Consider the following 56,122-nt stretch of genomic DNA (forward strand, 5'->3'; position numbering starts at 1 on the left):
TCAAGCCGCGGACAGCACGATCTCTTCGGCGGTCGCGTGAATCGAGATCGTCATGTTGGCCTCACGCGCCAGCAGCAGCGTGTAGTAGGGCTGGACGGTATGGGCGTCGATAGGCTCCTCGGGCTTGTTGCCGGAATGGAGCTCGAGGAATTTCGGCGGTACGCGCAGCATCGGGCCGCTTGCGGCAAGCGCAAAGCGCGGCTCGGTGTCGAGGTTTTCCAGCGTGACCACCAATCTGCCACCGCGCGGGATGGCGGCATTGGCGACGAGCAGCAAATTGAGCAGCAGCTTGACCTTGTTCTTGGGCAGCAGGGCGCGAACCCCGTTCCAGATCAATTCCGGCTTCTCGTTCTTCAGGAAGGCGATGGCGACGGACTCGGCATCGCCGGTGTCGATCATCATGCCCGCCGAACCGGCGGCGCCGAAGGCGATGCGGGCGAATTGCAGGCGGGCCGAAGCGTTTCTGGCGCTCTGCCGGATCAGTTTCATGGCGTCTTCGTCGGCGCCGCCCTCGTCCAGGAGTTCAAGGCCGTTGTTGATGGCGCCGACCGGCGAAATGATGTCGTGGCAGACTCGGCTGCACAACAAGGCTGCGAGATCGGGTGCGGAGAGAGAGAAAAGCTCAGCCATCGGCGAAAAATCCCTGCTAAAATTCACATCCTGGTGGCCGCGCGGCCGACAGCCACGCTCACCACCCGAATCACGCTCTCTCCCCAGGCATTCTGAATACACAGCGCCCGAGCGTGCAGCAACAATCCACAATTCTTGTGAGAAAAACGGCATCTTTGCACAGGATGGGAGCCAGCGCAGACAGTCAGAAACAGCCTTCGAACCGCCATGTTCATGTGGGAGGTTAATGGTTGAAAAAGGATTACGGCATAGTTTGCCCGTAACAGTCATCCTTAACGGCCGCCTAAAGAGCCGGACGGGGTGCGAGGCGTCGGCGAAAGTGCTCCCTGACGGAGATTGGAAGCATGGTTTCCCGATTCTACGACCGGACGTTTGTCCGCGTCTTCTTCATGGCGATTGCCCTCATGGGCGCTCTCGCTTTCTCAACCTCTGCGTCGCGGGCACAGGAATACACCGCTCAGGAGATCGTCGATTCCGGTCACAAGTTCTTCGGCGCGACGTCGGGCGGTCTCGCAACCGTGGTCGAGAAGATTTTTGCCTCCTACGGCCTGCCCAATGGCTATCTGCTCGGCGAAGAGGGATCCGGCGCGCTGATCGGGGGCCTGACCTATGGCGAAGGTACGCTCTACACCAAGAATGCCGGCGACCATAAGGTGTTCTGGCAAGGGCCTTCGCTCGGTTGGGATTTCGGCGGCGAGGGATCGCGGGTGATGATGCTCGTCTATAACCTCGACGACGTCAGCAATCTCTACAATCGGTTCGGCGGCGTTGCCGGTTCGGCCTATGTCGTGGCCGGCGTCGGCTTCAACGTGCTGCAGAACAACAGGGTGCTGCTGGTGCCGATCCGCACCGGCGTCGGCGCGCGACTTGGCGTCAATCTCGGCTATCTGAAGCTGACGCAGAGGCCGACCTGGAATCCTTTCTGAGCGATTCCGACCACACTTCGACCCGATCAACAGATTCTGACCCGGTGCAGCTGCGGCAAACCCTTGCCGCAGCGCTGGATTTGCGTCATGCGAACATGGCAAAGTCCAGACTTGGCGGTTGCCGGATAGCGGCCCGCCCGTAACGGGTAGTCACCTTGGTTCAGTCGATCCTGTTCTTCGCCCTCGGCTTTCTGTGCGCAGGCTTTCTGGCGCTGCTGGTCGCGCCGGCCATCTGGCGGCGGGCGGTCGCGCTGACACGCAAGCGTGTCGAGGCGTCGGTGCCGCGAACGCTGGCCGAGATCCAGGCCGACAAGGACAGCTTGCGGGCCGAGTTCGCCATGACGACGCGCCGGCTCGAAATCAGCATCAAGACGCTGCGTGAGCAGGCGAATGAGCAACTCGTCGAAATCAATCGCGGCCGCGAGGCGCTGAAGGGCCTGGCGGTCGAGCGCAAGGACAAGAAGCAGGCGCTTTCGGAGCTCGGGGAAAAAAACGAATTGCTGCTGCATCGCGAGCAGCAGATACAACAGCTGTCGGACAGGCTTGCACAAACAGAGCGCATGATGGAAAAGCGCGCGCTCGAGCTGGAAAAGCTCGAGCATATGTACGACGACGCGTCCTTCTCCTCCAGCAATCGTCAGATCGAACTGGTGGCTCGCGAATCCGAGCTGGAAAAACTTGCCAACGACATTTCAGTGCTGCGCGGCCAGCGCAAGGAGGCCGACAGGCGCCATCAGGAAGTCGTCGCCGAGGCCAAGGCCACGCGCGATGCCTTGAAGGCCGAAAAGAAAAGAACCGCTGATCTCGACAGAAAGCTCGAGCGTCTGCTCGCCACGCTTGCCGATCGCGAGGACAAGCTCGATCGCCGCGAAAAGGAACTGGCCCGGCTTCGCGAACGGGTGAAGGGCGAGGCTGCGGGAGGCGCCGCGGCTGCTGGCCTAGTTGGTGCGCAAGACAGCGCCCGCGCCAGGAACGAGGACATCGACAAGACGCTCGCCAAGCTCGAAGGCGACCGAGAGCGGCTCGAAGCCAGGCTGACGACGCTGGCCCGCGAAAACAAGCGGATGAAGGCGGAGCTTGGCGGTTCTGGATCCGCGAAGCCCGGGAATGGCCCCGGCAATGGCAATGATGCCGGTTCTGCCTTGCGCGAACAGATGAACAATCTGGCGGCTGAGGTCGTCCATTTGACGGCCAAGCTCGAAGGACCTGATTCACCGATCGCCAAGGCGCTGGCGGCGCCGCAGGAAACGCGGTCGGGAACCACCAGCCTCGCCGATCGCGTGCGGGCGTTGCAGAAGGCAGATTTGCCGAGCTGAGTTTCAAGCCCCGGCTTGGAATTGCCTGACTACGCCTATCAGGGCGAAAAATGGTGCAGCGCAATGGCTGACGCGGCAGCAACATTCAGGCTGTCGAACCCTTCCGACATCGCGATCCGCACCGTCCGCAGGCGGGCAAGCAGGCTCTCCGGGAGGCCCTCGCCTTCGGTGCCGAGATAGAGCGCCTGTCGTTTCGGTCGCGCGGCATCGCGAATGTCAGCCTCACCACGCGGCGACAAAGCGACCTGGCCGAAGCCCAACTCGCCGAGCTTCGCGATGAAAGCTTCAGTGTCGCCGAAGGACGCAAAGGGCACCTTCAACGTGGCGCCGACGGAGACGCGGATCGCCTTGCGATACAGTGGGTCGCAACAGGTGGCGTCGACGAAGACGGCATCGGCGCCGAAGGCGGCGGCATTGCGGAAGATCGATCCGATATTGTCATGGTTGGCGATGCCGATGAGAACGACGATCAACGCTTCGGCAGGCAAGGTGTCGAGCAAGGCCTCGGCAGGCTGTGGCGTGCCCTTGCTGCCGATCGCCAATATACCGCGATGCATGTGGAAGCCGGCGATCCTGTCCATGACGGCGCTTGCCGCAACGTAGACCGGCAGGTCGGCAGGGGCCTTGCGCAGGATGTCGTCGAGCCCGGCCAGCCGGTTTTCGAGGACCAGGACCGACTCCGCAGCAAAGCGTCCGGCTGACAGCAGGACGTCCAGCACCACCTTGCCTTCGGCAACGAACCGGCCATGGCGGCCGGTGAGATCGCGCTCGCGGATGTCGAGATAGGCGGCGACCCGTGGATCGCGCGCGTCGTCGATCTGGATCGGATCCATCAATACCTCGGCCGGCGAAAAATCGTCAGCGAGGTAAGGAGCGATCGGAGCCGCCAGTCAAGCCCTGCAGGTCAAGTCCCGGCGCGGCGCAGACGCGTTGCCATCTGGGACAAGTCGCCTATCCCGAAAATGCCGTCCAGCATGCGCAACAGTTCGCGCACCGCTTCGGACTTGCAGGAATAGTAGATCATCTGCCGGTCGCGGCGGGTCTCGACAAGATCGAGCGCCCTGAGCTTGGCCAGATGTTGCGACAAAGCGGACTGGCTGAGCATCACCTTTTCGGCGATGGCGCCGACCGACATTTCACCGTCGGCCAGATAGCTCATGATCAAGAGCCGCTTTTCGTTGCCCATAAGGGTCAGAAATGTCGCCGCCGATTCGGCATTGGCGATTAGTTTGGTCGAGACCATCGATGCCCCATGTTTTCCTGCTCATCCAAACGCTATGGGGGCAAATAGCGTTGGCTGCTATAATTCAGCTATGGATCACGCTGCTGATTCAGCGTCGCCTGAATCGTAGATCATTTCGCCCAAATCTCAAGACGTGCTTTTGATTCATGACGATTATCCTTGCGTAGCTGGCGCACGACCGGCTTTGGCCATGTCGACCAGAACCGGCCGCAGGTCGCGCGCGGTCTTCAATGGCTGCGGAAAATAGACCCTGCAAACGGTGTCGCCCGATGCCAGGTCGATGCCATCGGCATCGAAGCCGGTCATGGTCCAACCATCACCTTCAACCCTGGCGAAATGATGGGCATAGACGGCGATGGCGTCGAGATGGTCGGCATTCATGTGGTCGAGAGCGGATTGTTCGCTGGCGGCCAGCTCGTCAACGATCAACCCCTCGGTGATGAGATCGGCACGGTCGAGCAGGTAGGCCTTACCGAAGCCGCCATTCAGGCTGGCGCGCTCCGGCTCGAGGCGAAAGATCGAGAAATCGCCGAGCCCGGCATAGAGCTTTGCCTTGGGATTGCGGTTGAGATAGCGCCGCTCGGCGCGGGCATGCGCGCTCGACCCGCGTTCCAGCGGCTGCGCCCGGCAGACCAGCGTTATCCTGGGATGCGCCAGCGGATCGCCCTTGCCGGGTTCGCCGACAAGCAGCGAGCAGCGCGGCTCGGCAAGGATGGCGCCGGTATGGGCTGACAGCGCCGAGACAAGGATCAGAGGCGTGCCATCGATGTCGGTGGCGACTCCGACCCTGGAGGCCAGCGGTGCGCCGGTCGAAGGCTCGATCACCGCGAGGGCGCCGAAACGGGCGCTGCGGATCAGCGTTGCGGCCAGCCTGATCGCCTCGGCGTCCGTCGCGCGAATGACGTCCTTCTTCGGCTGGTCCAAAATGCCCACCAGGTAAGTTGATTTTCTAAATCCAGTTATTGGCCAATCATGCCGGCTTTGACAAGCGCTTTGATCTCGGCTGTCGAAAAGCCGAAGCGCGCCAGCACGGTCTGATGTCGCTGATCGTCATCTTCAGGCATGCCGGCAAGCGCCGGCTGCGAGGTCGAGAAGCGTGGCGCGGGTGCGGGCCGCTCGAGCGCACGGGCTTTCACAAATGCGTGACGCGCCCGGTTGTGCGGATGATCCCTGGCTTCGGCCAGCGACAGAACCGGCGCCACGCAGGGATCGCTTGCGGCAAACAGCGCGTCCCAGCCGTCGCGTGTCTTCTGCCGGAACCGGTCGGCAATGGCCGCGCGCATGTCCGGCCACAACGCCTTGTCGTATTGGCCGCGGACAAAATCCTCGCCGAGCGGCAGCAGCCTTGCGAATGCGGCGAAGAAGCGCGGCTCAAGGCAGCCGACCGCAACGTGGCGTGCGTCCGCCGTCTCATAGGTGTCGTAGAAGGGCGCACCGGAATCGAGCAGGTTGGCGCCGCGCCGGTCGTTCCACAGACCTGCCGACATGAAGGCGTGTATGGGGGCCGCCAGCATCGAAGCGCCCTCGACCATCGCCGCGTCGATCACCTGGCCTTTGCCGGAGCGCGAGCGCTCGAACAGCGCTGCAAGCACCCCGGCGATCAGCATCATGGCGCCGCCGCCATTGTCGGCGATCAGATTCAGCGGCGGCACCGGCCGGCCTTCCTCCCGGCCGATGGCGTGCAACACACCGGAATAGGCGAGGTAGGTGATGTCGTGGCCGGCGCGACCTGCGAGCGGCCCGTCCTGGCCGAAGCCGGTCATGCGGCCGTAAATCAGCGCCGGATTGCGCGCCAATGCAGCATCCGGGCCGAGACCGAGCCGCTCCATCACACCGGGGCGAAAGCCTTCGACAAACAGATCGGCCTTTTCGGCAAGGCGCAGCAGCAGTCCGTTCCTTTGGCCTGCTTGAGGTCGACGCGCAGGATGGAGCGGCCGTGACGGTCGAGATTGTACGCATCGGAGAGCGGCAGCAGGGGTTGGTCCGAACCGGTGCGCTCGATGCGCAGCACCTCGGCGCCCATGTCCGACAGCATCAGCCCGGCCAGCGGCACCGGGCCGAGCCCGGCCATCTCGATGACTTTCAGGTCGGCCAGCGGACCGGTCTTCACTGCGCCGGCCGCCATGGCCGTCTATTTCGGCGCCATGCGGATTGCCCCATCGAGGCGGATGGTTTCGCCGTTCAGCATCTGGTTTTCGACGATATGCAGGGCGAGCGCGGCATATTCGGACGGCTCGCCGAGGCGGGACGGGAAGGGCACGGCCGCGCCGAGCGAATCCTGCACCTCCTGCGGCATGCCGGCCATCATTGGCGTCTTGAAGATGCCGGGCGCGATGGTGCAGACGCGAATGCCGGAGCGCGCCAGGTCGCGGGCAACCGGCAGCGTCATGCCGACGACGCCGCCCTTGGATGCGGCATAGGCGGCCTGGCCGATCTGGCCATCATAAGCGGCCACCGACGCGGTGTTGACGATGACGCCGCGCTCGCCGCCCTGCAGCGGTTCGAGTTTGGCGGCACGGTCGGCGACGAGGCGGATCATGTTGAAGGTGCCGATCAAATTGATCTCGATCACCTTGCGGTACTGGTCGAGCGGATGTGGACCATCCTTGCCGATCGTCTTCACGCCGATGGCAATGCCCGCGCAATTGACCAGGATGCGCGCTGGCCCAAGTCTCTTTTCCACCTCGGCGACCGCGGCCGCACCGCTGTCGGCGCTGCTCACATCGCACTGGATAGCGGCGCCGCCAATGTCGCCCGCCACCTTCGATGCCCGGTCGATGCCGATATCGAAAATGGCGACGCGCGCGCCCTTGTCGGCCAGCGCGCGGGCGGTTGCCTCGCCGAGGCCGGAGCCGCCGCCGGTTACGATCGCAATCTGGCCGTTCGGGTTCATGCTGCATGCTCCGTGCTGTTCCGGGTCATGCTACGGAGGTCGCCGCCATGGTGCAACCTGACCAATGGGGATCCATCGCGACCGGTGCCGCGACCGATCCTGGAGCTCAGGCCATCACTGGTGCCTGCTCCGCGATCCTGGCAAGGCTGGCATGGCCGACCTCGCCGGAGAGCCGCGCCACGGCACCGGGCACGATCTCGTGCGACAGCAGCCGGTCGAGGTCGACTGGGCGCGGCATGGAGATCTGGCCGCGGGGGATCTTTCTGAAGCCGAGCGGGCCGTAATAAGGCTCGTCGCCGACAAGGATCACCGCCGGCGCGCCGGCCTTGGCGGCCGCCTCCAGCGCGATCGCCACGAGCCGGCGGCCGATACCGAGATTCTTGAAGGCGGGCCGCACGGCGAGCGGCCCGAGCATCAGCGCGCGTCCGGCGCCGGCGGCGATGCGGGTCATGCGCACCGAAGCAACGACGATGTCGCCATTCATGGCGACAAAGGATAGCGAGCGCTCGTGGCCGCCGGTCTCGCGAATCTTGTAGGCGGCCAGCACGAAACGGCCGGGGCCAAAGGCTTCGTCGTTGATGGCTTCGATTTCGGGATCATGCGCCGGAGTTTCCGGCAGGTATTTCACGTCGGCAAGGCTCATGGTCTTCGCGGTCCGATAAAGAGGAAAGGTTGCTGCAAGCGGCAGCGTTCGCCAGTCAGCGCTTTCTAAGCGCGGGCGCCCTTTCGTCGTCGGTCAAACCGGATCAAGCCAAGATCGAACATGCGGAGTGTCCGCTAGCATCAATTTCCGGCGGCTGCAATCGGCTGTTTTCATCCGGCGTTTCATACGAGTGACGCTCTGTTCAGCAGATGACGGCTTCGACATTGCCGCCTTGCGACTACATTGGCCAAGGCACGCAAGGAGATTTCGTATGGGATTGCTGGTCGAAGGCAAATGGCAGGACCGTCCGGCCAATGTCGATAGCAGCGGCAGGTTCATCCGCGCCGAGACGCAGTGGCGTGACTGGATCACGCGCGACGGCGCGCCGGCGCAAGGTCGTACGCGCGGCTTCAAGGCCGAGCCCGGACGCTACCATCTTTATGTCTCGCTCGCCTGTCCGTGGGCGCACCGCACGCTGATCTTTCGCGCGCTGAAGAAGCTAGAAGACATCATCCCGGTTTCAGTCGTGCATCATTTCCTCGGTGCTGAGGGCTGGACGTTTTTGGCCGAGGATGGCGCCACCGGCGACACGCTCTACGGCCTCGACTTCCTGCATCAGATCTACACCAAGGCCGATCCAGCCTATTCGGGCCGGGTTTCGGTGCCGGTGCTGTGGGACAAGAAGGAAGAGACCATCGTCTCCAACGAATCCGCCGAAATCATCCGCATGCTCAATTCGGCCTTCGACGAGTGGGGCGATGCCGCTCTCGATTTCTATCCGCCAGGCCTGCGCGGCGAGATCGACAAGGTCAATGCGCTGGTCTTTCCAGCCGTCAACAACGGCGTCTACCGCGCCGGCTTTGCCACCACGCAAGCGGCCTATGAAGAGGCGTTCGGCGAGCTGTTCGCGGCGCTCGACACGCTGGAGGGCCGACTGTCAAAACAGCGCTATCTCACTGGCGAGCGTATGACCGAGGCCGACTGGCGGCTGTTCACCACGCTGGTGCGTTTCGACCCGGTCTATGTCGGCCATTTCAAATGCAATCTGCGCCGCATCGCCGACTATCCGAACCTTTCGAACTATCTGCGCGACCTCTACCAGGTGCCCGGTATCGCCGGCACGGTGAACCTGCACCACATCAAAATGCACTATTATGGCAGCCACGAGAGCATCAACCCGACGCGCATCGTGCCGGTCGGGCCTGGGCTCGACTATGGCGCGCCGCACGATCGGGCGCGGTTCAGGCAGGCGGCGTGAGCATCGGATTGACAGCCTACCAGTACGGCGATACCGGCTCGCCTTCAAAAACCTCGGCAAGCCGCCGCAGCGTCGCCGGCGTCGTGCCATGCGGCAAGCGGTCGAGCGGAAAGAAGCCTGCTTCGGCGATCTCGTGGTCCGGCAGTTTCGGCGCGGTCTGGTTGAAGGTTTCGATGAGATAGAGGCCGACATGGTCGCGGCGGCTGGAGCGGCGGTTGAAATGCATCGATTTCAGCACCGGCTGGGCTGTCAGCGCGATGTTGCCTTCCTCGGCCAGTTCGCGCACCAGCGCCTCACCGAGCGTCTCGCCGACTTCGACGCCCCCGCCCGGCAATTGCCAGCCGGGAACGTAGGTGTGGCGGATGAGGAAGACAGTGTTCGAGGCGCGATCGTGGATCAGGCCGCGCACGCCCAGCGTCATCGGCCGCCGCAGCAGGAAATAGAGATGGAACAGCCTTGCCCTGAGGCCTGCCCAGCCGGTCTGGCGAAACGCCTGCTCCGGGTCCGATATAGCCATGACTAGCGAAACCGTGGATGGGCAGGAAACAGTGAGTGGAAAGCGGGGAGCGCGTCGCCTATGAAGGAAGGATGTTCAGGCTCGCGCATATTTCCGATGTCCATCTGGGGCCGCTTCCCGGTCTAACCTATCGCGAACTCGCGTCCAAGCGCGTCGTCGGCTACGTCAACTGGCAGCGCAACCGCCGCCGCCATATGCACGATGCCGTCATCGACACCATCGTCGCCGACATGAAGGCGAGCACACCCGACCACCTCACCGTTACCGGCGATCTGGTCAATCTGGCGCTCGACGGCGAGATCGAGATGGCCAAGCACTGGCTTGAGACGCTGGGTTCGCCGGAGGATGTCTCGGTGGTGCCGGGCAACCACGACGCCTATGTGCCGGGCGCCTTCGACAAGGTCTGCCGCTCCTGGGCGGCGTGGATGAGCGGCGACGGCGTGACTGCGCCGATCGACCGCAACGCTTTTCCCTATCTGCGCGTACGCGGCAATGTCGCGCTGATCGGCGTTTCGACGGCGCGCGCCACGGCGCCGTTCATGGCCAACGGCTTCTTCCTCGAAGGTCAGGCGCAAAGGCTGGCGACAGTGCTCGACGCAACGAACAAACGCGGCCTGTTGCGGGTGATCATGATCCATCATCCGCCGGTGCGCGGCGCCGTCGCCCAGCAAAAGCGCCTGTTCGGCATCTCCCGCTTCCACAAGACCGTTCATAGGCATGGCGCCGAACTCGTGCTGCACGGCCATTCGCATCTGCCGTCGCTGTTCTTCATCGGCGGGCGCGGCGCCAGGATTCCGGTCGTCGGCGTCGCCGCCGCCGGGCAGTCGCCAGGCAGCAAGAACCCGGCGGCACAGTACAATCTGCTCGATATTGACGGGGAGAAGGGCAATTGGCTGATTCGCCTGACGCGGCGCGGCCTGACCGGGCCGGCCTTGCCGCCATCGGACCTGCAGGTCATTGAACTCGGCGCGCAGACACCGAGGCCTCCAGATCGTTGATCAGAAGCTGATCTTCATCGCCATCAGGCGATCCCAAAACAGGGCGGCCGCCACCGCCAGGCCAACAAGCGCGCCGGCGGCGACCAAGCCGAGACCGGAAAGGAACGTCGACCAGCCCTTGCGGGGCACGGCTGCTTGCAAGGGCGGCTCAGCTTCCGGCACGGCGGCGCGTTTCAGGTCGGCGACGGCCGGCTCGACACCGCCCTCCATCATGCGCTGGCGCTCGACGATGCGCTCCGCCACATAGCGCGTGACCTGATCGGCGACCGGTTTCATATCGGTCGATTCGGCGAGCACGACGCGGCCGATGCGGGTATCCCTGAGAAAGCGGTAGGTGCGGCGGTCGCGCCCCATGGCGACATGGCTGACGGCGTCGATCCACAGGCGGGGCTGCAGGCCGGAGGAGATGACGAAGTCGAAATTGTCCATGTCGGCGGGCACGTCGGCAAAGACCGGGGCGAGCTCGGCGGCGAGCAGATCAAGCCGCATCCGGTGCGCCTCGCGCATGTCGACCACGACATCGTCGCGATCGGCGAAGGCATTTTTCACATCGCGAACGGCGTCGGACAGTTTGCGGGAGGTGTCGATGGGGGTGATGTTTTCGCCAGTGTCCTTCATCGGCGTCGCCTCGCTGATATGGTTAATTGCGAGTTAACACAGGCGGCGGCAAAATGCACTGGCGAGGTGCGGGGCGCAAGGCTCGCCGCGGCCTCGAATGTCGGACGCAGGCGCCTGCCGCGGCGTGCCATGTTTCGGCGCACGGCCTGGGCGACCACATCAGGCACTTCCTCGACCAGCATATGGCCGGCATCGAGCACGTGATGAATATGAAAATGCGCCGGCAGACAATCAGCCTGGGTAAAGGGCAGCACCGGATCGTCCGTTCCCCAAACCACCATCACCGGCATGTCGAGCGTGTCCAGCTGTTCGCGGGGTATGACCCCCTGCCGCTCGTTCCTGGTCATGACGGCCGATATCTCAATCAGCTTGCGCAACTGGCCGGGGCGACGGCGTACGTCCGCCAGGACGCCAACGATGCGTTCGGGCGGCGGGCTTCGCGGTCCCGACATGGCGGCAAGGCAGGCGCGGATTTCCCGTCTGTCGGCGGCCGCGGCGTAGCGGCGCAACAGCGGTCCGTTGATCTCGGGGCCAACACCGCCCGGCGCCAGAAGCGTCAGCGAGCCTATCCTTTCAGGCTCGGCAAGCGCCATCAGGGAGGCGACCGCGCCGCCCATCGAATGACCGGCGACATGCACCCTTGCTATCCCGCGTGCGGCGATATCGGCGAGAACCGCTCGCGCCGCTGTTCTGGCCGGGCCGCTGCCAGGAAATACGAGAGACAGTCCGTGTCCCGGAAGATCGTAGGCCAAGGTCCTGACATCGGGCCCTAGCGACGCGGTCACCTCGCGCCAGATATCATGGCAACCACCGAAGCCATGCAGCAGGACGACCGTCTTCGGCCCGGCGCCCCGCTCGGCAACATAGAGGGATGAGACCATGAAAATGTGCGATTATTGCAAGACTGGAGAGGAAATTCGAATCGAGGCTGGATTGCTCCCAGTCCAGACCGATGGCCAGTAAAGTTTTCGCGATCCGGAAAGACTAGCTGGCGTTGCCGAGGCCCGCGGCGCGCAGCGCCTCAACCAGCCGGTCGGTCAGATCGGCGGGATATTTGCGCTCGGCGAAGGCCGCGCGCGGATCGGCGGCGAATTTCGGGAATTTGGTGGTCAGCTCATCCAGAAGCTTGGCTGCCAGCTGTTCGCGGCCGGCAGCCTTGGCGCCGATCAGCCGCGCCGCCAGATAATGCGATTTCATCGCCGTCGTGCGCAGCGACTCGCTGGCTATCGCGGCCTTGTTCATGTCGCCCAGCATGAACTGTCCGGCGAAAAGCCCAAAATCCCACCATGTCGGATGCCCGCTGAACGTCTCGACGGCATGGGTCAGGATCGGTGTTCCCTCGGCATATTTGCCGGCAAAGATCAGGCCATAGCCGTAAGCGGCAGCCATGCCGAGGTCGTAGGGGTTGAGCTCATAGGCCTTGCGCATCCAGCGGATCGATTCCTCGGTGTTGCCGAGGCGCGAGTTGAGGTAGCCATAGGCGCGGTGCGCATAAGGGCTGGTCGGTCCCATCTGGATGGCGCGATGGGCGAAAGACATTGCCTGATCGACCGTCGCGCCAGGCGGATAGGCGTAATGATCGGTGGCGGCCTCAAGGGTCAGGGAGGCCAGTTCCGAATAGACCAAGGACGATTTCGCACCCTGGCCGGCGAGCTTGTCCAGGCAGCGATAGGCAGCCTCGTGCGTCCTGGTGCTCTGGTCGAGATAGTATCTGTCGTTGAGGATCAGGCAGCTCGTCAGCCCGGTCTGAATGCCGTTCTGTTCGATGTAGCTGTAGAGCGGGCCGGAGGCGGGAATGGTCGAGCTGAGGATGGCGGCGATACGATCCTCGACGGTGCCAGGTGCGCTGTCGGCGACCGTCAGACTGCGGGACAAAAGCACGCGGCCGGTCGCCACGCTCTGCAGTTCGAGCGTCACGTCACCTGCCATTGGTCCCGGCAGGACATCGAAAACGAAGCTGGTCGGGTCGGTGCTCGGATCGCGCTTGCTGTCGGCGTCGCGGCCGATGAAGTCGATCGTGTCGAAACCGGCAAGGCCGGCGCGCAGCGAAGCGGCGACGCGGCCGGCCTCGGGTCCGGTGGCCTTCACCGCGATGAAGACGAGGGGCAGGGCCTCCATCGACGGCGATGCGATGCTGCTCGTTACGCCCGCGGTCTCGACCACCGCGGTAGGATCGCTGCTGGCAAGCAATGCGCCGCTGCCCTGGCGCAGGATGAGCACGCCCAGCATGAGAATGACCAGCGTCATGGCGACCCAGAAGAACTGGAGATGGCGCGCCAGCGAAGGCCCAGGTTCTGTAACCCCCGAAGCTGTCGCGGCAGCGGGAACGGCGTCAAGAGCCGCCTGGTCGGGCGATCCGGGCAAGGCGGCTACCGCCGCCGCAAGCGGCTCCTGCCCAACCGGCAGGCGTATGGCGTTGAGCTCATAGGACGGCACGTAGCCGCCGCGCGGAATGGCAATGCGAACCGGTTCGGCTATGCCTTCATTGGCGAAATAATGCTGGAGAAGTTCGCGCAGCCGGCCTGCCTGCACCCGGACAACGGCGTCGGTCGACGAATCGAAATCGCCGTCCTTGCCGAAGACGTCCATGGCGATGGAGAAACCCTTGAGCCTGTCGGCTTCGCCGGCCTGCTCGCGCTCAACAAGATAACGCAGCAACTTGCGCGCGCGCTCGGAACGGCCGAACGTTTCGCTGGCGAGCAGTCGCTCCAGTGTCTCGCGCACTGCGGGGGCGGCAGGCGTGGCATGCTGCAAGTGTCGATCCTCTCGAACTCGGCACAGGTTGAGGCGCAATCATATAGAGCCTGCACTTCCATACAAGCATGCTTATGTTATGCGATCGCGTAACACACCGGATAGTTACTGGTGGAGACACGAAAAAACCGGAATTTCTCCCGGCAAATGAGGGATTTCCGGGCGCCGCGGACATTCGGCGCCCAGGAAAATATCAGCCGGCCTTGCGGCCGATTATTCGGTTGGCGGCCGAAACAACGGCTTCCAGCGAGGCGGCAACGATGTTGGTGTTGATGCCGGCGCCGAACAGCTTGCCGCCGGGATATTCCATCTCGACATAGGAAATCGCCGAGGCGTTCGAGCCGCGCTGGAGCGAATGTTCGGAATAATCCAGGACCGACATGTCGACGCCAACATGACGCGACAGCGCATCGACGAAGCCGTCGATCGGGCCGGTGCCGGAGCCGGCGATTGTCGTCTCCTTGCCGTTGTCGAGGATCACCGCCTCGACCACGCGCCGGCCCTTTTTCTCGGTATCGGGATAGGTGTGATGGTCGAGGAACTTCAGTCGTGCGCCGGGCTGGTCGACATAGGTTTCGATAAAGCGGTCATGGATGCGTTTTGCCGGCACTTCCTTGCCTTCGGCGTCGGTGATCGCCTGGATCTCCTGGCTGAACTCGATCTGCAGGTTGCGCGGCAGATTGAGGCCGTAATCGGCCTGCAGTACATAGGCGATGCCGCCTTTGCCCGACTGCGAGTTGATGCGGATGATCGCCTCGTAGCTGCGTCCGACATCGGCCGGATCGATCGGCAGATAGGGCACTTCCCAGACCGGCGTGTTGGCCTTCTTCAAGGCCTTCATGCCCTTGTTGATGGCGTCCTGGTGCGAGCCGGAAAAGGCGGTGTAGACGAGTTCGCCGACATAGGGATGGCGCTCGGAGATCTTCAGCTGGTTGGAATATTCGTAGACGTCCTTCATCCGGTTGATGTCGGAGCAATCCAGATGGGGATCGACGCCTTGCGTGTACATGTTGAGCGCCAGCGTCACGATGTCGACATTTCCGGTGCGCTCGCCATTGCCGAACAGCGTGCCTTCGACGCGGTCCGCACCCGCCATCAGGCCGAGCTCGGTGGTGGCGATGCCGGTGCCGCGATCGTTGTGGGGGTGCAGCGAGATCAGCAGGTTCTCGCGGTCGTCCAGGTTGCGGCACATCCATTCGATCCGGTCGGCATAGATGTTGGGCGTCGACATCTCGACCGTCGACGGCAGGTTGATGATCAGTCTGTTGTCGGCTGTCGGCTTCACGATCTCGGTGACGGCGTTGCATATCTCCAGCGCGACTTCGAGCTCGGTGCCGGTAAAGCTTTCGGGCGAATATTCGAAGCGATAACCGCCGCCGGCCTTGGCCGCCATGTCGGTGATCATCTTGGCCGCGTCGGTGGCGATGCGCTTGATACCGCCGACATCCTTCTCGAAGACGACGCGACGCTGCAACTCGCTGGTCGAATTGTAGAAATGCACGATCGGGTTGGTGGCGCCCTTCAGAGATTCGAAGGTGCGGGTGATGAGTTCGGGACGGCACTGCACCAGCACCTGTAGCGAAACATCAGCCGGCACATTGCCTTCCTCGATGCACCAGCGGGCGAAATCGAAATCGGTCTGCGAGGCCGAGGGGAAACCTATCTCAATCTCCTTGAAACCCATGTCGAGCAGCAGGGCGAACATGCGCGCCTTGCGCTCATGACCCATCGGATCGATCAGCGCCTGGTTGCCGTCGCGCAAATCGACCGAGCACCAGACCGGTGCCTTGTCGATGACCTTGTTGGGCCAGGTGCGGTCGGTGAGACCGACCGTCGGGTAGGGCTGGTATTTTCGGGCCGCGCCCGGCATGTGGCCGGCCGCGCGTTTTACGCTTTCGGCTTCGCCGGCGCGGATGTCTTCTCGTGCGTTCATCGTCTTGTTCTCCCGGCGGCTCGCGGATCGGTCTTCGGACGGATTCCAGGGCGAGCAGCGCCTTATCAGATTTTCGTTCGCTTGATGTGAATTGCCAATTTCTGAACTGGCCAAGGAGCGTGCGCTAAGCGGCGGTTCGACCGCCGGGCGCTCCTTCAGCGAACCCGGCGATCGCCGATAAGGCCGAGAAGAAGCAGGGTCGATGCCAGCGCGCGCACGGTCTCGCCGGCAAAGCCGGTCGGACGGGAAGCGACGGAGGAGACGCGCGTGTTCATGGCGGGTTTCATACAGGAGCCGCCATGGACAGGCAAGTGGGCTGCCATTCCACCACTCGCGAGCACTCTTCCCCATGCGCGGCAAATGCGCCAGACTTGCGTGTAGCCGGGGCCGCAATGCTTCGCCGTCTGAGGGGTCATCCGTGAATTTCGTTTTCTTCTCGCCGCATTTTCCCGCCAACGGCGCCGATTTCTGCGACCGGCTGAAAAAGGCCGGCGCCACGGTGCTGGGCATTGGCGATGCGCCTTATGAGGCGCTGGACGGGAAGCTGAAGGTGGCCCTGTCGGAATATTACCGCATCGCCGACATGGAGGACTACGATCCGGTGTTCCGGGCCATGGGTCATTTCATCCACAAATGGGGCCGGATCGAGCGCTTCGAGTCCCTCAACGAGCATTGGCTGGAGCTGGAAGCCAACATCCGCACCGACTTCAACATCTACGGCACCAAGCTCGATTTCGTGAAGAATTTGAAGCGCAAGAGCCGCATGCGTGCATTCTTCCGCAAGAGCGGCGTCGACACCATCGCCCAGCGCAAATGCTCCGACCGGGCCGGCGCCATGACCTTCATCCGCCGCGTCGGCTATCCCGTGGTGGTGAAGCCCGATTCCGGGTCCGGCGCCTCGAACACTTTCAAGATTTCCAACGCCAGGGAGCTTGACCAGTTCTTCAGAGACAAGCCCGAGGACGTGACCTTCGTCATGGAGCAATTCATCGAGGGGCTGGTGGTGACCTTCGATGGGCTGGTCAACCGTGACGGCGAGGTGGTGCTGGCGGCCAGCCACCGCTACGACCAGAGCATCATGGAAGTGGTCAACAAGGATCGCCACATGAGCTACACCTGCTTTCCCAAGGTCCGACCGGCGATCGAAGAGGCCGGCCGCAAAATCCTCAAGGCGTTCGACGTGCGCGAGCGCTTCTTCCACATCGAGCTGTTCGAAACCAAGGACGACCGCGTCATCGCGCTTGAGGTCAACATGCGGCCGCCCGGCGCCTGGATGACCGATGCGATCAACTACACGTTCGACATCGACGTCTACGCGGCCTGGGCGGACATGGTGGTGAAGGATGCCGCCGGCGGGCCTTACGAGGGCAAATATTTCACCGCCTATGCCAGCCGCAAGCGGCGCCTCGACTATTTGCACAGCCATGAGGACGTGATAGCCGCGCATCGCGACAAGATCGTCCATCATCAGCCAATTGAAGAGGTTTTCAGCCGCGCCATGGGAAATTACGCCTACCAGATGCGCTCGAAAGACGAAGCAGCACTGCGCGCGGCCGTCGCCTACATCCACGCGGAAAAGGCTTGAACGCGATGGACATCTCCTATCACAAGCATTTCTCCGGCAACCTCGGCCGCGACATGGAATACAAGCGCTACGGCCATGCCGGCCGGCCGGTGGTGGTGTTCCCGACGTCGCAGGGGCGGTTCTACCAGTTCGAGGATTCCGGCGGGGTTGGAGCGCTGGCCGAATTCATCAATACCGGCCGCATCCAGCTGTTTGCGGTCGACGGCGTCGATTCGGAATCGTTCTTCAACAAGCATGCCGGCGCCGCCCACCGTATCGGTCGCCACGAGGCTTATTTCCGATATGTGCGCGAGGAGGCGCTGCCGGAGTTTCTGGCGACCGCTGAGCAAGCCAATGGCGGGCGCAAATTAAAGCCGCTGTTCACCGGCTGTTCGATGGGCGGTTATCATTCCTCGAACTTCGTCTTTCGCTTTCCCGAACTCGCCAGCGGCGTCATCGCGCTGTCGGGCGTCTATTCGGCGGGCGACTTCTTCGGCAAGGTGCTGGAAGGCGACATTTTCTACAATTCGCCGCTCGACTATCTGCCCGGCATCGTAGACCCAAAACTGCTTGCCCGGCTGAAGTCGCTGAGGATGATCTTCTGCTGCGGGCAGGGCGCCTGGGAAGAGCGGATGCTGGTCGAGACGCGCAGGCTGGAACAGATCCTGCGCGACAAATCCATTCCCGCCTGGGTCGACTATTGGGGCGGCGATGTCAGTCATGACTGGCCATGGTGGCACAAGCAGCTGGTCTATTTCTTCGGCCGCTGGCTGGATGACGATCTGATGCACCGGCTCGATTGATGGCCACACCCGAACCTATCCGCCGCTTTATCGAGGCCACCAATGCGGGTGATAGCGAAGCCGTTCTCGACACGTTCACAGCCGACGCGTCCCTGACCGACTGGGGGCGGTCCTTCCAAGGCCGCCAGCAGATCGCGCGCTGGAACCAGTCGGACAATATCGGCGTGAAGTCCAATCTTAGCATTGTCCGCATCGCCGAGGTCGAGGGCAGCTATCGCGTCCGCATCGCCGTGAAAGGCAATGGCTTCAACGGCGAGGGTGACATGACCTTCGTGCTGGACGGCCACCGCATAGCGAGCCTCGCCATCTCCTGACACGGCTCAGCTACCCTTCCTGGCAAACCGGCAGAGCAATGGTCTCGTGTTCCACCGCCGATCCACGGCGCAAGCCGAGAAAGACGACAAGAGCGGTGACGATGGTGATTGCCGCCAGCACGATCAGCAGCCTGTCGAACGCGGTCTCATAGGCCTGGACCAGGACCGTGGCTCCGGCACCCGGCAAGTGGGCTGCCGCTTCGCCGATGTTGCCGGTCACCAGCAGCTGCGCGGCGGCGGTTGCATCCAGGGAAGATGCCGTTCCCTGAGCCGCCAGTTGGGCTGCCGTGAAACCCGACAGGACTGCCATGACGATCGCCAGCGCCACGCCTTCGCAAGCGACGCGGGTGGTGTTGAAGATGCCGACCGCCATGCCGGCACGCTCTTTCGGCACGACGCCGACGGCAAGTCCGTCCATCAGCCCCCAGGGCAGGGCGATGCCGACGCCGATGAGGATCAGCGGCGCCACCAGCGCTGCGACGACAGGCGGTGTCAGGCTCAGCCAGACAAGGCCGCCGGCGGCCACAAGCAGGCCGACACCGCAGATCGTTGCCGGAGCGATCCAGCGCGCTACCTGGCCGGCGAGCAGTGGCAGGATCAACAGCGGTCCCGACAGGCAGATCATCAACTGCCCCGCCTTGATCTCGCTCATCCCCTCGATGCCGATGAAGCGGATCGGCAGCAGCACCAGCAGGACGACGAAGCCATAGGCGGGAGCGGCCGCCAGGAACTGGACGCCGACGAAGCGGGGAAAGCGGAACAGCGAGAGATCGAGCATCGGCCGGCGCACGCGCCGCTCGACGACGACGAAAGCGGCAAAGCAAAGGGCGGCCGCCACGAGAAGCCCGATCGCCAGGGGATCGGTCCAGCCGCTCTGCGGCGCTTGCAGCACGCCGTAGGTCAGCGATGCCAGCGCGATCGTAAAGGTGCCGGCTCCCGCCCAGTCGAGGCCGGTCGCATCCGGATCGCGCGATTCCCTGATGGTGCGCAGGCCGAGCAAAGCGGCTGCAATCGCGAGCACTGCCACCAAGACGAAGATCGATCGCCAGCCGAAAGCATCTATGAGCAGGCCCGACGCGATCGGCCCAAAAGCGAGGCCGATGCCGAAACTGGTGCCGAGGAAGGAGAAGGCGCGTAGCCGCAATGACCCATCGAATTCCTGGGCAAGAGCGGAGGCGCCGCCGGCAAAGGCGGCGGCACTGCCGAGCCCTTGCGCAGCCCTGAGCACATCGAACCAGACGATATCAAGGGCAAACATCGATCCCAGCGATGCCAGCACATAGGTGGCGAGGCCAACAAGGAAGAGCCGCTTGCGGCCATGATTGTCGGCCAGCGCGCCTGATGCCATCAAGGTGGCGGCGAAGGTCAGCATGAAGGCGTTGGTCACCCAGTTGAGCGCGATCGGGCTGCCGCCGAGGTCGGCCGCAATGCGGGAAAGCGCGACGGCCGGGCCGGTGAAGGTCAAGGGCATTGTCATGGCGGCAAGGCATACCGACAACAGGACAAGCCATGGCGCGACCGCGCCGTTTGTGGTCTTCGAGGTCATGGATTTCCTATCTGAACCAGGATCCGCCGGCCTGCCGCAAGCTTGCTGCGCCGGTCGTAACGGGAAGATAGGCTCGCGACACTTCGAGAAAAATAGTGTTAAATCTCCAGATATACCGGACTGAAACGCTCGAATGGAGAGATGCGATGGAACGCCTCAATGGGCTCCTGGCCTTTGCCCGCACGGCTGAGTTCGGCAGCTTCATCGCTGCGGGCCGCACGCTCGGCATCTCGGCATCGGCCGTCGGCAAGAGCGTCGCCAGGCTGGAGCAGGATCTCGGCGTAAGGTTGCTTCAGCGCAGCACGCGCCGCATCGGCCTGACCGAAGAGGGCAAGCTGTTCAACGAGCGGGTGCGGCGCATCCTCGACGACATCGACGATGCCGAGGCGATGCTGTCGCGGAGCCGCGAAACACCGCATGGGCGGCTGCGCGTTTCGACGCCGATCGTGACCTATCATTTGCTGTTCCCGGTGCTGTCCGAGTTCATGGCGCGCTATCCCGAAATCGAACTCGACATCGACTTTAACGACCGCATCGTCGACCTCATCGACGAAGGCGTCGACATCGCGATCCGCAGCGGCGACCTGCCGGATTCGCGCCTGGTGGCGCGGCCGCTTGCACCCTTCCGGCTGCTGTTGTGTGCGGCACCCTCCTATATCGAGCAGCACGGCAACCCGAGCCGCCCGGACGATCTCGTGAACCATTACGGCATCCGCTTCCGCTTTCCCAACAGCGGCAAGCTGCAAGGCTGGCCGTTCATCGGCGGCAGCGCCGAGCCGCAGGTCCGCTCGATGCTGACCTGCAACAACACGGAGGCGCTGAAGGGCGCCACGATGGCCGGGCTCGGCATCAGCTCGATGCCCGATTTCCTGGTCCGCGAGGCGCTGCGTGACGGCCTGCTGCGCACGGTGCTGGACGACCATGTCGACGGCCGCGGCCAGTTCCGGTTGTTGTGGCCGTCCAATCGTCATTTGTCGCCGAAGGTTCGCGCCTTCGTCGATTTCCTTCCCGACCGGCTTGCCGCGACGCTGAGCGGCTCTTGAATTAGTCCTTCGCGGCCGACGGCGATAACGAAGACAGCGAGGAATAGCTCTGCTTCTCAGTAGGTGGCGCGGCCGCCGGACAGGTCGAAGGTCGCGCCGGTGGTGAAGGAATTTTCGTCCGATAGCATGAAGGCGATCATCGCAGCCGCCTCTTCGACTTCGACGAACCGGCCTCGCGGCACCTTGCCCAGCATGTAGGCGACCTGGGCCTCAGTGAGCTGTTCGAGGATGCGGGTGCGGGCGGGCGATGGGGTCAGCGCGTTGACGGCGATGTCGTGGCCGGCCAGTTCCTTACCGAGCGATTTTGTCAGCGCGAGCACGCCGGCCTTGGCGGCGGAATAGGCGGCGGCATTCGGATTGCCTTCCTTGCCTGCGACCGAGGCGATGTTGACGATGCGGCCGTAGCTGCGCGCGATCATGCCGGGCACCAGGCGCTTGCAGCAGTAGAAGACGCCGTTGAGGTCGATGTCGATTATCTGACGCCAGGCGGCAGGATCATAATCCGCCACCGTCGCTGCCGGTCCGGCGATGCCGGCATTGTTTACCAGCAGATCGACCGGACCAAGCGAGCGCTCGGTTTCGGTCGCGGCGCTGTCGACGGCCTCCATCAGCGATTGATCGCACAGCAAACCCTCGACCCGGCCGAGCGGGGCGAGTTCGGAAACGGCCTTCGCCATGGCGGTCTCGTCCACATCCCAGATGGCGACGCTGGCGCCCGATGACAGCAGTCGCCGGGCGACAGCAAGGCCGATGCCTTGCGCGCCGCCGGTCACCACGGCGACCCGGCCTGAGAGATCGACGGCATTCACACGACGTTTCATGGGCACTTTTCCTCTTCCCTGGATATTTGAATCTCAGTCCCTGACGGCTCTCGCCACCAGCCGCGCTATGCTCGGCCCGGCGATGAGCACGACCAGGAAGCGGGTCGACTGCAAGGCCATGACGAAGGATATGTCGACGTTCTGCGCGGCGGCGGCAATGATGGCGACGCTGTCCATGCCGCCGGGGCTGGTCGCGAGGTAGGCGGTCAGCGGATCGATGCCGAGGACGTGGCTGATCAGCCAGGCAAGCCCGCCGCAAAAGGCGATCAGCACGACGATAGAGCCGACGATCTGCGGCAGCGCCCGTGTCGCATGGCGCAGGATCGCCCGGGTAAAGTTCAGCCCTATCGACCAGCCGACCATCGCATAGGAGAGCGCCAGCAGCCATGGCGGCAATTGCATCGCCGCGCCGAAGCCGAGATGGACTATGGTGCCAAAGATGAAAGTGCCGAGGAAGAAGGGTGACGGCAGCCGGCACAACCGGCCAAGCAGGCCGCCGACCAGCGCCACGCCGAGCGTGGCGGCAAAGGCTGCCGGTTCGATCAGCGGGAACCAGACGATGGCTGGTACCTCGATGCCCGACGTGTCGACCCACATCTTGGCGACGAGCGCCGCCGTCATCGAGACGAAGATGACGCGCAGATACTGCATGAAGGCGACGAGGCGCTGATCGGCGCCGAAGGCACCGGCCATCAGCACCATGGCAGTGGCAGCACCCGGCGACGAGCCCCAGACCGCGGTGGTGCCGGGCAGGATGCGCCAGCGGCTGATCAACCAGCCAAGCAGGCTGGACGCCGCAAGGGTCGCCAGCACCACGACAAGGACCAGCGGCCATTCCTTGTAGAACACCGAAAAAATGTCGGTGGAGATCGACGCCGCGACCAGACAGCCGACCAAGGCCTGGGCGGCGGCGGACAGCGGCCGCGGCACGCGCACCGTGGCGCCATTGGTGCCGGCAAGGATCGCCGCCAGCATCGGGCCGATCAGCAGCGCCGCCGGCAGTGCGGCGTATTCCAGCGCGCCGGCGAACAGCAGCGAGACGATCAGCAGCACCACCCACTGCCGAACCGGACGCATGCGCGCCATGCGTTCGACGGCCGGTTGGTCTGGCGAAGAGTCCATGTTTGGGTCTTAGACCTGGAAGAGAAAAATGCGAACGCTGTCTCGGACGAAATTCACGACCCCGACCCCGCGTTGGGATGTCACTCGTTCTTGATGGCGGGCAGGCCGAAACCGCCGGCCGGATGGGTCTCGACCTGGAATTCGAAGCCGGCGATGATCGGCCGGGCCTTGGCGATCGCTGCCTGGACCTCCGGCAGCTGCAGCGAAGCCTTGTGGCTTGCGGCGTCGGTCCACACTTCGGTCACCCAGATCGCGTCGGCATCGGCCGGGTCGCGGGCGATGACATAACTCAGGCAACCCGGCATGGCGCCGGTCGAGGCGAGCAGCACATCCATGATCGCGTCGCGCTGGCCGCGCGCCGCCCGCATCTTTCCGATCAATCCGTACATTGCCTCTCCCCTTTCTTCCAACCTCAGCAAACGTGCGCACGACATGCATGGTTGCGAGACGCAGTATGCAATTGCCGGCTCACGGCATCAACTGGCCACCGTTGACCTCGATCACCTGGCCGGTGATGTAACCACTCAGGAGATCGGAGGACAGGAAGAGATAGGCGCCGACGCAGTCTTCGGCCGTGCCGGCACGCCCTTGAGGAATGGTGGCGACCATGCCCTTCATCTGCTCGTCGGTGGAATAGCGCTCATGGAAGGGTGTCGCGATGGTGCCCGGCGCCACCGCGTTGACGCGGATGCCGAAGCCGATCAGTTCCTTGGCCATGCCGCGCGTCACATTGGAGACAAAGGCCTTGGCCGAACCGTACAGCCCGGCGCCGCCGCCAGCGCCGTTGCGCGCCGCGATCGACGAGGTGTTGACGATGAAGCCGCCCTGCTTCTTCAGCCATGGCATCGCCTTGCGCGAGGCCGTCAGCACCGAGCGGGCGTTGAGGTCCATCACCGCGTCGTAGTGCGCCTCGGTCTGCTCCGCATAGGGCACGCGGCCGAGCATGCCGCCGGCATTGTTGATCAGCCCGTCGAGCCGCCCGAATGTTTCGGCGCTCTCCTCGACTACCCGCTCGACATCGGCTGCCTGTGAGAAGTCGCCCTGTGTCAGGAACACCTCACCGCCGCTGTCGCGGATGTTTTTGGCCAGCGTTTCTGCGGCCTCCCGGCTCGAATTGTAGTGCAGGGCGACCCGGCATTTCTGGGCGGCGTAGGCCAGTGCAAGGGCGGCACCGATGCCGGTCGAAGCGCCGGTGACCAGCACCGCTTTGCCGGCAAGATCGGGGATGACGAGGGTGGTCGCGGTCATGAGCACTTTCCTTCGGGCTGTTTGGCCACCCTTCGTAGGCTCTCATGGCCTTCACGTTCAAGCCCGTGGCGGCTCAGGGCCGGAGATAGGCGTAGCCCTGGCGCTGCAGTTCGGCGAGCTTGACGACGCCGCCCTTGTCGGCGGCGTGGAAGCCCTCGAGCAGGTCGGCAAGCGTGATCTCCATGCCTTGCATGGTGTTGCCGCAGGCATGCGGCTCAAGGCCCTGCTGGACGAGGCCGGCAAAGCGTCCCGAGATCGCCGCCGATATGCCTTTCGAGTTGAAGCCGGCGAGGGCCGGACCATGCACGACCAACACGATGTCGACATTGCCGCCGGTGCCTTCATAGTGGTTCTTGATGTTGCCGAGCACGAAGTTGACCTTATCGAGGTCGCTGAGGTGATAGGCGACCTTCGGTCTGTCTTCAGCGGCGGCGGCCCGGCTCAGCCCGAACAGGCCGGCGGCACCGGCAAGGCTGGCCCGGAACATGTCGCGTCGACGCATGGCATCCTCTCGGCTTGGCGCTCCCCGCAAATTGCGTGGCTGCGGCCATGATACTAGCATAAATTCACGTTACGTCCTGTCGATGCGAGGAGGGGGTCACATGGCGTTCAGGAAGTGGAAGGTTGTTGCCAGCGCTGGATTTGGCGCCGTGCTGCTCGGCGCGCTTGCGGGTTCGGCCGCGGCCGACGATGTGCTTAAATTACCCGAACTCAGCCCGAATGGCGCCGATGCCTGTTTCGGCCGCGTCTATGATGCGGCGCACCTCAAGGCGCATCCAAAGCAGAAGGTGGCGCGGATCTTCTTCCTCTATGGCCATGATCCGGTGAGCCATCCGAACGAGGAGCCGATGGCAAACGCCGACACCTCCTACAACGGTTTTCTCACCACCATGGTGCGCGGCGCCAAGGCGCCGCAATGGGCCGGCGGCTGGTGCAATCACGAGTCCGAGGACGGCAAGTCAGGTCCGATCCGCTGCGGCATGGACTGCGACCGCACCATGGCGTCGCTGAAGCTCGATGACAAAGGCCGCCTGATCCTCACCGACGTCTCGTCCGATCTCTATCTCGACGCCGGATCGGAAGACGAACTGGGCGAAGCCGAATATGACCGGCAGGCTCTGGGCTCGGAGGACAACAATTTCCGCCTCGACCCGATGCCGGCCGCAACCTGCCAGGCTGAATTCGCCAAGATCGACCCGATCGATCCGGCGCTTGGGGCTCCCTTGCGCGAGCGACTGAAGCCGGACCAGCCTTTCTGTTTCGGGCGAGACTACGATGCCGCGCATCTCTCCTCGCATCCCGACCAGGTGACGCAGTCGATCCGGGTCTTCCGCGGGCCGGTCGAACTCGCCTCCTTTGCCTCAGGCGATGTCGCCAACTGGCCCGACGGCTCCGATGTCGCCGTTTCGGTGACCACCAGGAAGAACGGGGCGAAGGTCACGCAGACCTATTCCTGCCAGGGTGAAGCGGATCAATGGCGCTGCGCGGCCAGTTCGAAGATGAGCAACTTTTCCTGCGATATCGCGCAAAAGGAAATCTTCCTCAAGCGCGGCGCCAACGGCACCCTGATGCTGGCCAACCCCAATAGCAGCCTGGCGATTGTCGATCTGTGCTCGGCGGATGGCAAGACCAAGTCCGATGACAAGGTCTACCGTTTGGAGGCTATGCCGCAGACGGCCTGCACTCGTTGAGTTCGATCTTGTCTATGACGCTACCATGGTATATATCTTTGCTATATCTCATTTGAGGATAGCACATGGACAAGGCAAAGGTGTTCTGGTCAGGCCGGTCACAAGCTGTGCGCTTGCCTAAGGAGTTTCGGTTCGAGGCAGATGAGGTTTCGATCCGTCGTCATGGGCAAACTGTCATCTTGGAGCCGCTTGCGCAGGATTGGGCATGGCTCGACCAGGTCATCGGACCGGTTGACGACGATTTCGTCCAGGGAGCGCTGGAGCGTCAGGATGGTCAGGATCGACCTGCTTTGGATGACCTCTTTAAGTGACCTACCTGCTCGACACCAATGCCGTCATAGCGATCATCGCGGGCGACGAGGGTCTGCTGGCATTGCTCAAACGGCATGCACCACAAGACTTTGCTCTCTCGGCGGTCGTTTTGCATGAGCTGTACTACGGCGCTGAAAAGAGCCAGCGAAAGGTCCAAAATCTGGCGCGCATCGAAGCTTTGCAGTTCCCGGTACTTGAATTCGACCGAGACGACGCGAGACATGCCGGCGAGATTCGTGCTGGGCTTGCGGCACTGGGAACCCCGATTGGTCCCTACGATGCGCTGATTGGCGGGCAGGCACGTGCTCGGGACCTCACGCTGATAACCCGCAATATCCGGGAATTCGAGCGGATCAAAGATCTCACTATCGAAACGTGGTAACTCGCCTCACGCGAACGGCACCGCCGTCGTGCCTTTCGGCAGCTTCGCCTCGTCGTCCGGCTCGACATGGATGGTGACGCGCACCGAGGGGATTTCGGCCTTCAGCGCGTCCTCGATGCGGTCGCAAATGACGTGGCTGGCGCCGACCGTCATGTCGGCGTCGACGACCAGGTGGAACTCGATGAAGGTGGCGCGGCCGGCGATGCGGGTCTTGAGGTCATGAACCTCCAGCGCGCCCTTGCAATTGGCCGAGATGATGTCGCGAATGTGGATGTGTTCGGTCGTGTCCACTGCGCGGTCCATCAGCCCGTTCATCGACGAGCCGATGACGTGCCAGCCCTGCCACAGGATGTTGAGCGCGACGATGACGGCAAGCGCCGGATCAAGGATCTGCCAACCGGTCAGGATAGCGCCGACGAGGCCGCCGAAGACGCCGACCGAGGTCACGACGTCGGTCATGATGTGCCGGCCGTCGGCGACCAGCGCCGGTGATTTTGCGCTGCGCCCGGCGCGGATCAGCGTCCAGGCCCAGAAGGCGTTGATGACGGTGGCGACGCCGTTGATCGCCAAGCCCTCCCAGGGTTGTTCGAGCGGGGTCGGCGTCTGCCAGGAGCGCCAGACCTCGTTGAGGATCAAAAGCGCGGCGAGCACGATCAGCACGCCTTCCAGCACCGCCGAAAAATACTCGGCCTTGTGGTGGCCGAACGGATGGTCCTGGTCGGCCGGCTTGTAGCTGACCAGGACCGCCCAATAGGCGGCGGCCGAGGCTATGACGTTGACGATCGATTCCAATGCGTCCGAATAGAGCGCAACGGAGCCGGTGACGTACCAGGCGGCAAGCTTGAGCGCGAGCACCACGCAGGCGATGACAATCGACCAGAAGGCAAGGCTGGCGATCCTTTGCCTGGCCGCTGCCTTCGCTGCGATCGCCGCCATGTTGTCCGTTGCCGCCATCTTTTCTAAGCGGCCTTTTCCTTGGCCTTGCGCGGCAGATGCGCAACGATGTTTTCGATGATGCGCATGCCGGCATTGTGGCCGAGCGTCATGATCGATTCCGGATGGAACTGGACGGCGGCGATCGGCTCCTTGCGGTGTTCGAAGGCCATGATGATGCCATCCTCGGTCTCGGCGGTGACGATGAAATCGTCGGGCAGCCGCACCGGATCGGCAAAGATCGAGTGGTAGCGGCCGACGGTCACTTCCTTGGGCAGGCCGGAGAAGATGATTCCGGGCTTGGAGACGCGGATGCGCGACGGCTTGCCGTGCATCGGCACGTGCAACTGCCTGAGTTCGCCGCCATAGGCCTCGGCCAGCGCCTGCAGGCCAAGGCAGACGCCGAAGATCGGCAGGTCGCGGGCGCGGGCGTTCTTGATGGTCGCGGCGCAGTCGAAATCCTTCGGCGTGCCCGGTCCGGGCGACAGCACGACGAGATCGGGCTTCAGCCGTTCGAAGACTTCTTCCGGCACCGGCGAACGCACGGTCGAGACATTGGCACCGGTCTGGCGGAAATAGTTGGCCAGTGTGTGGACAAAGGAGTCTTCGTGGTCGACGAGCAGGATGTTGACGCCGTCGCCGACGCGCGCGGTGGTGCGTTCGGCGCCTGCGGCATTGCCCAATTTGGCGTCGCGAATGGCGGAGAGCATGGCGGATGCCTTCAGTTCGGTTTCGGCTTCTTCTTCCTCGGGGATGCTGTCGAAGAGCAACGTGGCGCCGGCTCGCACCTCGGCAATGCCGTCCTTGATGCGGATGGTGCGGAGCGTCAGGCCGGTGTTCATGTCGCCGTTGAAATTGACCATGCCGATGGCGCCGCCATACCAGGCACGCGGGCTCTTTTCGTTCTGCTCGATGAAGCGCATCGCCCACAGTTTCGGCGCACCGGTGACGGTGACCGCCCAGGCATGCGACAGGAAGGCGTCGAAGGCATCCATGCCTTCGCGCAGGCGCCCTTCGATGTGATCGACGGTGTGGATCAGGCGCGAATACATTTCGATCTGGCGGCGGCCGATGACGCGCACCGAGCCCGGATCGCAGACCCTGGACTTGTCGTTGCGGTCGACGTCCGAGCACATTGTCAGCTCGGATTCATCCTTCTTGGAGTTGAGCAGCTTCAGGATCTGCTCGCTGTCGGAAATGGCGTCGTCGCCGCGCTTGATGGTGCCGGATATCGGGCAGGTCTCGACGCGGCGGCCGTTGACGCGCACGAACATTTCGGGCGAGGCGCCGATCAGATACTCGTTTTCGCCGAGATTGATGAAGAAGGAATAGGGCGACGGGTTGATCGACTTCAGCTTGCGCGAGATTTCGGAAGGCTGCGTCTCGCAGCGTTCGTAGAACATCTGCCCGGGCACGACCTCGAACAGGTCGCCGCGCTTGAAACTATCCATCGCCTTGCGCACCAGATTGGCGTATTCGCCAGGCTCATGGTCGCCGCGCGGCGGGATGCGGTCGGCGGTCTTGAACGGTTCGGTAATTTCGTCCCGCGGCAGCCCCTCGGTTGAAAAACCGTCGCCGGAATAGTCGTAGCGGTCGGTCCAGGCCTTGGTCGAATAATGGTCGACGACCAGGATCTCGTCAGGCAGGAGCAGCACGAGATCGCGCTGGCTCTGTTTGCGCTCGAGCTTGTAGTCGACTGGATCGAACTGGAAGGCGAGGTCGTAACCGAAGGCGCCGTAAAGGCCGAGATTGGCGTCTTCATCGGTCTTGAACAAAGCGGTGATGGCGCGCAGCACAGTAAACACAGAGGGGACGCGGCTGCGCTCTTCCTCGGTGAAGACGCGGCCGGGCTTGGCGACATCGAGGCGGATCAGCTTTTTCGAGGTTTCAGCAATCGTCACCTCGGTAATGCCGGCCAGCGTCTTGCCGATCACCGGCAGCAGCACTTCGCCACGGCCGTTCAGCGCCTCGATGCGCATGGCGCGGCCACGCGCGGAAATCACCAGCGGCGGATCGATGATGGCCGTATCCCAGCGTGTGTAGCGGCCCGGATATTCGTAATTCGAGGAAAACACCGCACCCCGGCGCGAGTTCAAGCCGTCGACATAAGCGTCGATGGCACCGGCGTAAGGCTTGTCGTGGCGTTCGCGGGTGATGGTGACACCACCTGCGGTCACGAAGCTTTCCGCGCCGTTTTCCAGAGCCTTGATCGTCATTGCCGTCTCCATATGGCTTGTTGGGCAACGGACCCGGGACTGGCTTTGAAAAAACAAATGGCCGCCCGGACATTCCGTTGCGGCCACCCTCTATTTTCACGCGCACGCGTTCGAACAGGCCGCTGTCAGCGAGCCCACCACCAAATGGTCTTGATCGAGCGCATGTTCATGGGCGAAATCCATAGCGGCGAAAAGCCGGATGCGCAACAGGTTTGAAAGGCCTGTTTGTGGCCGCCGCTTCCGCAGCCCATGGCACATCGCCAAGGCTTGGGGTCCTGCCTAGACTGTTCGTCCAACATCGGAAAGACGGGAAGACAGCAATGACCGAGCAGATCGAGCGCGCACGCAGGTTCCATGCGCTCCACGTCAGGGGCAACCCGATCGTTCTCTACAATGCCTGGGATCCGGGCTCGGCCAAGATCGTCGAGAAGGCGGGCGCCAAGGCGATCGCCACCGGAAGCTGGCCGGTCGCGGCTGCTTTTGGTTATGCCGATGGCGAGAAAATTCCGCTGGAGCTGGCACTGGACAACATCAAGCGCATCGTGGCGGCAGTCGACCTGCCGGTGACCATGGACCTCGAAGGCGGCTACGGCGTCGAGCCGGTGACTGTCGCCCAGACGGTGACACGTGCCCTGCAGGCCGGCGCCATCGGTTTCAATTTCGAGGACCAGATCGTCGGCGGCGCCGGTCTGCACGACATCGCCATACAGGTGAAGCGCATCGAGGCGGCAGCGGCGGCGGTGAAGGCTTCCGGCATTCCCGCCTTTATCAACGCCCGTACCGACATTTTCCTCAAGGCCAAGCCGGATGTGCATGACAGCGTGCTGCTCGACCAGGCCATCGAGCGGGCGCACGCTTATGAAAAGGCAGGAGCGAGCGGCTTCTTTGCGCCGGGGCTCGGCGACGAGGGTCTGATCGAGGCGCTGTGCAAGGCCACCGTGCTGCCGGTCAACATCATCGCGCTGGCGCATGTGCCGCCGCGCCAGCGCCTGGCCGAGCTTGGTGTCGCCCGTGTCAGCCACGGCCCGGTGCCGTACCGGCAGATGGCCGAATGGCTCGAGGCCAAGGCGCGGCTGGCGATTTCGGGTTAGCTCAGTCCTCCAGCGTGCCTGACCTCGCGTCGGCGCTCTTCTTGTCGCCGACCAGCTTCAAGAGATCCTCGCCGGCGCGGATGATGCGGCGCGAGCGGCGGGTCAGGATGACGCCGTCCTGCGGTGCCAGCACCTCGGTGCGGCCGCCGGCCTCGCCCGGTGTGTGGACGATGGTGGCGAGGCGCGCGCCCTTCGCGACGCGGTCACCGGGCTTGACGTCGTAGAGGATGGCGCCGGCCCGGGGCGCCGGCATCATGTCGATGTTTTCGAGCGGCGCGACGAGGCCCTTGAACGGGCTGGGCGGGGGAAGGGCGGTGTCGGCGATGACGCCGCGCGCCACCAGCAGCCGGTAGAGGCCTGCGGCATCGGAATTTGCCAGCGTGCCGTCGACATCCAGCATGCCACGGTATTCTACCGTGGTGGCAACGCGGCGGTCGAGCTTCGCCACGTTGGCGGGGACGTTCTGGTAGGGCATGATCGTGGCGCCCTCGAAGGTGCCGTCCGTGTCCTCGCTCCACAACACCACGGCGTCGATACCCATGGCGGCGGCGCAATCGGCCATTGCCGGCCACAGGCTGGCGTGGACGTAGAGATAGGCAAGGCCCTCGTCGTCGCAATGCAGGTCGAGCACGATGTCGTGGCCGAGCGACAGCTGCACCAGACGGGTCTTCAATCGCTGGTCGGGGGTGCCAAGCGTGGTGTCGGGCAATAGCTTGGCGTCGGGCGCGGCGAGCAGTGGAAAGCCGCGGTTGAAATTGTTGCGGGTGCCGAGATGGAAGCGGCCCTGGTGCTCGCCGAAATGATATTGCGCGCGGCCGATCGGATTGGCCCAGGGCACGACCGTGATGTTGCCCTTGATGCGGCCTTCGGCTTCGGCCTTGTTCAGCGCCGGTATCAAGGCGTCGATGGCGACGACACCAGGCAATTCACCGGCGTGGAGTGCTGCCTGCAGATAGGCCGAAGGTGCTGCCGCGTCGGCGCCGGCGAAGCGGAACACCGGGAATTCGTAGGAAACGCCTTCGGTATCGCCGGCGATGCGTTCGATCGATTTCTGCATGGGATGCCTCCAGGATAAGAGGCAGAACACATGCACGTTTGCCGAAGGGCTGTCGATTGGTCCAGTTCGAGCCGCCATGGGCGCAATGGAATTATTCGGCGGCGGCCGGAACCGTCGCTATCGGCGCCGATTCTTCGAGCGCCTGCGAGACGACGGCGACGCTGACCGCCAGCAGGGCCAGCGCCGCGCCGACCAGCGGCAAATGAGCATAGGAAACGCCGGCCGACAGAGCCACGCCGCCGATCCAGGCGCCGCTGGCATTGCCGACATTGAATGCGCCCTGGTTGAGCGTGGCGGCGAGGTTCGGCCCTTCCGAAGCCGCTTCGACGACGCGGATCTGCAGCGGCGGCACGACGACGAAGATCAGCAGTCCCCACAAGAAGACGACGCCGATGGCGACGCTGGCGATAGCGCCGAACTGCATGAAGCCGACAAACAGAACTGCCATCAAAAGCAGCGTGCCGATGACCGTCGGCATCAATTTCCAGTCGGCCAGCCGGCCGCCGATGATGTTGCCTATGGTCATGCCGGCGCCGAACAGCAGCAGGACCCAGGTGACCGCGGAGGTCGACAGGCCGGAGACATCGGTAAGGTAGGGCTTGATGTAGGTGAAGACGGCAAACAGGCTGGCCGAGGCCAGCGAGGCGATCAGCATGGCGAGCCAGACCTGCAGCTTGCCCAGCACGCGCAGTTCGCTGCGCAGGCCGCCGCCGCTCGGTTCGACGACATTGGATGGCACCAGCCAGGCGATGGCGGCAACAGAGATCAGGCCGATGCCGACGACGGCAAAGAAGGTGGAGCGCCAGCCGAAGGCTTCGCCAAGCGCGGTGCCGGCAGGAACGCCGAGAATGTTGGAGAGCGTCAATCCCGCGAACATCATCGCCATGGCGCTGGCGCGCTTGTTGCGCGGCACCAGGCTGGCGGCAACGACGGAACCGATGCCGAAAAAGGCGCCATGACCGAACGCGGTGAAGACGCGCGCGGCCATCAGGAGCCAGTAATTGGGCGCAATGGCGCAGAGCAGATTGCCGACGACGAACATCGCCGTCAGCGCGACCAGCACTGGCTTGCGCGGCAGATGCGCGGTGGCCATGGCGACGATGGGTGCGCCGAAGACGACGCCCAGCGCATAGCCGGTAACCAGCAGGCCGGCCGAGGGGATCGACACGCCGAGATCGGCCGCAACCTCCGGCAACAGGCCCATGATGACGAATTCGGTGGTGCCGATGCAAAAGGACGCAATGGCAAGCGCAAGGATCGGCAAAGGCATGGAAAATCCAGACTGAATCGGTTCAATTCAGACTGAACGAGAAGCCTTGCCGCGCGCAATGCACATTGCTGCAACGCACCAATGCAGAAAGCGCCGAGCTTGACGCGGGGCTATGTCAGGCGAGCGGCTTCAGCTCCTGGGCGATGGTTGGCAACAGCTCCGAGACGTTGGGGTGGATATGCACGGCGCGCGCCAGCGTATCGACCGGCGCCTTGGCGTACATCAGGTCGAGCACGCAGTGCACTGCCTCGTCGCCGCCGGGGCCGAGCACGGAGCAGCCGAGGATTTCCCTGGTGTCGGCATCGACCAGGATCTTCATGAAACCTTGCGTCTGGCCCTTTTCGATGGCGCGGCCGACGCGGGTCATTGGTCGCTGGCCGACCAGCGCCTTGCGCCCGGATTTCTTCACCGCCGCCTCGGTCATGCCGCAGCGGCCGAGCGGCGGATCGATGTAGAGCGCATAGGCCTCGATGCGGTCGCTGACCTTGCGCGGATCGTCGTCGAGCAGATTGGCGGCGACGATCTCATAATCGTTGTAGGAGGTGTGGGTGAAGGCGCCCTTGCCGTTGCAGTCGCCCATCGCCCAGATGCCGGGCACGCTGGTGCGCAACTGGTCGTCGACGGTGACGAAGCCGCGCAGATCGACCGTGATGCCGGCCTTGTCGAGGCCGAGGTCGTCGGTGTTGGGGGTGCGGCCGAGTGCCAGAAGCACATGCGAGCCGACCGCCGGCGGCTTGCCGGATGAGAAGGTCACGGCGATGTCCTTGCCCTGTCTGGCAAAGCGGATGTCGTCGGCGCCGACATGGACTTCTATGGCTTCGTTTTCGAGGATCGACAGGATGGCCGCCGACACGTCCTCGTCCTCGCGGCCGGTCAGGCGCGAACTCTTCTCGATGACGGTGACTTCAGAGCCGAAGCGGCGAAACATCTGCGCGAATTCAAGAGAGATGTAGCTGCCGCCGACGACGATGAGATGGCGCGGCAAAACGTCGAGGTCCATCATCGAGGAGTTGGTGAGGTAGTCGACGTCGTTGACGCCGGGCAGGTCGGGCACCGAGGCGCGGCCGCCGGTGTTGAGGAAGATCTTTTCGGCGGTCAGAAGGTCGTCGCCGACACGCACCGTGTTGGCGGATTCGAAGCGGGCATGGCCGCGATAAAGCGTGCAGCCCTTCATGCCGGCGATCCACGTCTCCAGATTGCTGCGGGAGTCGTTGGTGACCTTGTCCTTGCGCGCCTTGATCCTCTTGTAGTCCACGCCGACAGGGCCTGAGAACGTCACGCCGTAGTCCGCGGCACGCCGCGCCAGATGCGCGGCATAGGCGCTGGCGACCATGGTCTTGGTCGGCATGCAGCCGGTGTTGACGCAGGTGCCGCCGACCAGCTTGCGCTCGATCAGCGCCACGCTCATGCCGGCTGACGTCAGCCGGCCGGCGAGAGGAGGGCCGGCCTGTCCGGCGCCGATGATGATGGCGTCGTATGTCTTGGCGTCTGAGGCTTGGGCAGTCATACCACCGCCGCCACGATCAGCAGGCCGCCGATGATCGCCACCGCGTCCTCGAGGAGGGCGGCAGGCAAATCCTTGCCGAAGGCGGCGGCCAACCGGCCGCGCGCTTCGGCGCCGCCATAGGTGCCGATGACAGCACCGATGGCGCCGGCAATCAGGCCGCCAATGGTGGAACCGGCAGTGGCGCCGATCACCGCGCCGCTGAAGGCGCCAAGCAGGATGCGGGCGCCGAATTGCTGCGGCACCTTGCGGCTCGGCGTCGAGGGCAGCTGGTCGGTGACCAGTTCGACGATGGCGAGGATGGTGAAGATACCGACGGCGGCCCAATGGCCCATGAAACTTGCCCAGGTGCCGGCCACCGGCAGCCAGCCGAGATAGGCGCCCCAGGCGATCGCGCCCGGCGCGGTCATGGCGCGAAGACCGGCAATCACGCCGATCAGAAGTGCAAGCAAATAGAGCATGTCGATCCCCTCGAAAGCAGGCCCGGGACTGGCCTACGAGGGCAAGCTAGCATAGGTCCTGCGTTTGACGAGAGTAGGCGATGGTGCTTCTTCCATCAGTGAGCATTGTACTTTGGTAACCAGTCGAACATGACGAACGGACGGAGTCGCTGTGATGGCCGGAAGCGAACGCACAAGGATGATTGCAGGCGAATGGTACATCTGCATCGACGACGAACTGGAGGCGCTGCGGGAGATCGCGCGCGATGCGGTGTTCGAGCATAATACGCTACGGCCCCAGCAACGCGGCAATATCGGCCCGGCGCTATTGGCGCTGCTCGGCAGCGCGGGCGCAGGCTCCCGGATCGAGGCGCCTTTCCACTGCGCCTACGGTTTCAACATCCATCTCGGCGACGGCGCCTTCCTCAATGCCGGCTGCACCATCCTCGACCCCGCGCCGGTGCGTATCGGCAGGCGGACGCTTCTCGGCCCCAATGTGCAGATCTACTGCGCCGAGCACCACAAGGAGGCCGCGGGCCGTCAGTCGGGACTGGAGATTGCCCGGCCGGTCACCATCGGCGATGACGCCTGGATCGGCGGCAGCGCCATCATCCTCGGCGGCATCAGCATCGGCGATGGCGCCATAGTCGGCGCCGGCGCGGTGGTGACGCGCGACGTCCCTGACAACACCACGGTGGTCGGCAATCCGGCGCGGGCGGTCAAGCGGGGCTGAACTCGTCGTGGGCGGTCAGTATGAAGCCGTGCGTGCCATGCGCTCGTCCGGACCGGCTCGCCGCGAGAATTCACGCCGGTATTGGGCCGGTGACGTCTTGAGCCGTGCGGCGAAATGCTGGCGCAGCGAGGTGGCGCTGCCGAAGCCGGCTTCGAAGGCCACCATGTCCATCGATTTTTCCGTCGCCTCCAGCAGCCGTTGCGCCAGTTCGATGCGTTGGCCGGCCAACCATTCGCCAAAGCTGGTGCCGATCGATTTCTGGAAACGGCGGGTGAAAGTGCGCCGGGTCAGGCCCGCGGCCTCCGCGACGCGGTCGAGGTTGTGCGTTTGTCCGAGCGTTGCCCGCACCGTGTCGAGCGCCAGGGTGAAGCGGTCGGTGGCCGGGGTTTTCGCCAGCGGGCGCTCGATGAACTGCGCTTGCCCACCCTGCCGGTGCGGCGACAGCACGATGTGCCTGGCCAGCCGCAGCGCTACCTCTGCGCCATAGCGGGCGCGCACAATGTGCAGGCAGCAATCGAGCCCGGCGGCGACGCCGGCCGAGGTGACGATGTCGCCGTCGTCGACATAGAGCACGTCGGCGTCGACTTCGATGTCCGGGTATAATGTTTGCAGCCGGTCGGTGGAGGCCCAATGTGTCGTCGCACGCCGGCCCGCAAGCAGCCCGGCGGCGGCAATGGCGAAGGTGCCGAGACAGAGGCCGACGATCAGCGCACCGCGCCGGTGCGCGTGGGTGAGCGCTGCCAGGAGCGGCGGCGGAAGTGGGGCCTCGAGATCCTTCCAGCTCGGAACGATGACGATGTCGGCATCGTCGAATGCGGAAAGGCTATACGGCACCGCGATGGTCAGCCCGGCATGGGTGTGGATCGCTCCATCGTCGAGCGCGCAGACGCGAAAGTCGAAACGCGGCAAGCCAAGCTTGGTGCGGTCGGTGCCGAACACCACGCACGGCACGGAGAGGTGGAACGGGCTGATGCCGTCAAAGGCGAGAACGGCAATGATCGGGTCGGCCATGCGTGTTTCCAGCAAGCGAAAAGCAAATTGTCCCAATTCTTTCGAATGATGTCAATCGGGCCACTTTTGGCAGTCGGGCGATCCGCCTATTTTCGACCTGTCCCATTCAAGCCCGAAGGAGAACACCATGTCCGCCAATATCACGCCGCGCCGCGCACTCATCGTTATCGATGTCCAGAATGATTATGATGGCGGCAACCTCGCCATCCAGTATCCGCCGTTCCGCGACAGCGTCGTCAATGTCGCGCGCGCTATGGATGCCGCCGCTGCGGCCGGCGTGAAGGTGGTGGTCGTCAAGCAGATGGCGCCCGAGACCTCGCCAGTCTTCGCCAAGGGCAGCCATGGCGGCGAACTGCATCCCGAGATCGCCCGGCGAAGCCGCGACCACTATGTCGAGAAGTCACTGCCTAGCGCCTTTGCCGGCACCGACCTCGAGGCGTGGCTGCGCGCCAATACCATCGATACGATAACGGTGATCGGCTACATGACGCACAATTGCGACCTGTCGACCATCATCCACGCCGCGCATGTCGGCTTTGCGGTCGAGTTCCTGTCCGACGCCACCGGTTCGCTGCCTTACGCCAACAGCGCCGGCTACGCCTCGCCTGAGGAGATCCACCGCGTGGTGTCCATCATCCTGCAGTCGCGCTTTGCGGCCGTGCTCAAGACCGCCGAATGGATCGATTGCCTGAAGACCGGTGCTTTGCCCGAACGCGACACGCCCTATGCGTCCAACCAGCGCGCGCTGGCGCGCTACGCTGCATAGGCAAATTGCCGCGAAGGAACAGGGGCGCCGCAGTCTGCGGCGCCCCTTGGCGTTCCTGATCACGAACACCGGGGCGTGGCCTCGTTTGGAAGTCTTTTCGGCTGGGCCCGGATGATGAGCCGGCTAAACGCAAGAAACTCAGATCGGGCTCTATCTCAGGATGGGGAACTGGAGAACAGAGTGAAGTCTTTCACAGACGAAGGCCTCTCTCCGAGGAACGGTATATCTGGATTAAGGGGTGGGACGGGGTAGACTTCCCCGGGAGAAACAAGTGAAAGCGCGAATTGCACGAACTACAGTCGTTCTCGCCTTGGCTGGTGCCGCGGCACTCTTGCCATGGCCCGCTTTCGCCCAGGTCCCTTCGCACGCGCCGGGGACGATCTGCTTCACTCAATCCTTCTGGTGCTGGGCGCAGCCGCCCGGCCCGCCCGGATATCCGTGCGGGTGCCCGTCGCAATACGGCTATGTGCCGGGGTATCTAGGGTAGTCGTCAGGCGGGGGGATTTCACGATGACGACGACACCGGCCGACCCTCTCGTTTCTGGACTCATCGCGGACGCCAAGCTGGTCGCCAACTACGGCCGCTACGGTGTGTTCAAGGACAGTTCCCTGTTTGCGGCCATCGGCAATGCCGAAAAGCTCGACGATGCGACGGCCAGCCAGCCTGAGGTCGTCAATCTTCAGACGGTTTTCAACGATTGTTCCGGCACCGTGCCATTTGCCACCCTGGCGGCACTGCGATCGGGCTGGTCGCCCGGTGACATGTCGCGCAAGACCGCGCTGGCGACGTACTTTCTCGTGGCTCTTTCCGTGCTTTTCATGGTTGTAACCGGAAGATTGACGTACATTTACAACAAGGGAGTCGCGATAAACTCCGAACTCATAGAAATCGACAACAATGATTTCAGCGCACGGTTCGGACAGGCGATACGCCAGGTTTGGGCGACGAAGAAACAACTGAGCTCGGCATCGTCCGAGCAGGCTTCGACCACGGATCTGACGCTTCTGAAGGACGCCTATTACAATTCGGAAGATAGCCTTCACGCTCTCGACCAGCGCTTTTCCTCCCTGGTGAGAAGAGCGCAAGGGTTCATGACTGAGGACGCGCAATTCCCGATCTGGGGAATGCAATGGATGTACTGCAAATTTTATTCAACCTCCACGGCAGATGGCGTAGCGGCGGGCCAGGCTCAGTATTCCCAGCAAGGTGCCATAGACCAGTTCTGTGACCAGCCGCTGGGGGTGAGTAAATCCACGCCTCCAGACAAGCTCAAGGAGCTCCCCAATCAGCCGGATGCCTATTGCGCGCAGATAAACACCGAAAAGAAAAACCCGAACAATCTTGAAGGTACGTCTTCGGAAAAAGTGACGGACGTGAATGCCGATTTCGACGAGGCAACGCGCAGCCTGCAGTGCGACGGAGTGATCACGATCGCGCCGAACTCGATCTACACGCTGACCGCGCAGATAAAGACGCTGGACGAGGTTCTCAGCCCATATGCCTTGTGGATACTCCCGGCCTTCTACGGCGCGCTCGGAGCCATCATGTTTCACATGCGGATGATCCTCAATCCGCTGCTGCCCAATCCACCGCTGTCGCGGCTGATCCACAGGATCGCACTGGGGGCGCTGGCCGGCATGGTGCTTGCCTGGTTTGTAGCACCGGGCACCAAGCTTGGAGAGGAGGCTTCGGGAATAGGCTTCAGCCTCTTCACCTTCTCCTTCCTGTTTGGGTTCAGTCTGGATATCTTCTTCACCATTCTCGACCAGTTCGTCAGCATGTCGGTCGCCGGGATCAAGAAGTTCGGGTCCTCGACAGTGGCGTGAGAAGCCCGGCAAGCAAAAGGGCGCCGCATGGCTGCGGCGCCCTTGGTTGTCGAGACAAATCTCAGAACAGGCCTTCGATCTGGCCGGCCTCGTTGAGGAAGATTTTTTCCGAGGACGGCGCCTTGGGCAGGCCGGGCATGGTCATGACCTCGCCGCAGATGACGACGACGAAGCCGGCGCCGGCCGAAAGCCTGACCTCGCGCACCGGCACGGTGTGCCCGGTCGGCGCGCCGCGCAGGTTCGGGTCGGTCGAGAAGGAATATTGGGTCTTGGCCATGCAGACCGGCAGGTGCCCGTAGCCGGCCTGCTCCCAGGCATGCAGCTGGTCGCGCACCGACTTGTCGGCGATCGCCTCGTCGCCGCGATAGATGCGCTGGACGATGGTGTTGATCTTCTCGAACAGCGGCATTGCGTCGGGATAGAGCGGCGCGAACTGCGAGGCGCCGGATTCGGCGATCTCGACGACCTTGCGCGCCAACTCCTCAATGCCGGCAGAGCCATTGGCCCAATGCTTGCACAGGATCGCCTCGGCGCCGAGCGAGGCGACGAAATCCTTCATCGCCTGGATTTCCACCTCGGTATCGGTGGTGAAATGATTGATCGCCACGATCGCAGGCACGCCGAACTGTTTCACATTCTCGATGTGGCGGCCCAGATTGAGGCAGCCCTTCTTGACTGCCTCGATGTTTTCCTTGCCGAGATCTTCCTTCTTGACGCCGCCATTCATCTTCATGGCGCGCACGGTGGCGACGATGACGGCAGCCGCCGGCTTCAAACCCGCCTTGCGGCACTTGATGTCGAAGAATTTTTCGGCTCCGAGGTCGGCGCCGAAGCCGGCTTCGGTGACGACGTAGTCGGCGAGCTTCAGCGCCGTGGTGGTGGCGACCACCGAGTTGCAGCCATGCGCGATGTTGGCGAACGGGCCGCCATGCACGAAGGCAGGGTTGTTCTCCAGCGTCTGCACCAGGTTTGGCTGCATGGCGTCCTTCAGCAGCACCGCCATGGCGCCGTCGGCCTTGAGGTCGCGGGCATAGACCGGCGTCTTGTCGCGGCGGTAGGCGACGATGATGTCGCCGAGGCGCTTTTCCAGATCCTTGAGGTCGGTGGACAGGCACAGGATAGCCATCACTTCAGAGGCGACGGTGATGTCGAAGCCGGCCTCGCGCGGATAACCGTTGGCGACGCCGCCGAGCGAGCAGATGATTTCGCGCAGCGCCCGGTCGTTCATGTCCATGACGCGGCGCCAGGCGACGCGGCGGGTGTCGATGCCGAGCTCATTGCCCCAGTAGATGTGGTTGTCGATCAGCGCCGACAGAAGATTGTGCGCCGTGGTGATGGCGTGGAAGTCGCCGGTGAAGTGGAGGTTCATGTCCTCCATCGGCACGACCTGCGCGTAGCCGCCGCCGGCGGCACCGCCCTTGACGCCGAAATTCGGGCCGAGCGAAGCCTCGCGGATGCAGACGATCGCCTTCTTGCCGATGCGGTTGAGGCCATCACCGAGGCCGACGGTGGTGGTCGTCTTGCCTTCGCCGGCCGGCGTCGGGTTGATGGCGGTGACGAGGATCAGCTTGCCGTCCTTGTTGCCCTTCACCGATTTGATGAATTCGGCCGAAATCTTCGCCTTGTCGTGGCCGTAGGGCAAAAGGTGCTCGGTCGGGATGCCGATCTTGGCGCCGATCTCCTGGATCTGCTTTTTCTTGGCGCCGCGCGCGATCTCGATGTCGGACTTCACTTCGGCCATGACGGCTTTCCTTCGGATTGGACGGTGGAGGGGACGGGTTTGATCTCACTCGCAGGCATGTTGAACCAGGGCGCGGGCATGTTCTAACCCTGTCGCTCCCGCGGCGTCAACTTGCATGCAACTATGTTTCCTATGAAGAAAGTGTCTCCGCGGCCGGCCGACCTGTCGCCGGTTCTTCCTGGCTCCGTTGCCGCGCCGTATAGAAGCCAGAGGACGCGACGTTCCGCCGTCTCAAAACAGCCGCCCAATGCACGGAATGCGACAGAGGCGACGGCGCAAATTCGCCATCGCTCGCCGGGAAAGCTGTGGACGCTACTGAGTCAGGACGTTGCTGATCTCGACCATGTTGGAGCGCACGCGAAGCACGTAGAAACCCATCGTCGTCAGGTGCGTCGGCATGATCCAGCCATCCTCGCGGCCATTGGCGATGATGAAGGGCTGGATGCGCAGGGCCGAGACGAATTGCGCATCCATCGTGTCCCACAGATTGCCGAGATGCTTTTCCTTGATGACGTCCTCGAAGTCGGCCTGGGCGCCCTTCATCAGGCCGTAATAGGCATAGAGCTGGCCATAGGCGAACCAGAAGCGGTCGTCGGCGCGGAAGTCGAACCAGCCATTGTTATGGTTTTCGGCGCGCTCCTTGAGGATCGCGGAGGTGGAACCGATGTCGGAGGAGATGCGGTCGATATACTGCTTCAGATTGTCGGCGCGGGCATCGAACGTCGCCTGGCAGCTGCCGAGGCGGGCGTTGAAGGAGCGTAGCTTGGTGACGGCATCGCGATAATAGCTCGGCGTCGGCGTCTTGGGGCCGAACGGGTTGAGGCCGAAATACCAGGTCTCCTCGTCGAACTGCAGATTGCCGCGCGCATCCTGCAGGTCGCCGTCGATCTGCGATGTGGTGCGAACACGGCCGAGATTGTCGGCAAGCTCGGTGGCGGTACGCCGCACCGCCTGGTTGATGCCGCGCTGGAACGAGGCCTTGTTGTCCATGAACGGCGTGTTGTCCCAGTCGATGCCGAACAGGCCGAGTTTGTAGAGGATCATCGACGAGATCCAGGCATTCTGGTTGACGTTGAAGTCCGTCAGGTCGGCCGCCACCTGGGCGATGCCCGAATTGCCGCAGGTCTTGGCGGTGTCGGTGCCGGCGCCGGCGGCGACCTGTTCGCCGGCGGAAATGTTGCGGTTCTCGAAGGTGTATTTGTCGACGTAGTTGGGATCGAACTTGTTCCACCACTGGGTGGCGTAGAAGAAATTGGCGTAGAGGCCGATCAATACCAGAAGCGCGAGGCCGACCACAGCCTTCAGGATCCAGCCGCGCTGCGTATACCAGCGCCCAGCCCAGAGGAACGGCCACAGGATCGCGCCAATGACGAGGCCGATGCCGCGGCCTATCCATTGGAAGATGCGGGTGAAGAAATTCACGATCGGATCAAGCATGGCTCTCGTTCACCCCTCAGTCAGTCAGGCCGTAAAGGCGCGTGCGAAACGCCACTTTGTCTTTCAAATATGTGGTTTTCAGAACGTCCACAACATGCGACCGCCAGGCGTCGCTGTAGCCGTCATAGTCCTTGTAGAAGCCCGGCTTGTTGAAGACGTAACGCGAGACAAAGTCCTGCTGCACGAAATCCGAGATCAGCTGGTTGGTCAGCCAGGCGTCGGGATGGTCGGGCTTGCCACGCACGACCAGGAAGCGCTGTTGCGGAAACACATCCTCGATCTTGAGATGGCCGAGCTGGGCGATCTCACGCTTGGCGGCGTTGAGAAAGGGGAAATTGCCGTCCTTGGTGATCAGATCGGCATGGCCATGGATCCAGGTCTGCAGCCAGACCTTGTCGACCTCGGTCAAATTGCGGTTCGGCTCTGTGTCGCGGATGAGAGAGCGCACCACCATCTCGGCGCGATGCTCGAGATAGCCCGAGCTTTCGACCCATGACGCGCGCGGCAATTCGATGCGGCCGGTGCTGGCCAGGAACTTGAACACCTTGTCGGCATCGTTGATCGAGAGATAGCTGACCTGCCAAGGCCGCGAACGGCGAAAGCCGGGGGCGGCCGGGTCGCCGATGACGGTAGTCATATCAGGATCGACGAAGACGTAGACGCCGCCGAAATGGCTGGTCCAGTAGGCGTTGTGGCGGAAGATCACCTGGTCGGGCACCAGCGCATTCTCACGGATATCGCCGCACACCTTCGCCAGTTCCACCATACGGCTCAGCATGGTGTTGTCGCGCCAGGCATCGGGCTCCTGCTTCAGCCGGTCGACCAGCTTGCCGAGTTCGGCGGCCTTGCCCAGCACGTCCTCGGCCGAAAGCACCCTGAACTCGACCTGGCTGATCGACAGCAGATCCTCGATGTCGTTGACCAGGGGAACGGAATCCTCGATCTCCCCGTAGATGACATCCTTGATGGTCAGCGCATCGATGGCGCGCTGGTTCTTGGACATGAACTCGAACATCAGCTGCGAGGTGTTGGAAAAGGCGGTGTGCACCACCGGCAGATCGATCTGCGACGGCGTCAGGATGATGAAGCGGCGGTTGACCTCATTGGGGTCGAGATAATCGTAATCGCCGCATTCCTCGGCCACTTCGGGCGAGAAGCCGGTGCGGTCGATCTGGAAGCTCTTCAGCTTGGTGGGCTTGAGGCCAAAGGCAACAAGCGCCTTGTTGTAGCGCTGGATGAGGTGCGACTCGTCGACGGTGAGCAAGCGACCGTAGATCAGCTCATTGTCGCGGAGAAGGTCGGGCTTTTTGGCGTGGCTCATGCAGAACGTTCCGAGTGGCGTTGCCTGTTGTGGCGAAGCGCCAACGCTGACGCCTCCCTCTCCCCGTTCTTCACGGGGAGAGGGTAAGGGTGAGGGGCAGCGCTAGCATTCAAGGACATGTCTCCCCATGGCCTTTGGCGTCAATAAATCGAAGATCATTGGTCCGGATGTGCCGATCGAGGCGCTGTTCGATAGCTGCCAGTATGGTCGTAGCGATCTCTGGTCCACGCATGCGCCGCCCCTCACCCTTACCCTCTCCCCGTGAAGGACGGGGAGAGGGGGGCGTCAGCGTTAGCGCCAAGCCTTTCAGCACCCGCGGGCAGCGAAGGAAGCTCACGCATTCCAGAGCCCCTTCTTCTTCATCTCCTCCATCTCGCGCCCCGCCCGTTCGCGCAGGCGTGCGTCGCGCAGCAGCTTCTCCACCGCGGCGTCGTCGGATTTGTCGGAATAGCGGAACTCCGAGTCGGCGTAGCGGTTGATCTCCTGCATGACCATGTCCATCGAGAACGGCCCACGCAGTTCCTCGATCATGGCTTTCTTTTCGTTGTAACCCTTGTGCATGAAGGCTTCCGGCTTCTCGAACCAGTCGTCGGGCAGCTCGATGTCCATGGCGCGCATTTTGATGGCGTCGGTGACGTTCTTGATGGCTCGGCCGGTGAAGCGCGGCTCGGCATCCTTGATCAGGTGCAGATAAGTGCCGATGTCGGCCATCGATTTCGGCGCGCCATTCTCCTTCATGTAGCGCTCATAGACCTTCATCAGCCCGTCTTCCTGAGGCTTCTCGTGCTCCTCATAGGCTTCGGTCACCGCGCGCTGGATCTCCTGCGCGGCGTAGAGCTTGTGGTCGCCGAGTGGGATCTTGTGGTTCTTGCCGGCAAGCAGGACGAAGATGTCGATATAGTCGTCGCGGCTCTGTGGGCCGTCGACCAGCCAGCGGGCGCCGGCGCGCTGGCGCAGCGCATCGTCGACATTTTCGGGATAGTTGGAAAACATGCCGAACGAGCAATTGCCGCGCACCACCGTGCCGGCGCCGGCAAAGGCGTCCATCAAGACGCCGGTGATTTCCTGTTGGCCGGCCGAGGCGCGGTCGTCGGAGCGGCGGGCCGCCACCTGGTCGATGTCGTCGACGGTGCCGAAGCCGATGACGCGTGGGTTCAAGACATTGTTGATGAACTGGCGGCAGTTCTGGCCGGATTTGCCCTGGTAGGACGAGATCTGGTCGACGCCGAAATTCTCATAGGCGAAGGGATAGCCGGCAACCTGGCAATAGCCGTTTACGAGGCCGGCGATCATCTGGATCAGCGTCGTCTTGCCGGTGCCCGGCGCGCCATCGCCGATGAAGGTGAAGAGGAAGCCGCCGAGCTCGACGAACGGGTTCAGCTCGCGCTCGAAATCATAGGCCATCAGCATCTTGGCGAGCTTGACCGACTGGTATTTGGCGATGTGGTTGCCGACGACCTCTTCGGGCTTCTTGAAGGTCATCACCAGCGGCTTGGAGCGCTTGCCGGGCGCGACGTCGAAGCCGTCGAGGGTGAAATCGTCGGCGTCGATGCGGATATGGGCGTTCTCGAACGGGCCGATGCCGTCGAAGCGGCCCTTGCGGGCCAGCAGCCCATCAATGGCAACACGGGCGAAAGCACGCGCCCGGGTCGTCAGGTCGCCATCGTCCTTCGACCCGGTGATCGCCCTGTCCAACCCAGCCACGATCGACTTCACCGCGTCCTGCGGCGTGTCGAACAGGAAGTCGGGTTCGGGGATATCGTTGGGCGCCTCGCCATCGCTGTCGATCAGCTGGAACAGATAGGAGGCAAGGCTGAAGGCCGAAACGTAAGCAGAGGCTGACAGAAGCTTCTTGAAGGTCGCGGCTTCATCGCCTTCGAGCGGTGCGCGGGTGTTCTTGGCCTGCAGGCTTTCAAGGTCGGAGCCTTCGGCGAAGACATCGGAAATGGCGAGCGCAATCGCCAGGCCGCGGCGGGCGCGAAACAAAAGCGTGTGCTGCGGGATGCTCATCAACTGGTCGTCGGGATGGATCGCGGCGACGGTCTTGGTAAGCTCGACCTCGCGTGTGCGGCGCACCGAGCCGACCGAGACGGTGGAGACGAAGCGGCGGTTGGTGCCGGCAAGCGCGGTGCCGGATTCGCGTGAAGGATCCTCCAGCACGACGACGCGAGTGATGAAGCTTTGCGCGGTTGCGCGGTGCTTTTCGATAGCCGCTTCCGGAATGGTGGTCAGGCCGGTGTCCATGAAGGATGCTCCGCGATGTGACGGTCAGACATCTGAAATCACCTGCCCATTTGACAGGATGTGAACCTTGTAGCCGGAAAAGATCTTTTGAGCTTCGCCGGCGGCGTAGAGTGCTTGATAGGCTTCGTGCGGGATCAGGGCGTGGTTCTCGTAGCTCGACACACCCTGGCGCGCGGCTTCGAGATCGTCGGTGTTGATAAAGAATTCCTGCGTGGTCTTCTCGCTCGAAAACAGGCCCTTGCGGCCGGGTTTCTCGCCCTTGGAGTAGACCTCCTGGATGGTCCAGGTGAGCAGCCAGGCATTTTCCGGTTTGCGCACCTTGGCCAGCACCTCGGTCACGGTCGAATTGTTGTCCGTAATGCCTGCGGAATAAAAGGGGCCGAGCACGACGCGGCGCAGCTGCTTAGGGTGCAGCGGCTCGAAATCCTTGTCGAGATTGACCGCAATCGTTGCGGGCGAAAGCGTGTAGGCGGAATTCTTCTCGGTGAAATCGTCGAAGCGATGGGCGAGTTCGGGGTTGAGCAGGCCGTCCACCGGCAGCGGGATGTCGACCCGTTCATTGAGCTTGCCGCTGCTGTCAACGAGCTGCCGGATCATGCTTTCGGAGGAATCCTCCACCGTCACCATGTAGACCAGCGGCAGGTTGGCGCTGCCGTCGAAGCTCGCCCAGTGCACGAGGTAATAGGGGCGCCCGGTCTTTGGATTGACCGAGACCTTGGCCGTCTGCGCCAGCGAGAACGGGCCAAAAGTCTGTTCGCTCTTGACGTCCTCGAGATAGAGCCGCTCGGCCATCGACTTCTGCAGCGCTTCGGGGAATTCCTTGTGGCGCAGGATGAAGTCGGCCATTTCCTCGCGCAATTCGCCGGCCAGCGGAATGTTGGCCAGCCGCGCCTCGGCCTGGCGGCGGTCGTTTTCCAGTTCGAGCAGGTTCTGGAAGACGGGATAGCCGCTGTCGGCGCGCGAAATGCGGAACGTGTCCATGAAGCCGAGCCGGTTGCGCCAGCAGGAAAACGATTTGTCCAGCCGGGCAATGTATTCGGCGACAATCTTGGCGACGATGCCGTGCCGGTAAAGCGGCGAGCGGTCGTCGCGCATGAACACTTCGAGGCCGCTGAGTGCCGCCGTGATGGCGGAAAAATAGCGCGCCGCCGCTTCGTTTTCGGGAGTCATGCCGGTGTGCCCGCGTGCAGCCGCTCCTTACGACTGCACGTAGTTGGCCGAATTGTGCTTCTTCATCACGTCGTCGAAACGGCGGGCGAAGGCGTCGTCGGCGAGCTTCTTGCGGCGCTGGATGTCGGAGCTGGCGACCATGTTCTTCTCGTGCATTTCGAGGAGATCGCCGATGTGCTTTTGCGAGGCGGCGCCAATGCCGGCCATGGTCTCTTCGGCGGTGTTGTCAACCTGGCTGCCCAGCGTGTTGATCTTGTGGGCGACATCCTGCTGGGCGGCGGTCTTCAAGGAATCTTCCAGTGCCTTGTAGAGCACGATGCGCTGCTCGGTATCGATTGTCAGCTTGTTGATCAGCGTCGACTGCGCTGCGATCTGATTGTTGAGCGAATCGACGAAGGTCTGGAACATCGAGGTGTAGCGTTCCAGCGTCTGGCTTTCGGCCAGAAGCTCCTGCTCCTTGGCCTGCTTTTCATTGTATTCGGTCGCCAGTTTCGAGCGCTCGCCCTCAAGCTGCGTGCGCTCCTTCTGACTGGTAGAAGCGGCGATCTTGTTTTCGATGTCGAGCAGCAGCGGATTGACCTCCTCGATGCGCTTCTGCACCGCCTCGAGGTTGGTCATGGTGACCTTGCGGCGCTCGATCACCTGCGACAGGCTGTTTTCCGAGGTCTTGTAGCGCTGGTCGAGGACCTCTTTCTGCGCTTTCAGGATGCCGACGATGGTGTCGGACTTGACCAGAAGCTCCTGCAGATTGCCGGCCAGCGACATGTTGCGGACGCGGTCGGTGCGCATGCGCTGCTTGCGTTGCGCCGAGAAGACGCCGACGAAGCTTTCCCAGCCGGTGTAGTTCTTCATGCTCTCGAATTCGGTGCCGAAGACGTTGGTGGCGTCTTCCAGCCCGATGATCAGGTCGGCAATGTTGCCTTCCATCACCTTCTGCTGCTTCAGCACGTCCTCGATGCGGGCATTCTCGATGTCGAAATTGGCGTCGCCGATCTTCTTGTCGGCGGTGGCCAGCGTATCAAGCACCGTGCCCGACTGCTCGATCTTGGAGCGCATGTCCTGCACGACCTGCCTGGTCTTGGCAATTTCGGCATCGAAATTCTGCAATGTCGCCATAGGGGCCTCCCGCTTCGGCTTCCGGTCGCTGGCTGCGAACAGCGGCGAATATATGTGGGGTAACAGGGGATTGAAAGACGCAAGACAAGACCCGCCCCGAAAACAAAAAAATGCCTGGTCGTCTTGAAAGGCAATGAAGGCGGGGTCATGGCGTGATTAACCAGCCGGCCAAGTATTGTTCAATTGTCATGAACTTTGACGGCTGCGAAGAAGTCGATCTCGGACAGTGTGGGTGTGCTGAATTCGACAGAGGGCTCAATGAGTTGCAAGCGCGAGACAGCTGGCGGAAGCCGTCGCCATCACGCTACGCATCGCGCCGTTCAAGGCTTCGGATCGGCCTTCAGATAGGCGATGACGTTGGCGATGTCCTCGTCGCTGCTCAGGCCGGAGAAGCCCATCCTGTTGCCGGGTACTTTCAGCTTGGGAGCGCCGAGATAGGCTTTGAGGTTGGCTTCGTCCCAAACGAGGCCGGCCGCGCCAGCGTCCTTCATGGCCTGCGAATAGTTGAAGTTCTGGGCGGTGCCGGCGGTGCGGCCGACGATACCGAGGAGATGCGGGCCGACCTTGTCGCGGTCGCTTGCCGCCTCGTGACAGGCCATGCAGCGGTAGAATACTTTCTTGCCAAGTGCTGCATCGCCGTCGGCCTGCGCGGCGAGGATACCGGCCAAGTAAATGACAAGGGCTGATGAAATGGCTCGAAGCATGGCGGGTCCCGGCTGGCTCTTGTTGAGGGCAAAATAGGCAGCAGGCCTTAACAAACGCAGTATGGCGGCTGGATAGCGGACCGGGCTCAATCCGTGCGCGGGATCGCCGCAACCGCCTGCTTGACTTGCTTTTCAATCGCCGCCGACGAATGATTGTCGCGCACGAAAGCGCGGCCGATCTCCGCCATCTCGGCGGCCGCTTGCGGGCGTGTCGCGAGATCGATGATTTTCGATGCCAACTTGCCGGCATCGTCGCTGGACAGGAAATGCCTGCCCGCCTGCAGGCCAAGCCCTTCGACGGCCTTTTCGGTGGCGGCGACGACCAAGCCCGCCGCCATCGCCTCCAGCACCTTGATGCGGGTTCCGCCGCCGAAGCGCAGCGGGATCGGCGCATAGCCGGCGCGGCCAAGCAATTCCGGCAGATGCGGCGGGTTCTCGATCAACCGCAGACCATGCCTGGTGCATAGACCGCGCACGACATCGCGCGGGTTTCTGCCGGCGACGGTGATCGACCAGGGCCGGCCGGAAGCGGCGAGGCGCGGCGCCATCGCGCGGCCGATCTGCTTGACGGCGTCGATGTTGGGGAAATAGCCTAGATGGCCGATGAAACACAGGCTGAGCTCACTGAAGCGCTCGGCAGCAATCGGCAGGGAAAGCACGCTCTCGTCTGGAATGGGGTTGCCGACGAGCCTGATGTCGTTGACGGGGCCGAGAGCGGACAGAAGCGCTTCGTCGGCCCGCGAACAAACCCAGACCTGGTCGGCCACGGCAGCCGCACACCTGTCGGCTTCGCGCGCCTCTGCCTTCCTTCGCCTGTTTTGGCGCCAGTCTCGAATTTGCTGCCACAGCGTCAGGCCGGCGATCCGGTCGGACACCGTCCGGGAATCGATGTTGTGCTGGTCAAGGACGGTGCGCGCGCGATGCTTCGGCGCCAGCGTCAGCAGCTGCGAAAGCACGATCTCCTCGATTACCACGAGATCGGGCGCGAATTCCCTCCAGATGGCGTCGGCCTCGGCCAGCTCGTCGTCCGGCATCATATGCACGGTCGGGTGCGGGCCGCGCCTACCCCACGGCGCCCTGCCGCGCGCTGCCTCGATGATCCGGTGACGGATGTTCGGCGGTGTGGAGGGTGCCGGGGCGCCAGTCAGGCTTACCGTCAGGACCTCGCCCATCGATGCCAGGGCGCGTGCATTGGCGGCGTTCCGGATCTCTCCGCCGGAGACCGGCGGAAACGGGCAATCGACTGTGAACTGCAGAATTTTCATGTTGTCCCGGCCGTTCAGCCTCTGGTGAAGCCAATGAAATCGTCAGGCGCGGCGCGGCCCATTTCCTCTTCCCAGTGGCGGCGGCAGAGCGAGATATAGACGTCCTTGCCGATCGCCACCTGTTCGCCTTGTCTGGCCACCTTGCCGTCAGCGCCGAGACGCACGACCATCGTCGCCTTGCGGCCGCAGCGGCAGATGGTGCGCACTTCGCGCAGATCGTCTGCGATGGCGAGAAGCGCTCGCGAACCGGAAAACAGATTGCCCTGGAAATCGGTGCGCAGGCCGTAGCACATCACCGGGATGTTCAGCCGGTCGGCGATACGGGCGAGCTGCCAGACCTGCTCTTCCTCGAGAAATTGCGCCTCGTCGACAAAGATGCAATGCACCGTCGTAGGTTCGTGATGCTCGGCGACGCGAGCGTAGAGATCGTCGCCGTCGCGGAACATCTCGGCCTCCGTCTCCAGGCCGATGCGCGACGAGATCAGCCCGGTGTCGCCCTTTCTGTAGTGGCCGGCGACGAACAGCATCGTCGTCATACCGCGTTCGCGATAATTGTAGGACGCCTGCAGCAGCATTGTCGTTTTGCCGGCATTCATCGTCGCATAGTGGAAGTAGAGCTTGGCCATGCCGTCCTTTTAAGCCGAGTTGGCGCGGCGCGGGGAGAGGGCACCGCTGCATTTGATGGGAAAAGCCGTCTGCAATCGAAAAAGCGGCGGGCGTGTCGCTGTTTGGCCAGTCCGCGCCGTTGATCGTGATTGTCTTAGCGCTTGAAACCACACCAGAATGGTGTTTGGCTGACGAAACAAGGCGGGCAGAGAAACCGTAACTACGCTTCGCCAAAGAATCACAATGGGAGACTGCCAATGTCGCGTATGAACACCTTCGTCGCCGGCCTCGGCCTGGCGACTTTTCTGTCCACGAGCGCTGCACTTGCCGGCGATCCGGAGAGCTGCAAGGCGGTGCGCCTTTCCGATGTCGGCTGGACCGACATCCAGGCAACCACCGGCGTCGCTTCGGTGCTGCTCACCGCGCTCGGCTACGAGCCGCAGACGATCCAGCTATCGGTACCGGTGACCATGGCGTCGCTGAAAAACAAGGATCTCGACGTCTTCCTCGGCAACTGGATGCCGTCGATGACCAACGACATCAAGGACTACACCGCCGATGGTTCGGTCGAGACGATCGGCACCAACCTGACCGGCGCCGGCTACGGCATCGTCGTACCGACCTATGTCGCGGAGGCCGGCGTCAAGTCGCTGACCGACATCGGCAAGTTCAAGGACAAGTTCAACGGCAAGATTTACGGCATCGAGGCGGGCAATGACGGCAACCGCATCATCCTCGACATGATCAAGAACCCGAAGGACAATCTCGAAGGCTTCGAGCTGGTCGAGTCCTCGGAAGCCGGCATGCTGACGCAGGCCGAGCAGTCGATCAAGAACAATGAGTGGATCGCGTTCCTCGGCTGGACGCCGCATCCGGTGATGGGCGCCATGAAGCTCACCTATCTCGACGGCATGGGCGACAGCGGCTTCGGCGCCGCCACCGTCTACACCAATGTGCGCAAGGGCTACACCACCGAATGCCCGAATGCCGGCAAGTTCATCGCCAACCTGAAGTTCAACCTGGACATGGAAGGCGAGATGATGGACGCGATCCTGAAGGGCGGCGACGCCAACACGGTCGCAGCCGACTGGCTGAAGAAGCACCCTGACGCGGTTGCGCCGTGGATTGCCGGCGTCACCACCTTCGATGGCGGCGATGCGGCAGCGGCGGTCAAGACTGCGCTCGGAAGCTGAGCCGACTAATTCGGCCAAGCCGAACCAGGAAGGGCAGCCAATCTAGAAAAGGCTGCCCTTTTTCATATCCTGTGAGAAGATGACCTAATGAGAGCGGAGGCCGGAAGCAGGCGGTCTCTCGCATGAGAGGGGCGATATGGATCCGATTTCGAAATTCATGGTTGATCACAAGATACCGATCGGCGCCTGGGGAAAGGCGTTCTTCGGTTTCCTCACCGACAATTTCGACACCGTGTTCAGAGCCTTCTCGAATGGCCTCAATTTCCTGCTCGACGGGCTGGTTGGCATCCTTTTGATGGTGCCGCCGGTGCTGCTGGCGCTGATCATCGCCATCATCGCCTGGCTGCTGCAGCGCTCGCGCCCGCTGGCCATAGGCGTCTTTCTCGGCCTGATCTTCATCATCAACCAGAACCTCTGGAAGCAGACGGTGCAGACGCTGGTGCTGGTCGTGGCCGCCGCCGCCATGGCGATGGCCATCGGCGTGCCGCTCGGCATCTGGGCCGCGCACAAGCCGAAGGTCTACCGCATCATGCTGCCGGTGCTCGACCTGATGCAGACGCTGCCGACCTTCGTCTACCTGATCCCGGTCCTGACCCTGTTCGGTCTCGGCAACGCGCCCGGCCTCATCGTCACCATCATCTTCGTCATCCCGACCGCGGTCCGGCTCACCCATCTCGGCGTCGTCTCGGTGCCGAAGTCGATCATCGAGGCCGGCGAGGCGTTTGGCGCCACCAAGCAGCAGCTGCTGTGGAAGGTCGAATTGCCCTCAGCGCTGCCGACCATCATGGCCGGGCTGACGCAATCGATCATGCTGTCGCTGTCGATGGTGGTGTTTGCAGCACTCATCGGCGCCGGCGGCCTGGGCACTGAAATCAACCGCGCGCTCGGCTCGCGCCGCATCGATCTCGGGCTCGAGGCGGGCCTGGCGATTGTCGTACTCGCCATCGTGCTCGACCGGATGACGCGTATCGGCGTTGGAGGCAAGAAATGACCGTCGCCGTTGACTTCAAGAATGTCGATATCGTCTTCGGGTCCGACCAGGCCGGTTCGCTGGCGCTGATCGACGGCGGCGCCACGCGCGCCGAAATCCTCGAAAAGACCGGCAATGTGCTGGGTTGCGCCGGCGCCAGCCTGACCGTGCATGAGGGCGAAATCTCGGTGCTGATGGGCCTGTCCGGCTCGGGCAAGTCGACGCTGCTGCGGGCGGTCAACCGGCTCAACGTGGTGTCGCGCGGCCAGGTGCTGGTCAAGGACGGCGACAATATCGTCGATGTCGTGACCTGCGATCAGGCGACGCTGCGGCGGCTGCGGCAGAAGCAGGTGGCGATGGTGTTCCAGCAGTTCGGCCTGCTGCCTTGGCGTACGGTGGAGGAGAATGTCGGCCTCGGCCTCGAACTCGCCGGCGTGCCGGAGCAAGAGCGCAAGGAGCGCGTGCAACGCCAGCTGAAACTGGTCAATCTCGACCAGTGGTCGAAGAAATACGCGCATGAGCTGTCCGGCGGCATGCAGCAGCGCGTCGGCCTGGCCCGTGCCTTCGCCACCGAGGCGCCGATCCTGCTGATGGACGAGCCGTTCTCGGCGCTCGATCCGCTGATCCGCACCAAGCTGCAGGACGAATTGCTGCAGCTGCAGGCGGAGCTGAAGAAGACCATCATCTTCGTCAGCCATGATCTGGAAGAGGCGCTGAAGATCGGCACCCACATCACCATCATGGAGGGCGGTCGCATCGTGCAGACCGGGGCGCCGGAAGACATCGTGCTCAAGCCCGCCAATGACTATGTCCGCGACTTCATCGCCAATGTGAATCCGTTGTCGGTGCTGACCGCCTGGAACGTCATGCGCGACAGCCGCGACCTCGAGCACGGCGATAATGGCTGGGTGTGGCTCGACCGGCGCAAGACGACGCGTTTCAAGATCGACGAGCACGGGCTGGTGGCGGCGGCGGAACGCGACGGCAAACCGGCGGTATGGGTGTCGTGCGCCGATGTCGAGGCGCAGCCGGAGGAGACGGCGCAAGTGTTCTGGGCCAACCCCGGGACCTCGCTGAAGACGGTGATGCTGGCCATGCACCGCTCGCAGACGGCACCCGTGGCGCTGTTCGACGACCAGTCGCGCTTTGTCGGCGCGATCGGGATACGCGATGTGCTGAGCGCGGTGTTGCGGCGCTAGATCATGATGAGATTTGGTTGAAATCTCATCATGATCTAACCCTTTGTTGGAGCATGATCTTTTCCAAAAACCGGTACCCACTTTTTGGGATCATGCTCTAAGCCAGCCCGATGCGCGTGGCGCCGAGCTTGAACAGGGCTGTGGCATCCCGGTCGAAGCGGAAGGTGTCGATGAAGTCGTCGGCTCGGTAATCCGGAAGCGTCTTGCGGATGGCGGCGGCGAAGTTTTTCGCCTCGTCCAGCCGCCCAGCCAACGCCAGGCAGTGGGCGGCGATCGACAGGATGATGACATGTGCGTTGGGGCGGGCGGCCGCCTTCAGCGCCCATTCGGCCGCCTCGTCGAACTGGCCGAGGCGGACATGCGCCATGGCGCGTGCGCCCAGCATGCCGAACAGCATCGGGTCGAACGGCGACAGATGGCGCGAATGATCCGACGATCCGATCGCCGCGTGCGGGTCGCCCGACTGCGAATGCACGAAGGACAGCGCATAGTGGCCAAGCGCGAAGTTCGGGCTGAGGTCGACGGCTCTTTGCAGTTCTAGCACGGACGCATCACCCTCGCCGCGCAGCCACAGCGCCCGGCCCATCGCCCAGTGCGCGGCGGGATTATGATCGTCGACCAAAACGCTCTGGCCGGCCGCCTCAAAGGCAAGCGCGCTGTCCTGGTCGCGGTCGCCCCAGCGCTGGAAGGCGCTCTGCCAATGGGTGAAGGACAGGCCGGCATAGGCGCGGGTAAAGGTCGGATCCTGCTGCAGTGCGATGCCGAAGAAATGCCTGGCCTGCTCGTTTTCGCTGCGGGTGAAGCGATACATATGCCAGAGTCCTCGATGGTAGGCCTCCCAGGCATTGAGCGAATTGGGCGCCTTCAGCATGGCGCGGTTGCGCTCGACCATCTCTATCTCGGATGAGATGAAGGCCACGATGCTGTTGCCGATATCGTCGAGGACAATGAAGATGTCCTCGGGCTTGCGCTCGAAGGTCTCGGCCCAGACGATCCTGGCCGTGCGCACCTCGACAAGCTCGACGGTGACGATCAGGCGGCCGGTCAGGCTGCGCACCGTGCCGGTGGCGACATAGTCGACATCCAGCCTGCGGCCGGCATCTTCCGGCGCGATGTTCTTTTCTGCCAGCGCAAAGACCGAGCCCCGGGCGATTACAAAGAAGTCCCTGAGCTTGGCGAGGCGGGTAATGATGTCGTGGGTCAAGCCGTCGGCCAGCCCACCACAAACGCCGCCGGCATCTTCGGCAAATGGCATCACGGCAAGCGAAGCTTTGTGGGGCGCCGCGGCTTCGGTGGGGGCACGCGCGATCGGGCTGTGGCCCGCCACCGGCGCTACCGCAGGCTGTGCCGGCAAAGTCGCGCAGTGACGTTCCGCGCGAATGGCAAGCCACGCCTGGCGCACAGGGCCGAAATCCAGCTCTTCCGATTGGAAGAGCGATGCCGCAGCGGCAAGATGGTCTTCGCAGGCGCCGAACTGGCTGCGCCGCGCCAGCCTCACCAGGAGTGCGACATGGGCGCTGCTGTCGAACGGGGTCAATTCCAGCCATTTTTCGAGATGGGCGGAGACGTCTTCGGAATCGGCCGGCAGCGTCTTGACCAGATGTTCCAGTATAGCAGCTTGGCAGGAACCGAGACGGCGGCGCTGCGCGGTCAGCCAGCTGTTGAAGAGAGGGCTGCGGTCGATCTCCAGCCCTTCGAGGAAGTCGCCGACGAACAGGTCGGAGAGCAACTGC

Annotated in this window: 53 protein-coding genes and 1 pseudogene (1 of these 54 running past the window's edge); 19 read left to right on the forward strand and 35 right to left on the reverse strand. The window is 63.1% G+C overall.

All coding sequences use genetic code 11. From position 1 onward, the window contains the following. The gene (gene chpT, locus NL532_RS10310) at positions 1 to 630 is read right to left on the reverse strand and encodes a histidine phosphotransferase ChpT (protein WP_023669947.1); all 630 of its coding nucleotides are present in this window, start codon (positions 628 to 630) and stop codon (positions 1 to 3) included. Between the two features lie 389 nt (positions 631 to 1,019). On the opposite strand from chpT, the gene NL532_RS10315 reads away from it, so the two are divergent. Beyond that, positions 1,020 to 1,556, forward strand: a complete 537-nt coding sequence (locus tag NL532_RS10315) for a DUF1134 domain-containing protein (RefSeq protein ID WP_245259859.1) — start codon at positions 1,020 to 1,022, stop codon at positions 1,554 to 1,556. 155 nt (positions 1,557 to 1,711) lie between these two features. Beyond that, positions 1,712 to 2,872 carry a coiled-coil domain-containing protein gene (locus NL532_RS10320; protein ID WP_023828146.1) on the forward strand — a complete coding sequence of 387 codons (1,161 nt, stop codon included), beginning with the start codon at positions 1,712 to 1,714 and terminating at the stop codon, positions 2,870 to 2,872. Positions 2,873 to 2,910: 38 nt separating this feature from the next. Here the strand turns inward: NL532_RS10320 and NL532_RS10325 are convergent, their stop codons facing one another. From NL532_RS10325 to NL532_RS10355, 6 genes and pseudogenes are all read right to left on the reverse strand, one after another. Continuing rightward, on the reverse strand, positions 2,911 to 3,705 hold the full coding sequence (locus NL532_RS10325; RefSeq protein WP_023828145.1) for a TrmH family RNA methyltransferase: 795 nt from the start codon (positions 3,703 to 3,705) through the stop codon (positions 2,911 to 2,913). A gap of 71 nt (positions 3,706 to 3,776) precedes the next feature. Then, complete coding sequence (locus tag NL532_RS10330; RefSeq protein WP_023669951.1) at positions 3,777 to 4,115, reverse strand: ArsR/SmtB family transcription factor; 339 nt, start codon at positions 4,113 to 4,115, stop codon at positions 3,777 to 3,779. 153 nt (positions 4,116 to 4,268) lie between these two features. Further along, entirely contained in the window at positions 4,269 to 5,039 is a 771-nt protein-coding gene (locus NL532_RS10335; protein WP_023823373.1) for a HugZ family pyridoxamine 5'-phosphate oxidase, read from the reverse strand. Between the two features lie 35 nt (positions 5,040 to 5,074). Continuing rightward, positions 5,075 to 6,240 (reverse strand): annotated as a pseudogene (locus NL532_RS10340) (CaiB/BaiF CoA transferase family protein). Between the two features lie 6 nt (positions 6,241 to 6,246). After that, positions 6,247 to 7,008 (reverse strand): 3-hydroxyacyl-CoA dehydrogenase, encoded by a 762-nt coding sequence (locus tag NL532_RS10350; protein WP_023683632.1) that lies wholly within the window; start codon positions 7,006 to 7,008, stop codon positions 6,247 to 6,249. Positions 7,009 to 7,114: 106 nt separating this feature from the next. Further along, on the reverse strand, positions 7,115 to 7,651 hold the full coding sequence (locus tag NL532_RS10355) for a GNAT family N-acetyltransferase (protein WP_023683633.1): 537 nt from the start codon (positions 7,649 to 7,651) through the stop codon (positions 7,115 to 7,117). Positions 7,652 to 7,922: 271 nt separating this feature from the next. Between NL532_RS10355 and NL532_RS10360 the strand changes: the two genes are divergently transcribed. Continuing rightward, the gene (locus tag NL532_RS10360; protein ID WP_023828144.1) at positions 7,923 to 8,909 is read left to right on the forward strand and encodes a glutathione S-transferase family protein; all 987 of its coding nucleotides are present in this window, start codon (positions 7,923 to 7,925) and stop codon (positions 8,907 to 8,909) included. Between the two features lie 16 nt (positions 8,910 to 8,925). Here the strand turns inward: NL532_RS10360 and NL532_RS10365 are convergent, their stop codons facing one another. Then, complete coding sequence (locus tag NL532_RS10365; RefSeq protein WP_031195394.1) at positions 8,926 to 9,426, reverse strand: NUDIX domain-containing protein; 501 nt, start codon at positions 9,424 to 9,426, stop codon at positions 8,926 to 8,928. 71 nt (positions 9,427 to 9,497) lie between these two features. Here NL532_RS10365 and NL532_RS10370 point away from each other — a divergent pair, with 71 nt between their 5' ends. Further along, positions 9,498 to 10,424: a metallophosphoesterase family protein gene (locus NL532_RS10370; RefSeq protein WP_023828143.1), complete on the forward strand. Its 927-nt coding sequence runs from the start codon at positions 9,498 to 9,500 to the stop codon at positions 10,422 to 10,424. On the opposite strand, the gene NL532_RS10375 is transcribed toward NL532_RS10370, so the two are convergent. The 4 genes from NL532_RS10375 to leuA form a co-directional block, all read right to left on the reverse strand. Continuing rightward, on the reverse strand, positions 10,425 to 11,042 hold the full coding sequence (locus NL532_RS10375; protein WP_023695842.1) for a hypothetical protein: 618 nt from the start codon (positions 11,040 to 11,042) through the stop codon (positions 10,425 to 10,427). It abuts the gene before it with no gap. After that, on the reverse strand, positions 11,039 to 11,923 hold the full coding sequence (locus NL532_RS10380) for an alpha/beta fold hydrolase (protein WP_023828142.1): 885 nt from the start codon (positions 11,921 to 11,923) through the stop codon (positions 11,039 to 11,041). The genes NL532_RS10375 and NL532_RS10380 overlap by 4 nt, the downstream gene beginning before the upstream one ends. A gap of 103 nt (positions 11,924 to 12,026) precedes the next feature. Next, positions 12,027 to 13,796, reverse strand: coding sequence for a tetratricopeptide repeat protein (locus NL532_RS10385; protein ID WP_023691633.1), 1,770 nt, complete (start codon positions 13,794 to 13,796; stop codon positions 12,027 to 12,029). Between the two features lie 193 nt (positions 13,797 to 13,989). Beyond that, positions 13,990 to 15,666, reverse strand: coding sequence for a 2-isopropylmalate synthase (gene leuA, locus NL532_RS10390; RefSeq protein ID WP_023683640.1), 1,677 nt, complete (start codon positions 15,664 to 15,666; stop codon positions 13,990 to 13,992). A 481-nt stretch (positions 15,667 to 16,147) separates the two neighbouring features. Between leuA and NL532_RS10395 the strand changes: the two genes are divergently transcribed. From NL532_RS10395 to NL532_RS10405, 3 genes are read left to right on the forward strand one after another with little or no spacing between them, the layout of a single operon-like run. Next, positions 16,148 to 17,314 carry an ATP-grasp domain-containing protein gene (locus tag NL532_RS10395; protein WP_023686186.1) on the forward strand — a complete coding sequence of 389 codons (1,167 nt, stop codon included), beginning with the start codon at positions 16,148 to 16,150 and terminating at the stop codon, positions 17,312 to 17,314. Positions 17,315 to 17,319: 5 nt separating this feature from the next. Beyond that, positions 17,320 to 18,096 (forward strand): esterase family protein, encoded by a 777-nt coding sequence (locus NL532_RS10400; protein ID WP_023821620.1) that lies wholly within the window; start codon positions 17,320 to 17,322, stop codon positions 18,094 to 18,096. After that, entirely contained in the window at positions 18,096 to 18,410 is a 315-nt protein-coding gene (locus NL532_RS10405) for a nuclear transport factor 2 family protein (RefSeq protein ID WP_031202628.1), read from the forward strand. The genes NL532_RS10400 and NL532_RS10405 overlap by 1 nt, the downstream gene beginning before the upstream one ends. Before the next feature lie 10 nt (positions 18,411 to 18,420). On the opposite strand, the gene NL532_RS10410 is transcribed toward NL532_RS10405, so the two are convergent. Next, a complete protein-coding gene (locus NL532_RS10410) occupies positions 18,421 to 19,956 on the reverse strand; it encodes an MFS transporter (protein ID WP_023828140.1) in 1,536 nt (511 codons plus the stop codon). Positions 19,957 to 20,102: 146 nt separating this feature from the next. Here NL532_RS10410 and NL532_RS10415 point away from each other — a divergent pair, with 146 nt between their 5' ends. Further along, entirely contained in the window at positions 20,103 to 20,999 is an 897-nt protein-coding gene (locus tag NL532_RS10415; protein ID WP_023669967.1) for a LysR family transcriptional regulator, read from the forward strand. A 56-nt stretch (positions 21,000 to 21,055) separates the two neighbouring features. Here NL532_RS10415 and NL532_RS10420 read toward each other — a convergent pair whose 3' ends face one another. From NL532_RS10420 to NL532_RS10440, 5 genes are all read right to left on the reverse strand, one after another. Continuing rightward, the gene (locus NL532_RS10420; protein WP_023669968.1) at positions 21,056 to 21,808 is read right to left on the reverse strand and encodes an SDR family NAD(P)-dependent oxidoreductase; all 753 of its coding nucleotides are present in this window, start codon (positions 21,806 to 21,808) and stop codon (positions 21,056 to 21,058) included. Positions 21,809 to 21,853: 45 nt separating this feature from the next. Further along, entirely contained in the window at positions 21,854 to 22,942 is a 1,089-nt protein-coding gene (locus NL532_RS10425; RefSeq protein ID WP_023754959.1) for an AbrB family transcriptional regulator, read from the reverse strand. Between the two features lie 80 nt (positions 22,943 to 23,022). Continuing rightward, a complete protein-coding gene (locus NL532_RS10430; RefSeq protein ID WP_023691624.1) occupies positions 23,023 to 23,331 on the reverse strand; it encodes a putative quinol monooxygenase in 309 nt (102 codons plus the stop codon). A gap of 79 nt (positions 23,332 to 23,410) precedes the next feature. Next, the gene (locus NL532_RS10435; protein WP_023686180.1) at positions 23,411 to 24,190 is read right to left on the reverse strand and encodes an SDR family NAD(P)-dependent oxidoreductase; all 780 of its coding nucleotides are present in this window, start codon (positions 24,188 to 24,190) and stop codon (positions 23,411 to 23,413) included. Positions 24,191 to 24,263: 73 nt separating this feature from the next. Further along, a complete protein-coding gene (locus NL532_RS10440; RefSeq protein WP_023754958.1) occupies positions 24,264 to 24,692 on the reverse strand; it encodes a DsrE family protein in 429 nt (142 codons plus the stop codon). Between the two features lie 100 nt (positions 24,693 to 24,792). On the opposite strand from NL532_RS10440, the gene NL532_RS10445 reads away from it, so the two are divergent. From NL532_RS10445 to NL532_RS10455, 3 genes are all read left to right on the forward strand, one after another. Then, on the forward strand, positions 24,793 to 25,881 hold the full coding sequence (locus tag NL532_RS10445) for a hypothetical protein (protein WP_023754957.1): 1,089 nt from the start codon (positions 24,793 to 24,795) through the stop codon (positions 25,879 to 25,881). Positions 25,882 to 25,946: 65 nt separating this feature from the next. Further along, on the forward strand, positions 25,947 to 26,192 hold the full coding sequence (locus NL532_RS10450; RefSeq protein WP_023724992.1) for an antitoxin: 246 nt from the start codon (positions 25,947 to 25,949) through the stop codon (positions 26,190 to 26,192). Next, a complete protein-coding gene (locus NL532_RS10455; protein ID WP_023724991.1) occupies positions 26,189 to 26,575 on the forward strand; it encodes a type II toxin-antitoxin system VapC family toxin in 387 nt (128 codons plus the stop codon). Before NL532_RS10450 ends, NL532_RS10455 begins: the two co-directional genes overlap by 4 nt. Before the next feature lie 6 nt (positions 26,576 to 26,581). On the opposite strand, the gene NL532_RS10460 is transcribed toward NL532_RS10455, so the two are convergent. Beyond that, positions 26,582 to 27,511 carry a cation diffusion facilitator family transporter gene (locus NL532_RS10460; RefSeq protein ID WP_196813813.1) on the reverse strand — a complete coding sequence of 310 codons (930 nt, stop codon included), beginning with the start codon at positions 27,509 to 27,511 and terminating at the stop codon, positions 26,582 to 26,584. 23 nt (positions 27,512 to 27,534) lie between these two features. Further along, a complete protein-coding gene (locus NL532_RS10465; protein WP_023828139.1) occupies positions 27,535 to 29,724 on the reverse strand; it encodes an anthranilate synthase in 2,190 nt (729 codons plus the stop codon). Positions 29,725 to 30,044: 320 nt separating this feature from the next. Here NL532_RS10465 and NL532_RS10470 point away from each other — a divergent pair, with 320 nt between their 5' ends. Continuing rightward, the gene (locus tag NL532_RS10470; RefSeq protein WP_023695831.1) at positions 30,045 to 30,815 is read left to right on the forward strand and encodes an isocitrate lyase/PEP mutase family protein; all 771 of its coding nucleotides are present in this window, start codon (positions 30,045 to 30,047) and stop codon (positions 30,813 to 30,815) included. Between the two features lies 1 nt (position 30,816). Here NL532_RS10470 and NL532_RS10475 read toward each other — a convergent pair whose 3' ends face one another. The 4 genes from NL532_RS10475 to NL532_RS10490 all read right to left on the reverse strand — a co-directional run bounded on the left by NL532_RS10475 (position 30,817) and on the right by NL532_RS10490 (position 35,107). Then, positions 30,817 to 31,872, reverse strand: a complete 1,056-nt coding sequence (locus NL532_RS10475; RefSeq protein WP_023754953.1) for a succinylglutamate desuccinylase/aspartoacylase family protein — start codon at positions 31,870 to 31,872, stop codon at positions 30,817 to 30,819. A 91-nt stretch (positions 31,873 to 31,963) separates the two neighbouring features. Then, entirely contained in the window at positions 31,964 to 33,142 is a 1,179-nt protein-coding gene (locus NL532_RS10480) for an MFS transporter (RefSeq protein ID WP_023828138.1), read from the reverse strand. A 115-nt stretch (positions 33,143 to 33,257) separates the two neighbouring features. Continuing rightward, positions 33,258 to 34,649, reverse strand: a complete 1,392-nt coding sequence (locus tag NL532_RS10485; protein WP_023828137.1) for an FAD-containing oxidoreductase — start codon at positions 34,647 to 34,649, stop codon at positions 33,258 to 33,260. Then, positions 34,646 to 35,107, reverse strand: coding sequence for a membrane protein (locus NL532_RS10490; RefSeq protein ID WP_023754950.1), 462 nt, complete (start codon positions 35,105 to 35,107; stop codon positions 34,646 to 34,648). The genes NL532_RS10485 and NL532_RS10490 overlap by 4 nt, the downstream gene beginning before the upstream one ends. A gap of 154 nt (positions 35,108 to 35,261) precedes the next feature. Here NL532_RS10490 and NL532_RS10495 point away from each other — a divergent pair, with 154 nt between their 5' ends. Then, positions 35,262 to 35,819: a sugar O-acetyltransferase gene (locus tag NL532_RS10495; protein WP_023828136.1), complete on the forward strand. Its 558-nt coding sequence runs from the start codon at positions 35,262 to 35,264 to the stop codon at positions 35,817 to 35,819. Between the two features lie 15 nt (positions 35,820 to 35,834). Here the strand turns inward: NL532_RS10495 and NL532_RS10500 are convergent, their stop codons facing one another. Then, positions 35,835 to 36,830, reverse strand: coding sequence for a GlxA family transcriptional regulator (locus NL532_RS10500; protein ID WP_023754948.1), 996 nt, complete (start codon positions 36,828 to 36,830; stop codon positions 35,835 to 35,837). A 127-nt stretch (positions 36,831 to 36,957) separates the two neighbouring features. Here NL532_RS10500 and NL532_RS10505 point away from each other — a divergent pair, with 127 nt between their 5' ends. Together NL532_RS10505 and NL532_RS10510 are read left to right on the forward strand one after the other, a co-directional pair. Further along, positions 36,958 to 37,596: an isochorismatase family protein gene (locus tag NL532_RS10505; RefSeq protein ID WP_023754947.1), complete on the forward strand. Its 639-nt coding sequence runs from the start codon at positions 36,958 to 36,960 to the stop codon at positions 37,594 to 37,596. 510 nt (positions 37,597 to 38,106) lie between these two features. Further along, positions 38,107 to 39,423: a hypothetical protein gene (locus NL532_RS10510; protein ID WP_023691612.1), complete on the forward strand. Its 1,317-nt coding sequence runs from the start codon at positions 38,107 to 38,109 to the stop codon at positions 39,421 to 39,423. A gap of 61 nt (positions 39,424 to 39,484) precedes the next feature. Here NL532_RS10510 and NL532_RS10515 read toward each other — a convergent pair whose 3' ends face one another. The 3 genes from NL532_RS10515 to NL532_RS10525 all read right to left on the reverse strand — a co-directional run bounded on the left by NL532_RS10515 (position 39,485) and on the right by NL532_RS10525 (position 43,922). After that, on the reverse strand, positions 39,485 to 41,164 hold the full coding sequence (locus NL532_RS10515) for a formate--tetrahydrofolate ligase (RefSeq protein ID WP_023683662.1): 1,680 nt from the start codon (positions 41,162 to 41,164) through the stop codon (positions 39,485 to 39,487). Positions 41,165 to 41,476: 312 nt separating this feature from the next. After that, on the reverse strand, positions 41,477 to 42,601 hold the full coding sequence (locus tag NL532_RS10520) for a DUF2333 family protein (protein WP_023686165.1): 1,125 nt from the start codon (positions 42,599 to 42,601) through the stop codon (positions 41,477 to 41,479). A 16-nt stretch (positions 42,602 to 42,617) separates the two neighbouring features. Then, positions 42,618 to 43,922, reverse strand: coding sequence for a DUF6638 family protein (locus NL532_RS10525; RefSeq protein ID WP_023754946.1), 1,305 nt, complete (start codon positions 43,920 to 43,922; stop codon positions 42,618 to 42,620). Positions 43,923 to 44,049: 127 nt separating this feature from the next. Between NL532_RS10525 and NL532_RS10530 the strand changes: the two genes are divergently transcribed. Then, complete coding sequence (locus NL532_RS10530; protein WP_023749803.1) at positions 44,050 to 44,187, forward strand: hypothetical protein; 138 nt, start codon at positions 44,050 to 44,052, stop codon at positions 44,185 to 44,187. A 68-nt stretch (positions 44,188 to 44,255) separates the two neighbouring features. Here the strand turns inward: NL532_RS10530 and NL532_RS10535 are convergent, their stop codons facing one another. The 6 genes from NL532_RS10535 to NL532_RS10560 form a co-directional block, all read right to left on the reverse strand. Beyond that, positions 44,256 to 46,166: an AAA family ATPase gene (locus NL532_RS10535; protein ID WP_023828135.1), complete on the reverse strand. Its 1,911-nt coding sequence runs from the start codon at positions 46,164 to 46,166 to the stop codon at positions 44,256 to 44,258. Positions 46,167 to 46,190: 24 nt separating this feature from the next. After that, positions 46,191 to 47,336, reverse strand: coding sequence for a hypothetical protein (locus NL532_RS10540; protein ID WP_023669989.1), 1,146 nt, complete (start codon positions 47,334 to 47,336; stop codon positions 46,191 to 46,193). A 27-nt stretch (positions 47,337 to 47,363) separates the two neighbouring features. Further along, positions 47,364 to 48,452: a hypothetical protein gene (locus NL532_RS10545; protein WP_023669990.1), complete on the reverse strand. Its 1,089-nt coding sequence runs from the start codon at positions 48,450 to 48,452 to the stop codon at positions 47,364 to 47,366. Positions 48,453 to 48,772: 320 nt separating this feature from the next. Next, the gene (locus tag NL532_RS10550) at positions 48,773 to 49,156 is read right to left on the reverse strand and encodes a c-type cytochrome (protein WP_023737794.1); all 384 of its coding nucleotides are present in this window, start codon (positions 49,154 to 49,156) and stop codon (positions 48,773 to 48,775) included. 86 nt (positions 49,157 to 49,242) lie between these two features. Continuing rightward, on the reverse strand, positions 49,243 to 50,421 hold the full coding sequence (locus NL532_RS10555; protein WP_023828134.1) for a glycosyltransferase: 1,179 nt from the start codon (positions 50,419 to 50,421) through the stop codon (positions 49,243 to 49,245). Between the two features lie 14 nt (positions 50,422 to 50,435). Beyond that, a complete protein-coding gene (locus NL532_RS10560; protein ID WP_023828133.1) occupies positions 50,436 to 51,047 on the reverse strand; it encodes a thymidine kinase in 612 nt (203 codons plus the stop codon). Between the two features lie 237 nt (positions 51,048 to 51,284). On the opposite strand from NL532_RS10560, the gene NL532_RS10565 reads away from it, so the two are divergent. From NL532_RS10565 to choV, 3 genes are all read left to right on the forward strand, one after another. Further along, the gene (locus tag NL532_RS10565; protein WP_023686157.1) at positions 51,285 to 52,220 is read left to right on the forward strand and encodes a choline ABC transporter substrate-binding protein; all 936 of its coding nucleotides are present in this window, start codon (positions 51,285 to 51,287) and stop codon (positions 52,218 to 52,220) included. A 136-nt stretch (positions 52,221 to 52,356) separates the two neighbouring features. Next, complete coding sequence (choW, locus tag NL532_RS10570) at positions 52,357 to 53,211, forward strand: choline ABC transporter permease subunit (RefSeq protein WP_023669995.1); 855 nt, start codon at positions 52,357 to 52,359, stop codon at positions 53,209 to 53,211. Beyond that, positions 53,208 to 54,389 (forward strand): choline ABC transporter ATP-binding protein, encoded by a 1,182-nt coding sequence (gene choV / locus NL532_RS10575; protein WP_023669996.1) that lies wholly within the window; start codon positions 53,208 to 53,210, stop codon positions 54,387 to 54,389. The genes choW and choV overlap by 4 nt, the downstream gene beginning before the upstream one ends. A 97-nt stretch (positions 54,390 to 54,486) precedes the next feature. Here the strand turns inward: choV and NL532_RS10580 are convergent, their stop codons facing one another. Next, a protein-coding gene (locus NL532_RS10580; protein WP_031202626.1) for a transcriptional regulator crosses the window boundary here: on the reverse strand, positions 54,487 to 56,122 show its 3' portion. The gene runs 380 nt beyond the window's last position; 1,636 of the gene's 2,016 nt are visible here — the last part of the coding sequence; the start codon falls outside the window, past its right edge; the stop codon is at positions 54,487 to 54,489.

The organism is Mesorhizobium sp. C120A (assembly GCF_030323105.1).
Taxonomy (GTDB): Bacteria; Pseudomonadota; Alphaproteobacteria; order Rhizobiales; family Rhizobiaceae; genus Mesorhizobium.

Bases quoted from the DNA above. Each gene is read 5' to 3' on its own strand.
- chpT (WP_023669947.1), bottom strand. From the start codon at position 630: ATGGCTGAGCTTTTCTCTCTCTCCGCACCCGATCTCGCAGCCTTGTTG.
- NL532_RS10315 (WP_245259859.1), top strand. From the start codon at position 1,020: ATGGCGATTGCCCTCATGGGCGCTCTCGCTTTCTCAACCTCTGCGTCG.
- NL532_RS10325 (WP_023828145.1), bottom strand. From the start codon at position 3,705: ATGGATCCGATCCAGATCGACGACGCGCGCGATCCACGGGTCGCCGCC.
- NL532_RS10330 (WP_023669951.1), bottom strand. From the start codon at position 4,115: ATGGTCTCGACCAAACTAATCGCCAATGCCGAATCGGCGGCGACATTT.
- NL532_RS10350 (WP_023683632.1), bottom strand. From the start codon at position 7,008: ATGAACCCGAACGGCCAGATTGCGATCGTAACCGGCGGCGGCTCCGGC.
- NL532_RS10355 (WP_023683633.1), bottom strand. From the start codon at position 7,651: ATGAGCCTTGCCGACGTGAAATACCTGCCGGAAACTCCGGCGCATGAT.
- NL532_RS10360 (WP_023828144.1), top strand. From the start codon at position 7,923: ATGGGATTGCTGGTCGAAGGCAAATGGCAGGACCGTCCGGCCAATGTC.
- NL532_RS10365 (WP_031195394.1), bottom strand. From the start codon at position 9,426: ATGGCTATATCGGACCCGGAGCAGGCGTTTCGCCAGACCGGCTGGGCA.
- NL532_RS10370 (WP_023828143.1), top strand. From the start codon at position 9,498: ATGTTCAGGCTCGCGCATATTTCCGATGTCCATCTGGGGCCGCTTCCC.
- NL532_RS10375 (WP_023695842.1), bottom strand. From the start codon at position 11,042: ATGAAGGACACTGGCGAAAACATCACCCCCATCGACACCTCCCGCAAA.
- NL532_RS10380 (WP_023828142.1), bottom strand. From the start codon at position 11,923: ATGGTCTCATCCCTCTATGTTGCCGAGCGGGGCGCCGGGCCGAAGACG.
- leuA (WP_023683640.1), bottom strand. From the start codon at position 15,666: ATGCCGGGCGCGGCCCGAAAATACCAGCCCTACCCGACGGTCGGTCTC.
- NL532_RS10400 (WP_023821620.1), top strand. From the start codon at position 17,320: ATGGACATCTCCTATCACAAGCATTTCTCCGGCAACCTCGGCCGCGAC.
- NL532_RS10405 (WP_031202628.1), top strand. From the start codon at position 18,096: ATGGCCACACCCGAACCTATCCGCCGCTTTATCGAGGCCACCAATGCG.
- NL532_RS10410 (WP_023828140.1), bottom strand. From the start codon at position 19,956: ATGACCTCGAAGACCACAAACGGCGCGGTCGCGCCATGGCTTGTCCTG.
- NL532_RS10415 (WP_023669967.1), top strand. From the start codon at position 20,103: ATGGAACGCCTCAATGGGCTCCTGGCCTTTGCCCGCACGGCTGAGTTC.
- NL532_RS10425 (WP_023754959.1), bottom strand. From the start codon at position 22,942: ATGGACTCTTCGCCAGACCAACCGGCCGTCGAACGCATGGCGCGCATG.
- NL532_RS10430 (WP_023691624.1), bottom strand. From the start codon at position 23,331: ATGTACGGATTGATCGGAAAGATGCGGGCGGCGCGCGGCCAGCGCGAC.
- NL532_RS10435 (WP_023686180.1), bottom strand. From the start codon at position 24,190: ATGACCGCGACCACCCTCGTCATCCCCGATCTTGCCGGCAAAGCGGTG.
- NL532_RS10440 (WP_023754958.1), bottom strand. From the start codon at position 24,692: ATGCGTCGACGCGACATGTTCCGGGCCAGCCTTGCCGGTGCCGCCGGC.
- NL532_RS10445 (WP_023754957.1), top strand. From the start codon at position 24,793: ATGGCGTTCAGGAAGTGGAAGGTTGTTGCCAGCGCTGGATTTGGCGCC.
- NL532_RS10450 (WP_023724992.1), top strand. From the start codon at position 25,947: ATGGACAAGGCAAAGGTGTTCTGGTCAGGCCGGTCACAAGCTGTGCGC.
- NL532_RS10460 (WP_196813813.1), bottom strand. From the start codon at position 27,511: ATGGCGGCGATCGCAGCGAAGGCAGCGGCCAGGCAAAGGATCGCCAGC.
- NL532_RS10465 (WP_023828139.1), bottom strand. From the start codon at position 29,724: ATGACGATCAAGGCTCTGGAAAACGGCGCGGAAAGCTTCGTGACCGCA.
- NL532_RS10470 (WP_023695831.1), top strand. From the start codon at position 30,045: ATGACCGAGCAGATCGAGCGCGCACGCAGGTTCCATGCGCTCCACGTC.
- NL532_RS10475 (WP_023754953.1), bottom strand. From the start codon at position 31,872: ATGCAGAAATCGATCGAACGCATCGCCGGCGATACCGAAGGCGTTTCC.
- NL532_RS10480 (WP_023828138.1), bottom strand. From the start codon at position 33,142: ATGCCTTTGCCGATCCTTGCGCTTGCCATTGCGTCCTTTTGCATCGGC.
- NL532_RS10485 (WP_023828137.1), bottom strand. From the start codon at position 34,649: ATGACTGCCCAAGCCTCAGACGCCAAGACATACGACGCCATCATCATC.
- NL532_RS10490 (WP_023754950.1), bottom strand. From the start codon at position 35,107: ATGCTCTATTTGCTTGCACTTCTGATCGGCGTGATTGCCGGTCTTCGC.
- NL532_RS10495 (WP_023828136.1), top strand. From the start codon at position 35,262: ATGGCCGGAAGCGAACGCACAAGGATGATTGCAGGCGAATGGTACATC.
- NL532_RS10500 (WP_023754948.1), bottom strand. From the start codon at position 36,830: ATGGCCGACCCGATCATTGCCGTTCTCGCCTTTGACGGCATCAGCCCG.
- NL532_RS10505 (WP_023754947.1), top strand. From the start codon at position 36,958: ATGTCCGCCAATATCACGCCGCGCCGCGCACTCATCGTTATCGATGTC.
- NL532_RS10510 (WP_023691612.1), top strand. From the start codon at position 38,107: ATGACGACGACACCGGCCGACCCTCTCGTTTCTGGACTCATCGCGGAC.
- NL532_RS10515 (WP_023683662.1), bottom strand. From the start codon at position 41,164: ATGGCCGAAGTGAAGTCCGACATCGAGATCGCGCGCGGCGCCAAGAAA.
- NL532_RS10520 (WP_023686165.1), bottom strand. From the start codon at position 42,601: ATGCTTGATCCGATCGTGAATTTCTTCACCCGCATCTTCCAATGGATA.
- NL532_RS10525 (WP_023754946.1), bottom strand. From the start codon at position 43,922: ATGAGCCACGCCAAAAAGCCCGACCTTCTCCGCGACAATGAGCTGATC.
- NL532_RS10530 (WP_023749803.1), top strand. From the start codon at position 44,050: ATGGCCTTTGGCGTCAATAAATCGAAGATCATTGGTCCGGATGTGCCG.
- NL532_RS10535 (WP_023828135.1), bottom strand. From the start codon at position 46,166: ATGGACACCGGCCTGACCACCATTCCGGAAGCGGCTATCGAAAAGCAC.
- NL532_RS10540 (WP_023669989.1), bottom strand. From the start codon at position 47,336: ATGACTCCCGAAAACGAAGCGGCGGCGCGCTATTTTTCCGCCATCACG.
- NL532_RS10545 (WP_023669990.1), bottom strand. From the start codon at position 48,452: ATGGCGACATTGCAGAATTTCGATGCCGAAATTGCCAAGACCAGGCAG.
- NL532_RS10550 (WP_023737794.1), bottom strand. From the start codon at position 49,156: ATGCTTCGAGCCATTTCATCAGCCCTTGTCATTTACTTGGCCGGTATC.
- NL532_RS10555 (WP_023828134.1), bottom strand. From the start codon at position 50,421: ATGAAAATTCTGCAGTTCACAGTCGATTGCCCGTTTCCGCCGGTCTCC.
- NL532_RS10560 (WP_023828133.1), bottom strand. From the start codon at position 51,047: ATGGCCAAGCTCTACTTCCACTATGCGACGATGAATGCCGGCAAAACG.
- NL532_RS10565 (WP_023686157.1), top strand. From the start codon at position 51,285: ATGTCGCGTATGAACACCTTCGTCGCCGGCCTCGGCCTGGCGACTTTT.
- choW (WP_023669995.1), top strand. From the start codon at position 52,357: ATGGATCCGATTTCGAAATTCATGGTTGATCACAAGATACCGATCGGC.
- choV (WP_023669996.1), top strand. From the start codon at position 53,208: ATGACCGTCGCCGTTGACTTCAAGAATGTCGATATCGTCTTCGGGTCC.